Source organism: Anabaena sp. AL93, from assembly GCF_001672085.1.
Lineage (GTDB): Bacteria > Cyanobacteriota > Cyanobacteriia > Cyanobacteriales > Nostocaceae > Dolichospermum > Dolichospermum heterosporum.
In genome coordinates this window covers 1-48,544 of sequence record NZ_LJOU01000038.1, presented here as the reverse complement: position 1 = coordinate 48,544, position 48,544 = coordinate 1, and the positions used below count along the sequence as shown (strand labels likewise).

The window sequence follows — 48,544 nt, the reverse complement described above, 5'->3', positions numbered from 1 at the left end:
ATGCACGGTTCTTTGGTTACTTCTTCCTTGGTTAAAGAAACAACCGAAAACGAATCACAAAACTACGGTTACAAATTCGGTCAAGAAGAAGAAACCTATAACATCGTAGCTGCTCACGGTTACTTTGGTCGCTTGATTTTCCAATACGCTTCCTTCAACAACAGCCGTCAACTACACTTCTTACTCGCTGCATGGCCTGTAATTGGTATCTGGTTCACAGCATTGGGTATCAGCACCATGGCGTTCAACTTGAACGGTTTCAACTTCAACCAATCCATCATGGATTCTCAAGGTCGCGTTATCGCTACCTGGGCTGACGTAATCAACCGCGCTAACTTAGGTATGGAAGTAATGCACGAGCGCAACGCTCACAACTTCCCCCTAGATTTGGCTGCTGCTGATGTTGCTCCTGTTGCTTTAAGCGCTCCTGCAATCAACGGTTAATCGGTTTAGTTAAATAAAAAACGCTCCCCAATTACGGGGGGCGTTTTTTTTTGTTTTGGGAACATACGAGCAGAAGCGGCTATCATGGCTTTTGTATCTGCTGTGGTGTTGACAAAAAGCGATTCCTACGGAGTGCTTCGCTAACGCACATCTTCCACTAAAAGCTAAAAAAGAGCGATACCTTCGGTCAGCGCTTCGCTATCGCCTGTGGTAAGTAGTGATACAAAATTAATTATACAATGTCATTGCGTAAGCGTTGCGTTAGCCATATGGAACGAAGTGAAATAAAGCAATCGCAAGGGTTGTGATTGCTTCCCTTCGCTCGCAATGACTGTAAATATTTTTGTCCAATTACTTACTGAGTTCCGCACAATTGCACATCTCTAGTATAGTTGAACTAAAAGCGATTATAATTCTTGAATTGTTACTAAACCACTTTCTATGAATTGGATAGATAATTCATAACCATCAAGTAAACCAGTTCCCAATAATGGTAGCTTTCCTGTGGCTAATACATTAACGGCTCTTTCCTCACCATTCCAAATAATAGTAGCCTGATGTACTGGTAAAAGCACACGGCTATTATCTGCTAAATTTGCGTACATATCATAGACAAAAGGGAATCCCAAAAGATTCACGGCTGCTGGAGGTAAGGAAAGAAACTCTGTAAAACCTGTATCAATCACAAATTCAATTGTAAAATCTGGTTGTTCTGGTAATCGAAATATAACATTGACAGTTGCGCGTCCATTTTTGATAATGCCATTTATCACCGATAATCACGCTCCATTTCTCCACTAAAGGAGGCAGCAACTTTATAACCAATGCGAATACCAAAAAGTCGAGCAAATCTGTTTTTATTCCGTAAATAATGTGCTGATTCTATGCCTGTTTTATCAATAGCATATTCACCTGTTTCTATATCAATAATTATCATTTTACCGATGTTTTCCTCGGTTTCAACTTGTTGACGAATGCCATTTTCATATAATTCTTTGGCACGTTTTGCGACTTCTTCGCTGCTGAGGAGAATGGCTTGCATTTTGTTTCATCCTTTTTCGTGATTAGTTTATTATAATTGATTAGCAGTACAGTTTATCCTTCCTCAAGCCACTGTTTATAACCACACACAAGTAATCTTTCCTTTAAATTAGCGATCGCTTCAGATGTGGGTACATCAATTGACTGTACCCGATATACATCATTGAGGACAACACTATAATCTTTACCGCTATAGTAAGCTACAACTTCAGCTAAATTCCTATCTGACATTTCCTCACTAAGTAATAATAAAAGCGGTAAATAAGATTGTGATTCTATTCCCTTGGGGAAAGCATTTTGAATTAATTTATAAGTAGGTGAACACAATAAAACCAAACTGTGTAAAGAAACGTAAAATCGCCCAAACCCTCTTCACTCTTGCCTTTTGCCTCTTGCCTTTTGCCTTGCCATAACGACAATTTTCAACGCCAACCTACTTATGTACTTTGTAGATGTGGTAAAACAGTGATTTGCATGATTAATTACCAGTTAAAGGAAAAGGTGGATGAATATATACATGAAAATCCACACCTTGAGCAGAAGCGGCTCTCACAGCTTTTGCATCTGCTGTGGTGGTGATAATATTTAGTTGATCACCCGTACCTAATATGATAATATAGTTAAATTTATATATAAGGTTCTTGCGTAGATTTTATGGTAATTGAGGATTGATTACCGCGAAACCCTTACGGGGCAAGGGTTATAACCTATTATGCCCAATATTTTTAATGAAATGCCGATACAATAAGGCTTTCAATGATTTTGAACTGGGTTCTCCATAAAAAGTACCAAAGAACCATATATAATTAAAATGGATAATTTTTGATATCTTCTCATGACATTACAAGAATTGCAAAAACAAGTATTACAGTTACCAATGAGTGAACGCTGGCAATTGGTACAAACTGTATTAGAATCAATACAACAAGAAACTATATCACCATCAAAGAAGGGTAATTTATCTCGACTGCGTGGTATTGCTAAGAGTGTAAATATCTCAAATAATGAGAATATTAATAGAGATTATGTCACTTATCTAACTGAAAAATACAAATGAAGCGAGTTTTTATTGATACGAATGTGGTTTTAGATTTTTTACTAGAAAGAGAAGCTTTTGTAGAAGATGCAGTCAAGCTATTTGCAAAAATTGATGCAGGTGAGATTATAGGGTTTATTGCTGCTACTACAATTACTAATATTTATTATATTATTCGTAAAGCCGCAGGTGTAAAAGTTGCTCAAGATGCAATTTCTCAAATTCTCACAGATTTATACATTTGCACAGTTGATAAAAATATTTTAGAAACAGCAGTAGCTTTAAATTTTCAAGATTTTGAGGATGCTGTGCAGTATGCTTGTGCTATGAAATCAATGGTAGATGTGATTGTAACTCGTGATGTGTCTGGATTTTTAGGTTCAGAAATTCCAGTGATTTTACCTGGGGAGTTAAATCATATTTCTAGGGAATAAAAGCGATCGCACCTGTCCACCATTATCTAACTAGGAGCGATCACACCTCTCCACGATTATCTAACTAAAAGCGATCGCACTACGTAACCTAGAATTTTATTAAGTTTTAAAAATTTTTACCTCCCTATGAAGGATTAGTCAGCCAGATATCACCCCGTTTAGGAATAGAAGAATTAGTAATCAATTAAGTCTCCCGTTTGTAATTCTTGCCATTCTTTATCTTGCTGGTAATGCTCTAACATTAAATCAGATTGTGACGCTAAAATCTTTTTTCGTTCCTCTATAGGTAACTTTATAAGTTCACGACGGCTGAGAAACTGTTGTTTGAATTCATCAATATTGGCAGAAAATGTGAGTTCACCATTTTCTTTTTCTCGCTTCGGTGCTTGCAAATTTTGATAAATTTCCTCGCGGCGTTCTTCTCTTAAATATTGCTGCAATAACAATTGAATTTGTAACTTTTCTTCAATTGAAAACCCTTTTATTGCTTCTACCACATCAGTAAAAATCATAATAGTTATTCTTCACTTTCAATTAATCTTTTACCATTACTAAAATGCTGCAAAAATTCAGGAAAATTCATCAAATCATCAACAGATTCTGATGGTGGCATTTCTACCCAATTTGCCTCAGCATTTAATTTATCTACATAAATGTAGAATGCCTCTTGATCATCTCGATGAGATAAAACATAAGCACGTAATTGCTTTGTACTCATACCTTGGAAGTTAGGCTGACTCATACCACATACCTCCATTTACCATTAGGATATATTTCTATCATATTCTCTTCACCCGCGAGAATAAATACATTACCTGTACGTTTATCAACTCGAACCAAGTTTATGGGTAAATATAGTTTAGTTAACCAACAACACAGAATAAATAACTGCGTTTTCTGCTCAGATGTAGGAATGACCCGTACTCCTCAATAAAACTCATTATAACGAATATATCACTCCTTCTCCTCTTTGCATCTTTGCGCCTCTGCGCCTCTGCGTGAAACAAAAAATAACTAACTCACACTAATTCCGCAGCTAGAAGCCTACCCTCAACTGGTTCATACTCATCTTCTAGTAACCATAACTTAGCTGCTTCATAATTATGACTAGAAAATACAACCTTCTCACCTTGTTTAGGATCATAAATTTGACAATTTCCTTCACTGTCGCAAAGCAATAACAGAATATATGGGGGTGATAACATCGGATCTATCCATACTTCTGTAAATTCCCAGTTATTCTTCACTAGGTCTGGTGCGGGGTGGTATTTGTTGTCTGCATTGATTTTTATCTCCCCATAGTAAAGTGGAATACTACTACTATCTGGACTAATTCTATATTCTATAACCTTAAACTTGTGTTTTCACTGACCTTATCTCAGCGATTCCTGCGGAGCGCTTCGCTATCGCCTTCTGGTACTGAGTTCCGCACAATCGCACTTCTCTACCATAATCTAACTAAGAGCGATTTCATTATTTTTTCACTATGTAAAATGTGTGATTATCTTTTATTTTATAATCTACACTTGCAGCAATCTTTGTTTTTTCTGTAACTATAAGTTCAGGATATTCGGTATTATCTAATTGAATTGTTAAAATAGGTTTTTTATAAAACCTACCTTCTTTTGCTTGGATAATTAACATATCTCCAACTTTTATCGTATAATTTTCAAGCTCAAACGCCAATACTTTATTGCCAAAAATTTTAATTACATTTTCTACTTTCTGAAAAGTATGTCTGGATTCTTCTTTAATAACTTGTTCAAATAATGTCTGAAAAATAGCTTGACAATATTTCTCTAAAAATTGAATATAAGGTTCTAATTCAGATATGCTGAGGATATCATCTACTTCTTCTGAACCGTGAGCAATTTGGTTTCTTCTTTCAACCAAATCATTTATTTTATTATACAAAATATCCTTTTCTATTCTAGAAATAGTATTTTGGTTTAAACCAATTTCATTTTTAAGTTCTTCATTTTTTAACAATTCCTCATTCAAATCCAAATTTAACTTGTTGAATAACTCTACAATTTTGTTATGTTTTAAATTACCTGACAAAAGAACAAAAGCATCTGTATTAATTTGGTATTTGGTAGGATTGACTATACAATTATTAAGTTTCTTTAGCACTTCCTCTTTTGTAAGATGCTGATATTTGGCACTTTCCCTACTGGTAATAGTATTTATCAATTTTAAAGAAAGTTCAAAATGATTGTCTCTGATTTTTTCGTGTATTTGTGTATATTCAGGTATGACAGTCGATAGAAAATCAAGATACTCTTTAATCCATATTTCTACATATTTTTCTAGCAGTCCATATAGTGAGATAATAGATGCTTTATATTCAAATATTCGCTTATCTGTTCTAAAACTTCTATCATGCTCTTTCAGCTCTTTCAGTGTATTCAGTAATTTTCTGATTTGTTCATTATCGCTTTCTAAAACAAAATAAGCAGCTACATCATTTACATATTGAATATGTTTTAAATATTCTCTGATTTGATTGACTTCTCTTTTAAAGTTTTCCAATGATTGTATATTCATAATTTCTATCAATAATTAATTAAATATAGTTCTGTAAGAAATTATGAAAATAGCTCATGCGTGCTTCCACATCTTTTTTATTATTGTATCTACCATCAAATAGCAATCTATTATTTTCTTCTTTGATGTTTAGTGATTCTTGCTCTGAATATAAATTATTTTTAATAGCATCTTTATTTATCAGTAAACTTTCCTTATAAGCAATATTGTTTGCAAACACCTGCATTATTGGATCATATATAGTTTTTAATGGCTTTGTTCTCTCACGCTCTCCTTTTGGAGGTATAAAAGCTGAATCTCCTAATATAGTATATATCAACTGAATAGTTTCGTTAAACAGGGTTTCAAGATATTTAATTGTTTCATCTGAATAATTATTTGCTTGTTTTAAGTATTCATCTAAAAATCTATCCACAGGAGATTTTAAATTATCTATATGACGATAAGCAAAGAATCGCAAAACTAATTCTACATCTTCCATTTTGCGATAAGATTCACTTTTAAGTAATTTTTCTTCTCCTTCGCTTTCTAAAGGTAGTTTCCACATTTTACGGAAATAGTCATTTTGAGCAAGTTTTATACATACTTGGTTGAATTTACCATTGTGTAAGGCATTTCTCGTTTCTTGTGGAGTTAATTTATCTCCTCCACTATTCAATCTTTCAAAAACTATATGTTTTACATATTCAGCTTCTCTTTCATTTTTAGCTGTTTCTTGTAATAAGACAATAGATGATAAATAGCGTCTATCTATTCCTCTTCTAACTTGTCCAGGCAAATTTTGATAATTTCGTCCATTAAGTTCCTGCCAATATTCTAGACCTTCTAGGTTAAATTTTCCTTTATAAAAATCATATATAGCCGTTAGTCTTTGTTCTCCATCTATTACTTCATAAGTAGAATAATCTATTTCATACAGAAATATAGGTGAAATTGGCACATTCATTATTAATGATTCTATTAAACGAGATTTCTGAGTATAATTCCATCTTTTCCTGCGCTGGTATTCAGGATTTAGGATATACCTTTTACTGTCAAGCATAGTTTCTATACTATCAATTGGATAACGAGCCTGTTCCGTTACAATTCTTATCTCTCCTTTATTATATTTTTCGTTAATTTCATCGTCGGAACGAGAGACTGGATAAATATCCAAGCTATTTTTATCAATAAATGTTTCACCTGAAATTAAGTGACTATTTGTGATCATATTTATTCTTCCTTATATTTTTACTAATTAAATCTAAAACTTGAGGATTATATGATTTTACAGTTTTCTGTGACCCAGTATATCATATCCATTCACAAATGCCTAATCAGTTAAGCATTATTCTTAATTTTTAATTAATCTTTTATCATGACTACTCTTAATTATGCTGGTAATGCCCTAACATTAAATCGGATTGTGACGCTAAAATCTTTTTTCGTTCCTCTATTGATAATTTCATAAATTCACGACGGTTGATAAACTGTTGTTTCAGTTCATCAATATTTTCAGAAAATTTGAGTTCACTATGTTCTCCTCTCGTTTCGCTGCTTCCCTTCTAGCTAATTCTTCCGGTGGTATTGTAAATTCTGGAAAAATTCTCCCTGGTTGACGACGACGCACAGATTTTGTATTACTTATAATTCACCTTACCTCATTTTTATCAATTACCAATTATTCGTGATTTTCAAGTAAACCTTTCCCATTACTAAGTTTAATTTAATCAATTCCTAAAAAATTCTTCAATGCAGTTTTATATTTATTCTTCAACTTCTTAGAAATCAATCCTCCCTGTTGAATTTGTGATACAATATCAGCAGATAAACAATCCTTGGGAATAGGACTACCAGAAGTTATACAAATAGCAAGATCATTTGCATCCATCTCACGAGCAAAATAGTAAGCTATAACAGATTCCTTGTTAATAAAACTTGGTAAACTCGGATCTGGTGCTAAAACACAAACTCCTTCAGAGTTATTTTTCTTGTCTGTTAAATTAACAAATAAATATTTATTAAGTAGTCGGACAAAATTAAATTCACTCGTTGAGAGAGGGAACAGGGAGTTGAGAGAGGGAACAGGGAACACTTCGACAAGCTCAGTGCATCGCAGGGAACAGGGAACAGAAAAATCAATTGTGTAATTAATTCTGTCCCATTACTTATCAGAAGTTTTTGCAATTGCGACATAAAAATGTTGGCCATTAGGAGGTGTATCAATTAAAAATACATCTCCTATGTTTATAGAAATACTAGACACTTAGCACCTCATCTAAATATGCTTCCCTCAGTGCTATTTGTCTAATTTCCTCAACTTCTTCCTGACTTTTATGAAAGACCACTAACAAAGCTTGAGTATTACGGGTATGAACCAAATTATGAACGTGATATAGATCTAGCCGAACGACTTTACGGAGTACCTGATCCGAGGTTAGTTGAAGATGACTAGTCCCCTACAAAAACCTCCTTCCCCTCTCCGCGCCTGGAAGTTTCTCAACGAACTGTTCGTTTCAATCTCTAAGTCCGCTACAAAAATCTCCTTCTCCTCTTTGCGCCTCTGCGCCTTTGCGTGAGAAAAAACAAAAAAAACGGTAGAGAACCGAAATCCTCTACCGTTCAATTTACAATTACAAAAACCTAACTAAGACTCAACACCTTGGGGTAATAACTCCCGTGTTTGCTGAGAACTAACTTGAACAATGCCATTTTCATCAACATCAACAAGAGCAGTATCGCCATCTTTGATGCGTCCAGACAGAATTTCTTCCGCCAAACTATCTTCCAATAAGCGCATAATTGCCCGACGTAATGGCCTTGCACCGTAGCTAGGACTGTAACCCTCAGTGATCAAGCGATCCTTGAAGCGGTCTGTGACTTCTAAGACAATGCCTTTTTCCGTCAACCTACCAAACACTTCCTTGAGCATGATTTCGGCAATTTGGGTAACTTCCAGCTTATTCAATTGACGGAAGACGATAATTTCATCTAACCGGTTCAGGAACTCAGGACGGAAGTAATTCTTCAGTTCCTCATTCACCAAAGAACGAATCCGGTTGTATTGAGATTCGTTAGCATCTTCAGCAAAATCGAAACCAATACCGCTACCGCCTTTTTCAATTACCTTAGAACCGATGTTGGAAGTCAAAATCAGCAAAGTGTTCTTAAAGTCCACCGTGCGACCTTTCGCGTCAGTTAAACGCCCATCTTCCAAAATTTGCAAGAGCATATTGAAGACATCGGGGTGGGCTTTTTCGATTTCATCGAATAGCACCACAGTGTAAGGACGACGACGAACAGCTTCTGTTAACTGACCACCTTCGTTGTAACCGACATAACCTGGAGGTGAACCGATCAATTTACTGACGGTGTGGCGCTCCATGTATTCGGACATATCTAAGCGAATCATGGCTTCTTCCGAACCGAAGAAGTAGGAAGCCAAGGATTTCGCCAATTCAGTTTTACCTACCCCAGTTGGACCGGAGAAGACAAAACTAGCGATCGGCCGATTCGGATTTTTTAACCCGACACGAGCGCGACGGATGGCTCTGGAAACAGCCTTAACAGCGTCTTCTTGACCGATGAGGCGCTGATGTAAGGTGTCCTCCATGTGCAGCAACTTCTCGGACTCAGATTCGGTAAGTTTGTTCACCGGTACACCTGTCCAAGAAGCGACAATGTGAGCAATGTCTTCTTCTGTAACTACAGGTTCAACGCCGTCACCACTAGCACCGTTACTCTTGGTTTGAGCAATGGTGCGGATTTCGGCTTTGATTTCCATTTCCCGATCGCGCAATTCTCCCGCCCGATCAAAGTCCTGGGAACGGACTGCATCATCTTTTTCTTTTAAGATTTGCCGTAGTTCCTTGTCTAATTCCTTGGCTGCTGGGGGCAGTTGGGAGTTAATCAAGCGCACCCGTGAACCCGCTTCATCCATCAAGTCAATGGCTTTATCTGGCAAAAAGCGATCGCTAATATAACGATCAGACAATTTCGCTGCCGCTACCAATGCTTCATCGGATATCTTCAGCTTGTGGTGTGCTTCATAGCGATCGCGCAAACCATATAAAATTTCTATTGTTTCATCAACAGAAGGTTCACCCACCATTACAGGCTGAAAGCGTCTTTCCAACGCTGCATCCCGTTCAATGTGCTTGCGGTACTCATCCAAAGTAGTCGCACCGATACATTGCAACTCACCCCGCGCCAAAGCTGGCTTGAGGATATTCGCTGCATCAATCGCCCCTTCGGCTGCACCTGCACCAATTAAGGTGTGAACTTCGTCAATTACCAGGATGACATTACCCGCAGAGCGGATTTCATCCATAATTTTTTTGAGACGTTCTTCAAATTCACCGCGATATTTAGTTCCTGCTACTAGCAAACCAATATCGAGAGTGACTACACGCTTATCTTCTAAGATATCGGGGATATCCTTACTAGCGATACGTGAAGCTAAACCTTCAGCGATGGCGGTTTTACCAACACCTGGTTCACCAATCAACACGGGATTGTTTTTCGTCCGGCGACCCAAAATTTGGATAACCCGCTCAATTTCCTTGGCGCGTCCCACCACAGGATCAAGCTTGTTATCTATGGCCATTTGGGTCAGATTCGATCCAAACTCATCGAGAGTTGGGGTTTTAGTGCGACCAGAGGGGCCACCCGGCGTAACTTCCGCCGTTTCTCCCAACATCCGAATCACTTGGGTTCTCACCTTGGTCAAATCTACACCGAGGTTTTCTAGCACCCTGGCTGCGACACCTTCCCCTTCGCGGATCAGTCCCAACAGCAGATGCTCGGTACCAATGTAGTTATGCCCCAATTGGCGTGCTTCTTCCAAGGATAGTTCTAAAACCCGTTTTGCTCGTGGCGTAAACGGAATTTCCACGGCGACAAAGCCTGAACCCCGTCCTATGATTTTTTCAACTTCAATGCGAGCATCTTTGAGATTAACTCCCATTGATTTCAGCACCTTGGCGGCTACTCCTGTGCCTTCGCCAATCAGACCCAAGAGGATCTGCTCAGTTCCGACAAAGTTGTGACCTAAACGGCGGGCCTCTTCTTGGGCCAGCATGATTACCTTAATGGCTTTTTCTGTGAAGCGTTCAAACATGGCATTTTTCCCATCACCTGCGTCGTGCCGGTATGCTGATTTTAGCACAGGCTAAAATTTTGGATATCTATATCAACAATAGTAGATATCCAATTACGATGACACAGGTTGATCGGTTAATGAGTAGCTATTAATTACTTTTCCTGGGGTTTGTGTACTGAGGAGAGTGATATTACCAGCATTTTGGGGACTAAATCCAAACAATAGACCATTGATGTTGCGATTTTTGTTAGTAGTCCCAAATAAACCTAGATATCATAAAGTGTGTGGCAATGTCAAATTAATTGACTTAATCATAAGTTTTTTATATAGATAAAAGTTTTAATAGAATATATTTTGATATAAAATCACGACAAAAAATCTATTTTATCTTCATAAATGTGGTTAATAGTAGAGCTAATTTTTTCAAGTTTTGTTGTAAATTGTCAAAGCGGTAGTTATATCAAAAATTATTTGTGAGAATTATGTAACATACACGGAATTTATGTAAAATGGACAAGCTCTAATACTGTTTATTTATTTTCGGACAAATAGTACAATAATACTATTGTAGTGGACTCTGGTGGAACTTATGTCTATACGTTTTAAATTCAATCCAGAGAAAGCAGTTGAAACGGCTGCTCTATTCTTGAAACTTTGTGGGAATGGAAATCCCATGAAGTATTTAGGACTTGTCAAGTTGTTATACACAGCAGATCGTATTGCCTTTGAACGTTTAGATCAACCCATTACTGGTGATTCTTATGTAGCCATGCCATTGGGTCCAGTTTTGAGTAATGTTTATGACTTGATCAAAGGTAAAGACGATAACAACATCTGGTTTGAGTACATCTCAACTAATCGTGATAATTACGAAGTTCAACTTAAAGCTGATCCAGGTATTAACCATCTTTCTAGAGTAGAGCTAAGAATTATTCAAGAGGTGTATGAGGCTGTTGGGCATCTTGACCGTTTTGAATTAGCAGAGAAAACACACCAAGAATTCCCCGAATGGAAAAATCCTTTGCCAGCAGCGAAATCCGCCCCTATCTACATTGAGGAAATCCTTAGACAACTAGGTAAAAACGATGACGAAATTCGAGGTATCGGCGAAGAAGCAGAAAAAGAAGCCTTCTTGGATGCTGTGTTAAATGGCTGATAATAACGTAAATCTTGGAGATACATTCCTTTTGGACACACAAAAAGGATTTCACTTGTTTGTAGCCATAGTACCGCTAACAATCACTAAATATCTATTTGTGAATACAACCAAGCAGCTACCAAATTCAGATTTGTCTTGTATTATAAAACCTGGTATGGGTTGTCCTCCCTTCATAACTCAAGATTCAGTAATATACTATCGCAAGCCACGTGAGATAGAATCCGCAACCATTTTCAAATTGATTGCCAGCGGTGAATGTACTTCCAAAGGAAAATTTTCTCCAAATATACTTTACAAAATACAGGTAGGCGCAACCATTTCTGATGAGATTCCTATTGGGTATCAAAATATAGTGATAGATTATTTAAATTTGACAAGCTAGTATTCAGCTAGTCAGCTAATGTTCGGTTTAGAGAACCCCACTTCTACAGGCAAAATTTTGTTAAAGTGAGGTTAAATGTCCCTTTTCAAGCACCCGCTGACTGCTGCATACTCATAGCCCTTTTAGACGTTAATCAACGATATGATGTTGCCAATCTCATAATCAAGATCAGCAAATTTTTGTTTATAACCTGCCAATATTCTTCTTAATTCTTCAGGAATATCATCATCTTCATTCTTGAGAATATAACCGTATTTAATGGCAGTGAGAACATTGACGATATAGATCAGATTAGTGAATTCTAAGACATTAGGAGCGATCGCTGGATCATCCTCACTACCAAAACTAAGTAGTGAGACAGAATTAATTACACAATGTCATTGCGTTAGCGCAGCGTGGCGTTAGCCATATGGAACGAAGTGAAATGAAGCAATTCCAAGGGTTGTGATTGCTTCCCTTCGCTCGCAATGACTGTAAATATTTTTGTCCAATTACTTACCACCGCGTAATGCCAAAGAATTATCGTCAATACCCTTAATTAATAGATCCCCGACTTCTTCGAGAAGTCGGGGATCTGGTATCTATGTCCTGAGCATGACTACAAGCGCATTTGATGAAGCACTGTACTCACTAAATGATGAGTAATGGGTAAACTATCTACCACCATTGCCAAACACAACAGCATCATGTAGGAAATGGAATACAAAAATAACTCGCGGGCGATGGTTTTATCTTGGGGATTTTGCAACAACCGCCAAGATTTATGGACAAATACTCCCCCTAAAGTCAAGGCAATAACAGCATAGACAATGCCACTGGCGTGTAAGGGATAAAACAGTAAAATAGTCGCTGTGACAGTAATTACCGTATAAAACCAAATTTGCCTGACGGTGGCTTCATCGCCTACGACTACAGGTAACATGGGGATGCCTACCTTGGCGTAATCATCACGAATCATGAGCGCCAAAGCCCAGAAATGTGGAGGAGTCCACAAAAAGACAATGGCAAAAATTAGCCAAGCTGCCCAGCTTAAAGTATCTGTGACTGCTGCCCAACCGACTAGAGCGGGAATTGCCCCTGCTGCACCACCAATGACGATATTTTGGGTGCTATGACGTTTGAGCCAGTGAGTATAGACTAAAACATAAAAGATGATGCCAGAGAAGGCTAAAAATGCTGCTAGAAGATTGGCGCATACCGTGAGGAGGGTAAAAGAAAGTACAGCTAGGGCGATCGCAAAAATTAAAGCATCCCGGGGTTGTATCTTCCCAGACGGCATAGGACGGTGGCGCGTGCGTTCCATATCATAATCTATATCTCGGTCATAGATACAGTTAATAGTTTGGGCGCTGGCTGCTGCTAAAGTCCCACCAATCATCGTGATAATTAACAACCAGGGATCTACCTCACCTTTGGCGGCTATCCACATACTCCCAGCAGTAGTAATTAACAGCAGGGGAATAATCCGGGGTTTGGTTAGCTGGTAGTAACTTTGAACGACTTGGAGAAATGTGTCGTGTTGACGACGAGAGACATTAGTCTCAATCATGTTGGGTCTTTTTCCTTATTTTTCAAGAACTGGTCAGCAAACCGCTGGCTGTGAGGACAGAGAAATGAGATTTTATGGATTTACGCCATGAGTTACAGCAGGAGTCACCGAGTCACGAGTAAAACTGGTTTTGAATTTAGATTCTGTACCTTATTGATCTGGAATCTGCTGTAAGTTTGGTGACTGAGGAAGTAAACCATCCCGTAATGATAAAACTGTAAATACTACCAAAGTCCCCAGTAAAGTCGCACCGATAGCTTGGTGAGAAACAGTGAGAGGTTCAACTTGTAAATGTAGGCGGAAGGTAGCCACACCTAAGAGGAGTTGTAAAATCAACAAACCACCAGCCATATTTGCCAGTTTTCGCAAAGTCGGGTGCAGTGCCGGTGTCCGCCAAGAAATGAAAACAACTGCTAAAGTAGCGATAGTTGGCGGTACTAAGCCAAAAATATGGCTGTACATGACATCACAAAGTTGATAGCGAGGCGCTGCTGCAAGCAGTTCTCCTGCCAAACATTGGTGTAAAGCCCAACGCGAACCTACTATTGCACCCAGTAAACTTTGCAAGTAGACACAAACAGCAGCAGTTAAACCCACCCAGGGCAACTTTCCTACTGTTCCCGTGCCTTGATAGGGGATCAAACTTGTACCGATAATTAACAAAGTGGTGAAAAATAGTAGTGCTGTTCCTAAATGGGCGGTAACGATATCAAACCGCAATAATTCAGTTACAGTCAGTCCTCCCAAAATCCCCTGGAAGACGATTAAAAACAGGGCAAATGTGGATGCCCAAGGTAGCCACTTGGGTAAATGTTGACGATGCCACCAGGATAAACCACAAAGGGCGATCGCACTAAAGCCAATTAAAGCTGCATCTAGACGATGAAACCACTCCAAAAACACTTGGAGATTCATTTGTTTAGCTGGAACTAATTCCCCATAGCACAAAGGCCAGTCAGGGCAAGCAAGTCCAGCATTCATGACGCGGGTAGCACTGCCTATAGCCATCAAAATCAAGGTGGCTACGCATATTTTCCACACCAAGCGACGAATCATCTCCTGGGGCTGTTGTGCTACTATTGCCGCTTTATTTTGTTGTTCTAGGACAAATTCGTTCATTAACAATACCTTCGGACCGCTTGTGCTGGAAATTGAGAATTTTCTATTTTGATTTAGTGCCAACTTATATTCACCCTAACGTATAGGTCAGAATATGGAAATCAGCCTTCCCCTATACTTTGGATCACTTTAGCTAGTTTTCGCTGTAAGATTTCGTGCTGTTTTGCAGATGGAAATAATTAACCAATGGGAATTAATGGAAATTTCTGAAAATTTTTGCCTAATTGTCATCTAACCTGGGCAAGACAACTTATCTCCCTTGTACTCAAAATTGTGTTATTAATCGAAAAAATTAATAAAGATTTCAGACCAGCGGACACTATATCTCATTCCCTGCACTACCTTAGTAAGTAGAGTTACTTTAAAAAGTGAAGTAACTTACAGATAAAAATGCCTTTACCATTTTTTGCTTTGTTGGGTTGCGCTGTCGCTTAACCCAACCTACGAATCGAAGGTATTGAGATAAAATAGTCAATTAATCACCAAATCAGCCGTGAAAATTCCAAATGCAATCTGGACATTACTCATTGGCATTGTCCTCACACTTGCCAGTCTCTGGTACGGTCAAAATCACGGTCTGTTACCTGTAGCGGCCTCCGACGAAGCCCCTTTGGTAGATGGTCTATTCAACACCATGATGACTGTTTCTACAGGCATATTTTTGATTGTTGAAGGTGTTTTAATTTACGCTGTTATTAGATATCGTCGTCGGGCTGGAGACAATGAAGATGGACCAGCCATTGAAGGTAATGTACCTCTAGAGATACTGTGGACAGCGATCCCCGCAATTATCGTTGTCGGTATTTCTCTCTACAGTTTTGATGTGTATAACAACATGGGTGGCTTTGATCCCCATTCGGCTCATGCTGCCCCGATGATGGAAGATGCCATGAATATGCCGGGAACGGCAATGGCTGCGACTGTACAAGTATCACAGTTAAAGACAAATTCTGATGAAGTTAAAAACCCGCCAGAATTGACCATTAACGTCACTGGACTCCAATATGCTTGGTTATTCAACTATCCAGACACGGACGTAACAACGGGTGAACTGCATTTACCCATTGGCAAAACTGTGGAAATCAACATGACAGCTAACGATGTCATCCACGCTTTTTGGATTCCTGAATTTCGGGTGAAACAAGATGCTATTCCTGGTAGACAAACCCATTTGCGATTTACACCCAGAAAAGCGGGCGATTATGACCTAATTTGTGCTGAATTGTGTGGTCCATATCACGGGGTGATGAAAAGCCAAGTAGTTGTGGAGACACAGGAAGCTTTTGATAGTTGGATGCAAGAACAGCTAATTGCTGGTAAAGATATCCCTAATCAAGCGGTAGCTGTGAATTCTATGTCCATGACTGCCGATGAATTTCTCTCTCCTTACATCAAGGATATGGGCATTCACTCAGAAATTCTGCATCAAATTAAGTAGTTTGGGAATTGTAAGAGTTGCAGGGTTTACAAAATCAAGTCCCGGTTAATAAACAAAGTCCCCGCGAATAGAATATGGCTTCGCCACGCTCCGCGAACGCGGCTACACAAACAAAGTCCACCTGCGTGGACTAATAAAAATCAAGTTCATTTAACCCACGAAGGTGGGTTTCGCCTGTATAGACGGGGTTTTGAACCGCTCGGTTAACTCTTTTTTAAAATATGACACAAGCACAGTTAGAAGAAATTGCTAATGTCCCTAACCATGCTGAAGAACATGGGGAAAGGCATTGGCGAGACTTTTTCGGTTTTAGTACAGACCATAAGGTGATTGGGATTCAATATCTGGTAACATCGTTTGTTTTTTACTGCATTGGCGGCGTAATGGCTGATTTGGTGCGGACAGAATTACGGACTCCAGAAGTGGATTTTGTCACGCCTGAAGTCTACAACAGCCTGTTTACACTCCACGCCACAATCATGATTTTCTTGTGGATTGTACCAACAGGAGCAGGATTTGCTAACTATTTGATCCCATTGATGATTGGGGCGAGAGATATGGCATTTCCGCGCCTGAATGCGGTAGCTTTTTGGATGGTTCCCCCAGCAGGTGTATTACTGGTTGCTAGTTTGGCTGTAGGTGATGCCCCGGATGCTGGTTGGACTTCTTACCCACCTCTGAGTTTGGTAACAGGCCAGGTGGGTGAGGGGATTTGGATTATGAGTGTGTTGCTATTGGGAACTTCTTCGATTTTGGGGGCGATTAATTTTCTCGTCACCCTTTGGAAGATGCGTGTTCCTAGTATGGGCATCTTTCAAATGCCGTTGTTTTGTTGGGCGATGATTGCAACTTCGGCTTTGGTGTTGGTATCTACACCAGTATTAGCTGCGGCTTTGATTTTGCTGGGTTTTGATTTGCTGGCAGGAACAACGTTTTTTAACCCGACTGGTGGGGGAGATCCTGTTGTTTACCAGCATATGTTCTGGTTCTATTCTCATCCGGCAGTTTACATTATGATTTTGCCTTTCTTTGGGGCAATTTCGGAAATTCTGCCAATTCATGCCCGTAAACCGATTTTTGGCTATAAAGCGATCGCTTTTTCATCCCTAGCTATCAGCTTCTTAGGCTTAATCGTCTGGGCGCATCATATGTTTACCAGTGGTGTCCCCGGTTGGTTGCGGATGTTTTTCATGATCACTACCATGATCATCGCTGTCCCCACTGGTATTAAAATTTTCGGTTGGTTAGCTACTATTTGGGGTGGCAAAATCCGCCTCAACAGTCCCATGTTGTTTGCCATCGGCTTTTTAGCCACTTTTGTGATTGGTGGCATTAGTGGGGTCATGTTGGCAGCAGTTCCTTTTGATATTCACGTTCACGATACTTACTTTGTGGTGGCACATCTCCACTATGTTTTGTTTGGTGGGAGTGTGTTAGGGATTTTTGCGGCTATTTACCACTGGTTTCCAAAAATGACGGGACGGAAACTGAACGAATTTTGGGGTCAGGTGCATTTTGCCCTCACCATGATTGGTTTAAATATGACTTTCTTACCCATGCACAAACTGGGATTAATGGGTATGAACCGCCGCATTGCGGAATATGATCCTAAGTTCACGACTTTGAATGAAATCTGTACCTACGGATCTTATATATTGGCGGTTTCGACGTTACCATTTATCATCAATGCGGTTTGGTGTTGGTTCTATGGGGAAAAAGCGGGCAATAATCCTTGGCAAGCGCTGACTTTGGAATGGATGACTTCTTCTCCTCCTAGTATTGAGAATTTTGAAACTCTCCCGGTTTTGACTACTGGTCCCTACGATTATGGGGTGAGTGAGGAAAGAATTGAAACTGAACCTGTGTTAACTCCCCAAACTGAATCAGCACTTTAAGGGATTGACATAACCCGCCCTGAACTGAAGTTCCGGGCTAATAACTAAAGTCCGTTAAAACGGACTAGAAATTTCTTTTAGTCGTCTTTAGACGACTTTCGCTATTAGACTCAGAATTCATTCTGAGGCGGGCTAGATGAAAATGAAATAGCCCTGCCTTGAACCCATTACCAATTACCAATTTATGCAAGGTCAAATTATTGACACGGCGACAACTGAACTAGATCACCATGCGGTGATTTCTCATCATGAAGCACATCCAGATCATCGTTTGACTGGTCTATTTATGTTTTTGGTGGCTGAGGGCATGATTTTTATGGGTTTGTTTGGTGCATACCTTGTTTTTCGTTCTACTATTCCTGTCTGGCCACCGACAGGAACTCCAGATTTAGAATTGTTGTTACCGACTGTGAATACTTCTATTTTGATAGCTAGTAGTTTTGTGATGCACAATGCTGATACGGCTATTAAAAAGAATGATACGAAAGGAATGCGGCTTTGGTTGGCAATTACCGCAGCTATGGGGGCGATTTTTTTGGCGGGTCAGGTTTATGAATATACTCATTTGGAGTTTGGTCTGACTACCAATTTATTCGCTAGTACGTTTTATGTTTTGACTGGTTTTCACGGCTTGCACGTTACCATCGGTGTTTTAGCGATTTTAGCAGTTTTGTGGCGATCGCGTACTCCCGGACACTACAGCAATGAAAACCGCTTCGGCATTGAAGCAGCGGAAATTTACTGGCACTTTGTAGACGTAATTTGGATTATTTTGTTCGGATTACTCTATTTACTCTAGGTATTTATTACTTAGTTGTTCACTCCACTCGAATAACCTACAATCCCCCCCAAGGGGGTTTTTTTGTTTGTATTGGTTATTATTTATGGTATAAGTAGGTGAACACAATAAAACCAAACTGTGTAAAGAAACGTAAAATCGCCCAAACCCTCTTCACTCTTGCCTCTTGCCTCTTGCCTTTTGCCTTGCCATAACGACAATTTTCAACGCCAACCTACTTAAGTCAGTAGGTTGGGTTAAGCGACAGCGCAACCCAACATTATCAAAATTATCAAATATTTTGTTGGGTTTATTTGCGTCAACCTAACCTACAATATAAACGAACCACAGAGGCACAGAGGACACGGAGCGAAGAAATATTGATTACAAGGCTTAAAATAGTTGCTTTATTTACGCCATGATGTACTAGTACACTGGCGAAATTGCACTAAGTTTGTCAAAATTTATCATGGATGATTTTGAACAACATCAAATTACCAGTGCTAGTAATCGTCAGATGATCAATAAACCCCGCAAACGCATACCAAAAGCTGCTGGACTGAATCAGCCTCCTCAAGGTGTAACGAAGAAGAATGTTAAAAAACTACCCAAACGTTATCAACGGCGTAGTTGGTTATCGTCTACGTTGGTGCTGGGTCTGTTGTTAAGCAGTGCTGGTGTAATTATTGGTGTTGGTTGGATGAGTGTGCTATTTATTTTAAATCCTGCCCAGGTTATCTGGGTGAATGATTTTTTACCAAAATGGGCAAAAATATCTACAGGTAAACGAGAACTACCGGAAACAGTTACAGCTATTGAACTCGGTTTAAGTCAAAAACAACTTCTATCTGGCGAAATCATGCCTTTAGATGGTAAATCAGAGGAATCTTTTTTATTACCAATTTTCCAAAAACGCAAGCATTGTCAGTCTAATTGTCAAGAATTGGTAGAACTGAGGATCTATAAACTTTCTCAGGATTTGGAATATAAATTTCAGTCAAAAAAATACTACTATTTAATTACTAAATTACCTGTTATTGGTCTATCGAAAGGTTTTATAGAATCCTCTTCAGGTGTGGTTATTTCTGAATCAGACAATCAAGAAACAAAAATACATTTACCTCTAACTAAGGTGAAAGCTTTTACAGATCCTCACCTGTTTCCAGGATTTTGGTTTTATTTGCGGGGTGAATACGAAAATAACGATAATAATATTATCTATGGTCAAGTTGTCTATTACAATCCTACTCTCAAAAGCTTACAAAAAATGTTATCTTGGAAAACCCGCAATGGGCAGTTACCTAAATGGCAAGAGATAACGGGTAATGATTCAAAAGATTTAATTATTGATCAAACGGTAAATATAGAACCAAATTTGCAAGTTTATCAAGTTAAACCGAGTCAGTTAGTGGCTAATTCTATTTATCTGGAAGCAATTAATTTCCAAAAACCTGCCGTTAATGAATTTGCTTTTCAACAGTCTCTGTTATTAGCCAGAAATGGACTTTGGACTCCTGCTTTTACATGGTTGAAATCTTTAGAAAAACAGCGTAAACAGCCTTTTTCAGCAGCAGCACGGGCGCAAATAGATGTCATCCGCTTACATTCGGAATTTACAAGAATGCAGGCTGAGAAAAATTGGGCAAGTCCTCACCAACAAGTTACAGCAGATATTATTGATGGTCGTTGGGAAAAGGCTTTGCAGGTATTGGAAAATTCACCTGATAATGGTCAAGAAATTACTAATTTATTACAAACTGATAAGGGGAGAATTTGGAATCGGGCTGCGGTAGCGTTGCGACTTAATCCTAATCGTCGCGCGGTTTTAGCTTGGGTAGCGTTAATTTTTAAGGTGCAACGGGGGGAAGAAAGAGCTAATGCTTGGTTGCAAGCACAACCAAATATTAATGCGGAAACACTTAACTATATTCAAGGTATTTTAACTCAACTTGATGATGATAAAATCAATGCCTATAAAAGTCGAATTATTGGCACTGTAAAACAAGTTAGTCGCATTAATCAGGGGGATTGGTTGCCAATATCTCTGCAAACTGATTTGAAAATTACTAATAATCAAGTTTGGTATCAGGTGGAAGTTAGTGCCTTTCATGATGGTATGAGTTGGTTAAGTTATCCGTTTGCTAATTTTGACCAACTGCAAAATCAACCTCGAAGATTTTGGCGCAAACTTCTGGGGATTAGTTCTGACCCCAGTATGCAGGTTATTGTCTGGAAACCTAATGGGGAACAGGAGGTTACTACGACGACTATTCAGGCTGTACAAGTGAGGGGACAGAGTTTACGGTTGTTAATGTTGGGTTCTGCCTTGCCTGAACGCAAGGTTAATTCTTTCCAGCCTCGACCTTTAGCTCTGACTGTGGATGCGTTAACATGGTTAGAACCGTCTCCGGTAACTGTCAAGGACTTATATCAACAACAACCTAAGTTAGTGGAGTCCATGCTGCCAGTTCTATGGCGAAAATTACAACAGTCGGGTGATTTAACTGCTGGTGTGATTCCTGATTTTCAGGAAATGCGCGAAAAAATGGCTGATTGGCCAGTTCAATTGGCTGATTTGACGAATGATCAACATCAGGAGATTGTGCTAACTATTTCTGATGCTGCTATAGCCTCTTTAAATCAGTTCGATGGTAATACTTCAAAACCGACAGATAATCAAAAACGTCCCCGGACTCTCATCTTTTCGGCAGATAGTAATGTCATTTATAGTGATTTTGCCCGTGCAAACCAGCAAACGCTAATTGCGATCGCTCAACTTACCGATGATCAATCTCTAGCGTTACTGGTAGAAAATAGGCAAGGATATAGTTTGGAACGTTGGTCACAAACTAATCAGCGATTTGAATAGTTATCACAGATCCTAATTTATGCTTCGTCGCTAGGAGCTTCGATTCGTTCGCTTTTGAGATTTTGCAATTGCTCTAAAAGAGAATCTACCTCTGCTTGTAAGTTAATAAACTTAACTTGCTGATCGCCTTGATAGTACGCCTTCGTTAACTTCTCGACTAAGTTAGCGTGGGATTCACATTCGGAAACACTGGATGACATAGTAGACATAGTTGTTGGCATTAGAAATTTAACTCACACCATTTAGAGATAGTATAATATACTTATCTTAATCTTTGTTAAGACATTATATAGTTTTTATCATAAGGATATCCGGTAAGTGGGAAACAAGCGTGGCTTTAGCCCTGAGAGGGAAGCGACACGGGCGGTTAAAACCGCCTTGAATATTTTTTCATTATTACGGTGTTCCGCAACTAACATATAGACTTGAAAAGTGGGATACTTATTCAAAAGCATTCCCAATCGTAAATCCTTAATTAAGAAATTTTTAATCCTGTGACTTTGAGCCTGTCTGCTGCTAAATCTCATTGCCAACCGTGGCCAGGGCTGATAGAAGCCTATCGTCAATACTTGCCTGTCAGTGAAAAAACCCCTGTGGTGACTTTGCTGGAGGGTAACACACCTTTGATTCCCGTGCCAGCGATCGCCGAACGTATTGGCAGACAGGTGAAGGTGTATGTTAAATATGATGGACTTAATCCCACTGGTAGCTTCAAAGACCGGGGGATGACAATGGCAATTTCTAAAGCAGCAGAAGCAGGTGCTAAGGCTGTGATTTGTGCCAGCACTGGTAATACTTCTGCCGCTGCCGCTGCCTATGCTAGACGGGGAGGAATGAAACCCTTTGTGCTGATTCCCGATGGCTATGTGGCTTTAGGTAAGTTGGCACAGGCGCTACTGTATGGCGCAGAGGTGTTAGCTATTAAAGGCAATTTTGACCGCGCTCTGGAAATTGTCCGGGAAGTGGCAGATAGTTATCCTATTACTTTGGTAAATTCTGTCAACCCCTACCGCTTAGAAGGACAAAAAACCGGAGCTTTTGAGGTTGTTGATGCTTTGGGTGATGCTCCCGATTGGTTATGTATTCCGGTGGGGAATGCGGGCAATATTACAGCATATTGGATGGGTTTTTGTCAATATCATCAAGATGGTAAATGCGATCGCCTACCGAAAATGATGGGTTTTCAAGCCGCTGGTGCTGCACCTTTGGTCAATGGTCAACGGGTGGAACATCCTGAAACTATAGCCACAGCCATTAGAATTGGGAATCCCGCCAGTTGGGATAAAGCCATTGCAGCGCAAACAGCCAGTCAAGGAAGATTCCGGTCTGTGACTGATGAGGAAATTCTCGACGCTTACCGACTTTTAGCATCATCGGAAGGGATTTTCTGTGAACCGGCTAGTGCGGCTTCTGTGGCTGGTTTGTTACAAGTAAAAGACGAAGTTCCTAGTGGTGCAACGGTTGTTTGTGTCTTAACTGGTAATGGGTTAAAAGATCCAGATACGGCTATTAAACACAGTCATGCTCAATTCAAACAGGGCATTGATGCTGATATTAAGGCTGTGGCGGCGGCGATGGGATTTGAGTAGGTAGCCAGCCCCAGATAAAGGGCGATTGTAGGCGATCGCTCTTTCCTCTATTTTAACCCCTTTATACTCAAAACGGCTTGATTGTTTGATTCTAAACGTAGGGGTAAAGCAAGAGCTTCATTGGTGTCAACTTAAGCTCAAATCCCTACCACATCTCGTTCCTAGTCTCTGACTAGGAATGCAGTTGATGAGGCTCTGCCTCTAATATTATTGAAGGCAGAGCCTTCTAGAATTCATTCCCAGTCAGAGACTGGGAACGAGACGACTTGAGTTCTTTGCGGGATAGAGGTTTTACATTAAGTTAACACCTATGAAGCTCTTGCTTTACCCCTACACATCTGGGTTATTTGTCATTTGGCAAAAGTTTAAATCTCACCCGTGTTTAGTATAGCGGTGATTATTGGTGTCAACTTATGCTAGGAATAGCTTATTTGTTTGGCGGAACAAACTTGCCCGGAACTTAAGTTACGGTTTCAAAGCTAAAATGCGTTAAAACGCACTCTAATTAATTCAAAATCAAAAATTATCCTATTTATACTGAAATAGTCGGTTTTAACCGACTTTAGCTTTTAGACAGGGAATTCATTCCCTGGCTGGCTTAACTAAGGTTGAGAAAGTCCGAAGACACGCCATTTTTCCCGACTGAGAAAAAAGCCAATGCCATTTTTATTAGTACAAGTTAAACCAGTTTTTTGGGAAACACACTTAAAACCGCCATTGTTCCAAGTCTGTCCATAAGCTAAAACAGTTTTATTCTTATCAGCGACAGTATCACTAATACACAAAATTTCTGGTCTAGCATCAGCAGGTAACAAAAAACCCCTTCCCCAATCAAACCCGCAATATCCAGAATAAGGTTGAGGCGGTTTGGGTTTCAGTGAAGAATTGATTTCACATCTTAAACTGTTTATTTCTCCTGGCATTAGCTCACAAAACATATTACCACTAGGGGATTGAAAACCCTTTGGTGCAGCAATACTGACCTGTGGCAATATTGTCACCATGCTGGTAATGACAAAGATAATTGGTTTAATCAATTGTTTGTACATAATGTGATATTACCTGCAACGATCATTAAAAGTATATTTGTGGGATAATTGATTTACGCCTTTAGATACCTGTGCTTTAACCTTGCTTTTTCAATATGCAAAGTAGTACACAACAGCGTAAATCAACTACCTCCACTCTCAATCAGCAATCTATAAAATAGCAAAAAAGCTAGATTAATCAGCTTCTTGACTAAGAGATACTTTCATCATTCCGGGGAGAAAGAGGACAGCAATTAACATCATTCAAACAAACTTTACCCCATTGTAAAGCCCAACGTACCAAAGCCACACGGTTATCAGTTTTCGTCTTGGTGAGAATGTTGCTAATGTGGTTATCAACTGTGCGTTTACTAATTTCCAGTTTGACTGCAATTTCTTGGTTAGTTAAGCCGGTAGCCACTAAGTCTATAATTTGCAGTTCTCTGTCTGACAGACTAACACGGGTCCCAGACTCACTAGTAGCCATGACTTATTATTCCTCCCTTGGTATATGTACTCAAATCTTACTCCTCATTCTAGAAGATTCTTTCCGAGGTAGATAGTTTTAAATGTTGCTAATAATACTAATGTCAAGATTTTCTTTTAATTTTAGGTTTGTAGTCCTACTTGTTACAAATAATAGGTATTGATTTTAACTAGGATAAATAAAAAAGCTGTATTCAAGTGCATACTGCGATAGTGTCAAACTAGATTTAGATTATGCCCCATCGAAAATCAAAAATGAAATGAGTAATCCCTCTATTTTATGTCTTGGTGAAGTCTTACTTGACTGTTTAGCTGATCAATTGGGACTTAAGCTAGAAGAAGTGAAATCATGGACTCCCTATCCTGGAGGTGCGCCGGCGAATGTAGCTTGTGCTTTGGTAAAGTTGGGAACTTCAGCCGGTTTTATGGGTGCTGTGGGTGAAGACGAAGCAGGAAGTACACTGATAAAATTATTAGAAGATGTTGGTGTAGATACAACTGGTGTGCAACGTCATTCTACAGCGCCAACGAGACAAGTATATGTGGTTAGGGATTTAGCAGGCGATCGCACTTTTGCTGGTTTTGGTAAATATGATACTTCAGAATTTGCTGATACTCGCCTAGAAGCTGCAAAGTTACCAACTGCGCTCTTTAATGAAGCCGACTTTTTGGTAGTAGGAACTTTAGAACTAGCCTATCCTGAAAGTGAAAAAGCGGTTTTGCGGGCTTTAGAGTTAGCAGAACAATATGACCTCAAAATCATTCTCGATGTCAATTGGCGACCAGTATTTTGGCAAGATGAAAATACAGCTAAGACTAAAATTCTGTCATTGCTAAAGCGATTTGATTTTCTCAAATTAACCAAAGAAGAAGCTCAATGGTTATTTAATACTACAGACCCAGGGGCAATTACTTATAGGCTTAATTCTTTGGAAGGGGTTTTGGTGACAGACGGTGAACATGGTTGTGCCTATTGTTTAGGGGAAAATGAAGGTAAAATGCCGGCGTTTTCCATGTCTGTGGTAGATACAACTGGTGCTGGAGATAGTTTCTTGGCTGGGTTTATCCATCAATTGCAACAAATGGGGATTCACAGCCTCAAAGATGCAGATACAGCCAAAAGGATTGTCACCTATGCCAGTGCTGTGGGAGCATTAACTACTATTAAACCAGGTGCGATCGCTTCCCAACCAACTGCGGCAGAAGTTGATGCTTTTCTCGCTTCCCATCAACTTTAACCAATAGCAAAATTAACGGGAATATCAGTGACAATCGGCTGATATTCCTGATAAGTAGTCGGACAAAATTAAATTCACTCGTTGAGAGAGGGAACAGGGAACTCTTAACTGGGAACAGGGAACAGGGAACAGAAAAATCAATTGTGTAATTTTTTACAAGCCCTCACTTACCCGAAGGGAAGTGATGGGTGGTTGACAGCAATCCTTCCCTTATCTACCCTCAAAAACTTTTTGCAACTAAAATTAGTGACATTAATATTATCTCATCAACGTTTCTGTTAAATTTTCAGTTTTGCTAAACCCAAATAACGAATACCGTCAGGAGATATATCAAAGCGACATGGGAGAACTTCTAAACCCAGTTTAATCGCTTCCCGTAACAACTGACCATATACGGGATCTGTTGTATCTCCAGGTGCAAACTCTACACAATCACCTCGATTAATAAAATACAGCATTACCGACCGACTGGCGGGTAAAACTTCCATTAATTCCCGTAAATGCTTTTGTCCTCTGGTGGTTTCTGTATCGGGAAATAAGGCTAAAGTTCCCTGACACCAGGTTGCATTTTTCACTTCTAAATAAATTGGGCGTTGTTCAGCACTACCGGTCAAATAAAAATCTATCCGACTTTTGCGATCTTTTCCATAAACAACTTCACCTTTCACCTGTTCATATTCACCCAACTCTGGAAATAAACGTTTTTCTAAAGCTAATTTAATCACCCGATTCGGTAAAGCCGTATTTACACCCACCCAAGCTGTTTGATTATCATTAACTTGAATTAACTCTAATGTATAAGCTAACTTGCGGTGAGGATTATCGCTTTTAGAAATTTGTACAGCACTACCAATGGTAGAAACTCCCGTCATTGGACCCGTATTTGGACAATGTGCTGTTACTACCTCTCCAGAATCTAGTTGAACGTCAGCAAAAAACCGCTTGTAGCGTTTGAGTAAAATGCCAGGATAGAGTGTGGGGTAGTTATAGAGCCAATCAATCATTAGTCATAAATAGGTAGAGCATTGATTTATAGTAACTCAATGAAAATACCATGAACAGATCCCCGACTTCTTTTGTTTATTGTGTCCGCAAACCATAAATTGATGTCAGAAGTCGGGGATATTATCACTTTACCTAAATTCTTATCGAAAAAGTCTAATTTGCATCATAAATGAGTAACTTTTGTAGTCAAATTTACAATATTTTTAGAGAAATTAAATATAATGTAGTAATCCTATTTGAGTTATGAACTAGTTTTTTTAACGAACCACAGAGGACACAGAGGACACAGAGGTGGGGAAATAAGAGATGTTCACATTTCATTTAGGATTGCTATAGATATTACAGCTTACCATTTAGATAAATATGGTAGTATTTACCAATGCAAGGAAAAATATCCTATGCAAAAAGTCTCACTCTATACAGAATTAGAATATGCTTTTCTGTTCACTCTGAGAAAAGTAAACTCGATTAATACGGCAGGTTTTCGACCATTTTTTGAGAATTTACCAATTGACCCCTACGTTAAAGGTGAATACCGTTCCCGCAGGTTATCCAGATTTAAAGTTTCTGGAGATAAATTGGTTAAATTGCCTCATGGATATCTATTACAAACTAAAGAATATAATCCTTTATTGGGAGGAGTAAAAAGGGAGTTTGCTGAATTAGATGATGCCCTGATAGAATTGGATATTTTTAAGAAACTGGTTTTTGCATTTTGTGATTCTTGTAAACTGTATTCGCCGGCAGCAGTTGATGTTCATCAAATTAGAACTACCTGTTCACCAACTAATTTAGGAAATCCTGCACCTGAAGGTGTTCACAAAGATGGTAGTGATTTTATTGGCATTTTTTCCGCAGGAAGAGATAATATTCAAGGTGGAGAAACCCATTTATATTCTGCTAAAAAAGAAAAGCCAGTTTTTAACAAAGTTTTGCAACCTGGAGAAATAATTTTGGTGAATGAAGATCAATTTTTCCATTTTACTACGCCGATAAAACCCCAAGTTCCCGGATTGGGAAGTAGGGATGTATTTGTGATCAATTATCCTAGTATAATGTCTGACTTTTAATCACAAAACCTGTAGGGGCGCAGGGTCTGCGCCCTAAATTGTATTGCCTCCAACCGATAACCGCTATATAAATAAGATAAATAAGATAAATAAGATAAATAAGATAAATAAGATAAATAAGATAAATAAGATAAATAAGATAAATAAGATAAATAAGATAAATAAGATAAATAAGATAAATAAGATAAATAAGATAAATAAGATAAATAAGATAAATAAGATAAATAAGATAAATAAGATAAATAAGATAAATAAGATAAATAAGATAAATAAGATAAATACAGCAAATGGTCCGACGCACCCTACAAGCGATGAAATCCAAACCTGTTAGAATCGGGATATCCAGGATTAAAGGATGAGCAGGATGAATGACGAATTTTATAAACAGGGATTAGAAAAAGCTAAACAACAAGATTATACTGGTGCGATAGGAGAATTTACCGCTGCTATCCAACAAAATCCTGGGTTTAGTAAAGCATATATTCAACGGGGTCTAGCATATTATGATTCAGGGGCAATTATGCAAGCTGTTTATGATTATACTGAAGCTATAAAACTGGATAAATATAGTCGAGAAGCCTGTTATTTTCGGGCTTTAGCTAGATTGGCATTAAAAAATCTTCCTGGTGCTTTGGAGGATGTAGAAAGGGCAATTTGGCTGGATTCTGATGATGCTGCTGCTTATGATTTACGGGGGATTGTCCGACGTAAACAGGGACATATTCAAGATGCGATCGCTAATTTCAAGAAAGCAGCTAAATTATATCTAGAACAAAAAGATAAGGAAAAATGTCAAAGTTGTTTGCAAAAAATTAAACAATTACAACCACCTCAAAAGCCAGAACAACAAATAAATAAGTCTGTAACTGTATCTATTACCTCTACCAATCAATATTTTCAGCAATTATTAACAAAGGCAGAACAGGGAGAAACTAGAGAAGCTATTGCTGATTTAAACTGGGTATTAAAAGTTGATCCTAAAGATGCTCAAGCCTATTGCTGTCGCGGCGTAGTTCAGTGTAAACTTGGTAATTATCGAGAAGCAATTACTGACTTTAATCAAGCACTAAAACTGGATTTTCAAGATGCCATTGTTTATCGTAACCGAGGAAAAGCCCGTTGCCAAATTGGTGATTATCAGGGTGCATTATCGGATTTAAACCAAGCCTTAAAAATGCAGCCTGAAGATCCTTTAGTTTATGTTGCTAGAGGTAATATTTATCGAGAAATGGGTAATTGTTTGAATGCAATTCAAGATTATAGTCAAGCACTGCACATAAATCATGATTACGCTCCAGCTTACTATAATCGTGGTCTTGCCTATACATTGTTAGAAGAAATACAAAATGCTGTAGCCGATTATCAAAAAGCAGCGAGTATTTATTGTGAACAAGAAGACTGGGAAAATTATCAACAGGTATTAAATAGGTTACAAAAAATCCAAATGTCCCAACCCGTAATTAATAATCAAAAATATGAAGTTTTACGTCAGCGACTGTTGCGGTTAGTGGGGGGACAATGGGAAATCGCCAAAGGCTTGATTCAACAACAAGAATATCATTATCCGGGAATGTCAGATGATTGGTATTTACAAAGAGTCATTGATCAATTAGAGCGCGATCGCAATTAGAAGATATACTATCCAAATACCCAATTTATTAGATAATTTGGGTATCTACAGTTTATGATTATACATTAATTTGGATAATTTGTATACAATTTTTATTTTAAAAACAAAGTATAGATAAAGATTTTATGAAAGATTCTCCTTGAGTATGGCAGGTTATTATAATTTGTCATACCATTTATTTTTATCAATGCACATCATTAATTAAGTCAAGGGCAATAAATAAATTAAAAAGAGATAATTTTCTACCTCAACCCTGATTTTCACCAAAAATTCAATAAAGTTTATATAGCCATGAATAATATTTACTCCACAATTCCAAATATCTTATTCCAGAAAAAAATTATTTGCAATCGTCTAATTCCCTCGCCAAAAGGCTTTATAGACTTTCCCAAATTTGAGATTGAACAGTCTATACCTAGCCGATTTGAAAAACAAGTTGATAAATATCCAGATCATATTGCTATCAAAACCCAGAATCAAACTCTCACTTATGCACAGCTAAATAAAAATGCTAATCGGTTAGCCAATCAAATTCTTGAACAACGAGGAAATAAATTAGAAGTAATTGTATTACTACTGGAAAAAGGTGCAGATTTTATTACAAGTATGTTGGGAGTATTGAAAACAGGTAAAATCTTTGTTCCTTTAGATCCCACATTTCCTATTGATAGACTAGCTTATATTATTAAAGATGCTCAAGCCGTTGCATTTATTACCAATAATCTCAATTTGGATTTGGCGACACAACTCGCTGAAGCTACTATTAATAGTTGTCATTTATTTAATATAGACAATATTGATAACCATAATTCTTGCCAAAATCCCACCATCAAAATATCACCAGAAGCACCAGCTTATCTAATTTATACTAGTGGCTCAACTGGTCAACCCAAGGGAGTTATACAGAATCATCGTAATGCTTTGCATTACTGCATGAATGACACAAAAACTTTATTAATTAACCATCAAGATCGTGTAGTTTTTCTCTATTCTTGTAGTGCTTTAGGTGGAATATTATGTATTTTCTACACTTTACTTAATGGTGCGAGTCTCTATTCATTCAATGTCAAAGAACAGGGATTAACTAATTTAGTTAATTGGTTAATTACATCGGAAATTACAATTTATCATTCATTTACAACTCTGTTTCGGCATTTTGTAGATACTCTCACTGGTACAGAACAGTTTCCTAAAATTCGCCTAGTTAAATTAGGTGGTGAAGCTACCTTAATTAGAGATGTCGAAAATTATAAAAAATACTTTTCTTCAGATTGTCTTTTATATGCCAGTTTAGGCGCGACAGAAGCAGGAACTTTCCGTAATTTCATCGTTGATAAAGATACGAAAATTGAAAATAGCATCGTACCTATTGGTTATGCAGTTGAAGATATGGAAGTTGTGCTATTAGATGAAGCAGGAGTAGAAGTTAAAAACGGCAATATTGGAGAAATTACCCTCAAAAGTGAATATTTAGCTTTAGGTTATTGGCAAAAACCAGAATTAACGCAAGCTGTATTTTTACCCGATATTCAAAATAGCCAAAAAAGAATTTATCGCACAGGTGATTTAGGCTGTATTCAAGCAGATGGTTGTTTAATTCATAAAGGAAGAAAAGACTTTCAGGTAAAAATCCGAGGCTTCCGCATTGAAGTTGCAGAAATTGAAATGGAATTGCTGAAAATTAGCAACATTAAAGAAGCTGTAGTTATAGCTAGTGAAGATAGTCCAGAAGATAAACGTCTCATCGCTTATATTGTTCCTCAACAAAAACCAGCACCTACTACTAAAGAAATTCGGCAATATTTACAGAATAAATTACCTGAATATATGCTTCCTAGTGCCTTTGTGTTTTTAGATGCCTTGCCATTAACACCTAATGGTAAATTAGATAGAAAGGGATTAATAGCATTTAATTTAATTAAGCCAGAATTGACAGAAAGTTTTGTTAATGCCCATGATGATATAGAAAGTCAGTTAATAAAACTTTGGCAAGATTTGTTAGGTGTTGAACCTATTGGTGTTCAAGATGATTTTTTTGAATTGGGTGGAAATTCTTTATTAGCAGTCCGGTTATTTGCGGATATAGAACGTAAATTTGCCAAGAAACTGCCTTTGGCGGCTTTGTTTCCCACAGCGACAATAGCAGCGATATCTCAAATTATCCACCAAGAACCAGGTTTAGAAAATACCCCCAAAGTTAATTATTCATCTTTAGTAGAAATTCAACCCCAAGGTACAAAACCACCTTTATTTATGATTCATCCCTTGGGGGGAGAAATATTATGTTATCGGGATTTAGCAATACATTTAGGGTTAGACCAACCTGTTTATGGACTGCGACCCCAGGGAATAGATGGAAAACAGCCTCTTTTGCTGCGGGTGGAAGATATGGCTGCAAAGTATCTGCGAGAAATGCAGACTATTCAACCTCAAGGACCCTATTTTGTAGGGGGATATTCCTTTGGGGGTATCGTCGCCTATGAAATAGCCCAACAAATTCGCAGCCAAGGTCAAGAAATCGCTCTTTTAGCGATGTTAGATACCTGTCGTCCTGGTTATGAACGACGGTTATCATTTAAGAGGCGAATTTTGCTGCATATCAATAATATCTTTCGACGTGGACATAAATATATTGCTCACAAAGCTAAGGGTTGGTACAAACAATTTCATTACAATACTAAACAAGTTTGCAATCATTACTTTCCGACTGGTTCTCATGTCATTCTCCCTGAAGATAAAAAGTATTTAGAAATATCAAATGCTCATAAACAAGCTTTGAATACCTATGTATTTCGACCTTATGCAGGGAAACTAACTCTTTTCCGCACGAGAGATGAAAATCGAACTGAGGCTATAGGTTTAGAATATGATTCCCATTTTGGTTGGGGTGAGATAGTTATGGGTGATTTAGATATTAAGTATATTCCTGGTTCTCATCTTTCTCTTCTCAATGAACCGAATGTGAGAGTATTGGCAAAACAAGTTAAAATTTGTCTAGAGAAAGCTCAGAACGTAACGTATACTGCAAACGGTTCATAGTTTAACCAAATATGAAACCCCTCTGGTAAACCTCTCCTTTGCACCTCTCCCTAACCCTCTCCTAAGAGGAGAGGGAAAAGGAATAATATTTAATACTGGAGAGGCTTTGAACCTTGTTCTTTGTATGATAAAAAAGTCCAGCTTCTAGCCGTTATAATCGAATGGCGCTTTCCCCCGAAATATTGAGCGACACATTTCCATTGTTCACCACAAACCGCACACTCCTGAAAATGTTACCCAAATAAGATAAAATTCCTATATAGAATAGAAAACAGACTTGATATACATTACTAACTAAGCGTAATTCCCAATGACCACTAACCGCCATTACCACATTATCACCTTCGGTTGCCAAATGAATAAGGCAGACTCTGAACGCATGGCTGGTATTTTAGAAGACATGGGCTTTGAGTGGTCAGATGACCCAAACCAAGCAGATGTAATTCTTTACAATACCTGCACCATTCGTGATAATGCGGAACAAAAAGTATATTCTTATTTAGGTAGACAAGCCAAACGCAAGCAGGAACAACCTGATTTAACTTTGATTGTTGCTGGTTGTGTTGCCCAACAAGAAGGTGAAGCTTTGCTGCGTCGTGTGCCAGAATTGGATTTGGTGATGGGACCCCAACACGCTAACCGTCTTAAAGATTTGCTAGAGTCGGTTTTTGCTGGTAATCAAGTTGTCGCTACGGAAGAAGTTCATATTTTTGAAGATATCACCCAGCCGCGTCGGGATAGTCAGGTAACTGCTTGGGTAAATATTATTTATGGTTGTAACGAACGTTGTACTTATTGCGTTGTCCCTAATGTGCGCGGTGTGGAACAGTCTCGGACACCAGAAGCGGTTCGGGCGGAAATCGAACAGTTAGCAAAACAAGGATATAAAGAAATTACTCTCCTGGGTCAAAATATTGATGCTTACGGACGGGATTTACCTGGTTCTACCGCCGAAGGTCGTCACCTGCACACATTGACAGATTTACTTTATTATGTCCATGATGTACCGGGTATTGAACGCATAAGATTTGCTACCAGTCATCCGCGTTATTTTACGGAAAGATTAATTAAAGCCTGTGCAGATTTGCCCAAAGTCTGCGAACATTTTCACATTCCTTTTCAATCTGGGGATAATGAGCTTTTAAAAGCTATGTCACGGGGCTATACTCAGGAAAAATATCGCCGGATTATTGATACTATTAGAGGGTATATGCCGGATGCGTCAATTAGTGCTGATGCGATTGTGGGTTTTCCTGGTGAGACAGAAACACAGTTTGAAAATACTTTGCAATTAGTGGCAGATATCGGGTTTGATTTAGTGAATACTGCGGCTTATTCACCTCGTCCTGGTACACCTGCGGCTTTGTGGGATAATCAACTGAGTGAGGAAGTTAAAAGCGATCGCTTGCAAAGATTGAACCATTTAGTTAATATCAAAGCAGCAGAGCGATCGCAACGTTACTTTGGTCGGATTGAAGAAGTATTAGTAGAAGCTCAAAATACCAAAGACACAAACCAGGTTATGGGAAGAACTGGGGGAAATCGTCTCACATTCTTTACTGGTGATATTAATCGCCTCAAAGGGCAAATCGTCAAAGTTAAAATTACCGAAGTTCGTGCTTTTAGTTTAACAGGAGCAGCATTAGAAGTTCGTCAACCAGTTACAGTTTAACAAAATACAGGAGTATAGCTGACACCATACTCTCTGTCTTGCAAGGTTTTGGCTTATGGTGTCTCAACATAGGTGCATTTGTCTTTGTCGGATTTGGAAAATTGAGGATATCCAGATGGCTGAAACTGTTCCCAGTTAAGATTTCTCTGTCCTCACAGACAATTTCTATAGACTACACCATGCTTCGCTATCAGCAAACCCTATGTAGGGTTTTAGCAGTGCTTAATGGTGTCAACTTAACGTAAAACCCATAGCCCGTCTGGGAATTAATTCCCAGTCTAATAGCGAAAGTCATCTAAAGATGACTAATAATTGTCTAAACCTTCAGTTTACTTTAGTAAACTTTAGCTATTAGCCCGGAAATTCATTTCTGGGCGGGTGTGAAAACAAACAGATAAGCCATTTCTAACTTAAGTTGACACCTATGAGCAGTGCTAAACCCCTACCGATAAGTAGGTGGGCGGAGGAAAATCAAAATATATTTCGTTTTTTGAAATGGCTAAAACTCAACGACAATAACCCATCGAGGTGAATTTACATATCGTTACACATTTTGGTTATTTCACGTCCACCTACTTAGTTAAAAAGCTTTTACTCCTGACTCCTCTTTTAATTGTCCTGTCAGTTTTTCCTGATTGCGTCTGCGGATTTTGGCGTAGAGTTGAATACTCACAGCCATGAAAATCACCAAACCAAAAATTAACCAAGCGGTGAGGTCTGTAGGTAAGTTATTCTTAAATGTCGCCAACATCACAATTACGACTAATAAAAGCGTCGGTGCTTCGTTTAAGGCGCGTAAACTTTGACCAGTCCATTTACATTCATTCGCTGCTAACTGCTTCATTAATTTAGCGCAGTAAACATGATAGCCAATTAAGACCGCTACAAATCCTAACTTGTAATGTAGCCAGGGTTCTTTTAACAGTTCCATGTTGGTAGATAAAATACCAATAGCCATTGCTACTGTCACAAACAGTCCCGGAGTAGTAATAATGTCGTAAAGACGCTTTTCCATGATTTGATACTGGTTCTTCAGTATCGTTCTTGCTGGTTCTGGTTCAAGGTTAGCTTCAACATGGTAGATAAACAACCGCACTAGGTAGAATAACCCCGCAAACCAAACCACAAAGCCAACAATATGAAATGCTTTAAACCAAGAATACGCCATGAATTTTAACCTACCTTTATCAATTTACAAATGATTGCATCTACTCTCATTATCAGGTTAAGATGATTTCGCAGCAAGGATGTGGATAGGTTAAGAAGTGTGAACCGTATATTTGGCATCATCATACTTCATCCCCAACAGCTTCTTCTTCCATATTAAACTCAACTCGACTTTGTAAAACTATTTCTTCAATTACTTGAATACCCTTTTGAAATTCTAAACCTTTATTAAAACGAAGTATTAGTTCTGGAATATTTATCACTTCCTCTATACATTCCATATACTTTTTAATAATAGCTTTGATTTGATATCTTGTCTTTGCTTGTTCCTCAATCTTATTGAGTAAATATTCGACTTCTTCCTCAGTTTTGATTACAAAAGTAACTGGATATTTTTGTACCTTATCAATATCTAAAAAATATTTTCCCGTATCTAAGGTTTCTGTAACTTGAAAAAACCTTCCCAGAGGCTTCATGACAAAATCTATCCCACCATCATTTGCATTTGTGCGTCCAGTTTTATACAAAATTAAATGATCAATATTTAATTCATGTTGCGACCAACCCCAATATATTTTTTGTTCTGCATAATAATGTTTTAAAATCGCATAACTAACAATCTCAAATACTCTAGCATCTATATTTGGTTTTAATAAACTTCTAATGAATTCAATTGCTGCTTCAGATGAATGATTTTGAATTTCTATCATTTTTTGACAATAAATCACAAATTCATTGAATGAATTCATTCTTGCTTGAATATAAGCATCAATAATATCTTTGATGGATTCAGAAATATTAATTACTTGCTCACCAATTTCAATTTTTAAAAGATTTTCATTAATCCAATATCTATTTGTTGTTGAATCTCTTATTATTGGTAAATAATCTGAGGTGTGAAAATATTTTTTAAATTCTTCATTTAAACGATGATTCAGAGCATGATTTTGAAGTTTATTTCCAAAAGGTAACTCCCTTTGTCGCATTAATAAATTTATATATTGTGCGCCTTCATAATCTTCATAGCCATTCTTAAGATGAAATTCCTTTTGTAAATAATCTTCAATCAAAACATATATAGCATAATGATTAGCAAATCTGGATCTTGATTTTGAACCACGATTTGCAGCTTTAGTTTTAATATTAATATACTGTAATAATTGACTATTCTTTAAAATAATATCTCCATATCTAGGAAAGTATTTATTAAGAATATTAATTATTGTTTGCGTAAAATCATGCTGTAGTATTTTCATCAAAGATACTCCCTTGGATAAAATCTAAATCTACTTTTTTTCCATTTTTATTTTTGATATTATGGTTTTTCTGTGGTGGTAAGAGTTTTTCTCCTTGATATTCTTCCATTTCTAAAATCCTTCTCAATCCAATTTTTAGATATTCTTCTTGCAGTTCAATACTGATAGATTTCCTACCTAAACGTTTAGCTACAGCAGCAGTTGTAAAAGTTCCAGCAAAGGGATCAAGGATTAAACTTCCTTTATGACTACTTGCTAAAATGATTCTTTCTAGTAATGACTCTGGTTTTTGTGAAGGATGATTTTCATATTCTTCCATGCGATATCTCACACGGGGAAAATACCAAGCATTACCAGGTACTTTTTCTGTATTATAGGGGGTAGGAACTGATTTTCTGTAATCAATTAATTTCCGTTGTGCGCCTGTTTTTGCTTCAACTTTAATATCATCTGCATTAAAAATATAATTGTTTTTATCTTTGACACAATGAAGAATAGGTTCATACATTGAACCGAAGTATTTTGTAGCTTGAACTCCAGAACTATCATAATGCCACATTATCCGACTGAGAATAGTTAATTTTTGTCTCAAATAAATATCAAAATAAGGCATTGCTTGGGTACTTGTCATCACATAAATTGTACCATTTGGTTTAAGAATGCGAATAGATTCATCAAGCCATTGATATGACCAATTTATATATTCTGTTTCTGATTCCCATTTATCATGGAAGTTACCAAATTTCTTACCTATATTATAAGGAGGATCAATAAAAATTAAATCTACTGATTCGGCAGGAATATGATTTAATAAAATGTTGACCGCATCACCGTGAAAAATGGTATGTTGTTGATTTTTATGTTGTTCAATCATCATTTTAAATAAGTAAGCAAAATTTTGATTGTGCAAATCAAAAACTCAGACAATAAGAGGTTGTTTGAAAACTCATGATTGCTGTATCAAATGTTTTACCCCTCCCTAACCCTCCCCTTGTAAAGGGGAGGGAACTGGATTTTCTTTTTTCCCCCCAAAGCATTGGGGGGATTAAGGGGGGTAAAATGTGATGAAAATTACGGGATACCACTTTTAAAACATCCTCTAATGTATTGACTTTACTATCCTTCTTCTTAAAAATACTTAAACAAAAGAAGGATAGCAGAGAACAAGAAATACTGGTTGATATTTAATTCGATTGGGAACGCCGGAAAAATGGGAGTAAATCTTGTAAAATCACTTCATGATAATGTTCTTGGGCATAATGTCCCACATTATTAAGTTTGATTATTTCCCCATTGGGTACAGATTTTACAAAAGTTTCCGCCATATCTACAGATAACCAAGGATCAATCATTCCCCATTGGACTAAAATAGGTTGTTGCCATTCTTTAAACCCATTTTCTATTTCTAGCATGGCTTTTTCTAGTTGGAAATTGCGAATTGTTGCTAAGAGACTTCTTCCAGGAGCAGAACTTTTCAAAAAGGGTTTTCTATAAACATCTAAATCTTGATCTTCAATGCGGTAACGACTTCCACCTTCTAGGGTTCTATCAACTAATAAAGGATCTTGGGTAATCATATCTCCCGCAAAGGGTAAACCCATTTGTTTGATTTTCCAAGGTAATTTTGCTGCTGTAGAAATGGGGGTATTTAAAATAGCAATATTAGCAACTTTTTCAGGATGACGGAGGGCGTATTGTAAGCCAACTGAACCTAGAAAACCTTGGACAACTAGGGAAAACTTTTCTAATTCTAAAGCTTGAACAAATCCTTCCAAAGCTGTGATAAATGCGTCGGGAGTATAAGCAAAATCCTGTTTTTCTGGTGTACCGGAAAATCCACAACCAATCCAGTCAGGTGCGATCGCTCTATTTCCCTGTGCTGCTAAACTAGGTATAATATTTCTCCAACTATAACTTTGAGCAACTATCCCATGTAAAAATAACACAGGGATTAAATCAGTTCTCCCAATCGGTTCAGCTTCTCGATAAAACCATTCTAGAGAATCTACCGTAATTTTATGTTCTTGAATTGACACGCTATTTTCCTATTGACGACGGCAACAACACCATACAAATGCTAATATCATCATCCTACAAATAGGTGATAGGTGAACAAATCCCAAAACTACTTATGTCTTTAGACCGGGGAGTGTCAAAGCAAGGGTTTCTCAAACAGTAGCAACGCCAACACAAAATCCATAATAAAAATCGCCACCCAAGTAGTTACCACAGCAGTTGTAGCTGATTCTCCCACTTCCTTTGCGCCTCCTTGAGTTGTCAGTCCCCAACTACAACCATTAACCGATACTATAGCCCCAAAAATCCACCCCTTGAGTAAAATAATTAAAATATCTGATGGTAATAAAAAATTTCTCACTGATTCTAAAAATGTTTCAGGACTAACCTGATAAAACTGCATAGCCGCAAAAGCACCACCCATAACACCTGTAACTACAGCAAAAATCATCATTACAGGCATCATTAAACAGCAAGCAATGACTCTGGGTAAGACAAGATAATCAACAGGGTCTGTTCTGAGCATATATAAAGCGTCAATTTGCTCTGTTACCCGCATTGCTCCTAATTCCGCAGCAAAAGCTGAACCAACTTGTCCGGCGATAATACTAGCAGTTAAAATTGGTGCTAGTTCTCGACAAAATGCTAAAGCAAATGCACCGCCAACGGTATCTACAGCCCCGAATCTGACCAATTCTCTAGCGGTTTGAATCGTGAAAATCATCCCCGCAAAACCGTTGACTAATAATACTGGAGGGAGGGAAGCTGGTCCTGTTGTCACTGTATGTTCTAATATCTTGCGATAGTAGGTTTTTCCGCGCAGGAAATGCAGTAAAATTTGACCGAACAACAGGAATACTGACAAATAGCGAATTATCCAAGATTGTTCTAAATTTCTTTTGGGTTGCAAGTTTACGGCCACTAATTAAATTTTTTTACTAGGGAATTATGACAATTTAATTTTCTACAAATAGAGTATTCCAATCACTAATAGCATTTCTTTGAGCAGTTAATAATTCCTGTATACCTTGTTCCGAAAAATCTAGCATTTGACTCAACTGCTGACGACTAAAACTTCCCGATTCTGCTGTTCCCTGAACTTCAATAATGTTCATTTGATGATTCATGACTACGTTAAAATCCACATCTGCGGCTACATCTTCAACATAGTTAAGATCCAAAAATGGTTCACCCTGTAACAAGCCTACAGAAACTGCTGCTATTTGTCCACATAAAGGCGATCGCGCTAAAACCCCCTGCTGCAATAATTGAGAAATAGCATGAGCCAAAGCCACAAAACCCCCAGTAATTGCCATTGTCCTCGTTCCTGCGTCAGCTTGCAGCACATCTGTATCCACAGTCAGCGTTCGTTCTCCCAACACCTCAAAATCCACCGCAGCCCTTAAACTCCGCCCAATTAAACGTTGAATTTCCTGGGTTCTGCCCGACAGTTTCATCAATTCCCGTTCCTGGCGTTTCTGGGTAGCAGAAGGCAACATTCTATATTCAGCAGTTAACCAACCCTTCCCACTACCAGTCAAAAATTTAGGCACTCCTTCAGTCACACTAACCGTACACAGAACCTGAGTATCACCAGATTTCGCTAAAACAGAACCAGGTGCAAACCGAGTGAAATTAGGATAAAAACTATGGGGACGGAGTTCACCAGGGGTTCTGCCGTCAGGACGTTGCCAAGTCATTGAAATTACCTCAAAATTTTTGCCTACAGCCTTTAGATTACCCCAGGATGACAAAGGAATAAGGCTGCTTTACTGATAAATACTGCTGTATGATAACTATATGTTCTGCTGTTAGCAAAAATTTGCCTTTAAATGTAACGGGACTTACCCAACTGGCACATTGGTAGGGTGGGTCAGACTGCATAAATTCTGCAAATAAACAGATTGTTGATATCTGACGCACCCTACAACAGATTTTTAGTGTGAAACTTGCGTAAGTCCTATGTAAGTCATTAAATTTATAGTGAGTTTTTAAACTTTGCCTTATGGTTGCCCAACTAGAAACCCCAGGTCTAAATTCAACCCTCAGCGTACCATATTCCGTAGAAGGACTGATACAAGTTTTTACTAATTCCCAGCGTAGCTTTTTTACCAGCGTGATGGCACAAGCACTGAGAATTGCTGGACAAGGTACACCAGTATTAATAGTCCAATTCCTCAAAGGTGGGATTCGCCAAGGACATGAACGACCCACCCAAATGGGACAACATTTAGATTGGATTCGCTGTGATTTGCCCCGTTATATTAATACTTCAGATTTGGACGCAGCGGAAATTCAAGCTTTGCAACAACTTTGGCAACATACCCAAAAGGTAGTTAATGAAGGTAAGTATTCTTTACTGGTATTAGATGAGTTGAGTTTAGCGATTAATTTCGGTTTAATTCCAGAAACTGAGGTTTTAGAGTTTCTTTCTCACCGTCCTCCTCATGTTGATATTATCCTCACAGGTTCTCAAATGCCAAAGTCTCTTTTAGATGTAGCAGACCAAATTACAGAAATTCGTCGCAGTCATCAACCTTAAGTATTAAGATATCCTAGTAACTTGGTTGAATTATCTGAGAACCTGTGATTAAAAACGACATCTGGATTACCGAAATGGCTCAAAAAGGCATGATTTCGCCTTTTGAATCGAGTTTAATTCGTAAATTGCAACCTGATTCATCTCAGCTTCCGCAACCTGTAATTAGTTACGGACTTTCTTCTTACGGCTATGATATCCGGCTTTCTGGCTCTGAATTTCGCATTTTTCGTCACATTCCCGGTACTGTTATTGATCCTAAAAACTTTAATCCCCAAAATCTAGAGTCTACCCAGTTACATACAGATGAAAGTGGTAGCTATTTTATCTTACCTGCTCATTCTTATGGTTTAGGTGTGGCTCTGGAAAAGCTTGAAGTTCCAGCCAATATTACAGTAATTTGCATTGGTAAATCTACTTATGCAAGATGTGGTATAATAGCTAATTTAACACCTGCTGAAGCGGCATGGAGAGGACATCTTACTTTAGAATTTTCTAATTCTTCCAGCGCTGACTGTCGTATTTATGCTAATGAAGGTGTGGTGCAATTGCTATTTTTAGAGGGTGAACCCTGTGCTGTTAGTTATGAAACTCGCAGAGGTAAATATCAAGATCAGTTAGAGATTGTTACAATAGCTAGAGTTTAAATTTGAAACACAAATCATTTTCCTGTTCCCAGTCCAAAATAGATATATTGGTAATTTTGAGTATCTATATTTGATTTTATAGGTAAGCGATCGCCTAATAATATTAAGATGGTGTTTGAAAAGTCATGATTGCTGTATCAAATATTTTACCCTACCCTAACCCTCCGCGATGCTTTGGGGAGGGAACTAATTTTTTCGGTTTCCCCCCAAAGCATCGGGGAGATTAAGGGGGGTAATTTACAGCAATTTCCAATCATATAAGGTACATCTTAGCCCCCTCATCGCTTGTGGGGAGGGGGTTGAAGCATGAAACCAAAAAATGCTACAGAAAATGGACAAGGTATTGAATAAGCAAAATGTTAAAAGAATTTAAATTGTGTCGATTTTGCTAGTTTACAGGTTGATTGTCTAACTTTACAAATGATTTCACTTAAAATGGAATTAGGTCATTTAGAGGATTTACAGCAATGACACGGACACCGATTGCAGTATCTTTATATGAGCAAGACTATTTACTCTGGATTGAAGATATTGTCCACAAATTACGGAATAGAGATATAGAAGGACTAGATATTGATAATTTGATAGAGGAGATAGAGGACTTGGGTCGCTCAGATAAACGTGAACTTGAAAATCGGTTAGCAGAACTTTTAGAACATATTCTCAAGCGGAATTATGTGCATATCCCTGATTGTTATCGTGGGTGGGTAGAATCAATCATTAAACAAAGGATTGGAATCAGAAAGTTACTCAAAAATTCACCTAGTCTCAAACCTTATTTTAGCCAAGTATTTGATGAAGCTTATGCAGATGCTCTGAAAATTGTCCGCAATGGTTATCCACAGTGTGAGTTTCCTGATACGTGGCCGTTTAGTTGTGATATTGAAGCAATGTTAAATGTGGACTTTTGGGAATAATTGTCAGAATCAGGATGTCCAGGATTTCAGGATTTACAGGATGTGATTGTCAAATGTTCCTTCAGTAAATTAGACTATATTCTAGTCGGTTTTAACCGACTTTGGCTTTGAGACAGGGAATAAATTCCCTGGATTATTTTAATGCTAATTTTATGTCATTAGTTACAATTCGATTTGAGACAATAGATAGTAAAATAGTTTGTGCAGTTGATGTCAGAAAGTCAGATGAAATCGTGTTAATGAAAGGTAAAGATAAAAAATTAGAACTAGAACTCTACATTCGCGCTGGTAACACTTCTAAGCCTCTTATTGATACTCCAGAAATAGTAGAGTTTTGTTTAAAACGGAGTAAACCGTCAGGAGAAAGTTATTAGACCAGGCTATAAACTCGATTCGTGGTAGAGTAGAAATAGAACAAACTGAGAGCGATCGCTCTTTAGAAACAACAGTACAAGTATTAGGTATAGGTTTTGGTGGTGGTGCTATATTTTCCGGTATTATCACTACGCACATAGATAAGATCAACTCACCTTTATTACCAAAAAATTACTTTTCAGCTTCATTAATTTTAAGCATAATTGCTACCTTGGGATGGACTCTTTTGGTTTGGTTGGTTATATGGATAACAAAACGCAAATAGTTGTTAAAGATATTCTGCATGAAGAAGAATATGAACAAGCAATTTCAAGATTAAATGATTTACTTGATGAAATTGGTACTAATGAACAACATCCTCTTTATCATTTATTAGATACATTAGGAACAATAATTGAGGCTTATGAAATAGAACATTATCCCATTGCTAATTGTCACGGAAATGATGTATTAGCTTATTTAATGGAAGAACACAAACTGACTTTATCAGATTTACCTGAAATTGGTTCATCCGAATCGGGAAACCGTTGATTAATTAACTCTAATTGTCCAATACTACTTAAAGCAATTAAAACCGATGAATTACTAACTGCTTTCATGATAATATTTCTAATGTCTCTAAATCTGTTTCTAACTCTTCTAAATCATAACTACGATCAATATTTTCTTGTCCCAATAACTCATGAAATTCCCATTTGCTTAATTGCGACAATTCACGGGCTTTCCCAAAAGAAAGAATCCCTTTTTGATAAAGTCTAATTGCTAATTCAGTGCGGATGCGATGCAGACGTTCATCAGGAGGTAGACGTAATCCCTCAGTTACTTGATCAGGAATTTCTAAGATTAGTTTACTCATATTGTTTCACATCAGGATCAAGAATAATTATATCATTTTGTTTAGGGAAATGTTCTACTGTCGTTGTCCCATCTTCATGATGAATAGTAACACTATATCCTTCTTGATATCGTTGAGAATATTTACCCCGAATATGATTTTTTAGTTGACTTAAATCATATTCTTCTTTTAAGTCATCTTCTATTTCATATTGTCTTTTCTCGTTCATAATATCTCCATTGAGTTACAGCCCATTGATGAAAGCGATCAGATTTCCTGAAATAAGCAACCAAAACACCAGTATCAAGAATTATCCGCTGATTCATTTCTGCCCATATTCTTCCATGTATTTCTTATTAAAAGAAAGATCGTCTACCCCACCTTCAATAACTCCTTCCCATTTTCTCAATAGATCATGAGGAGAAGCTTCAGGCTTTTCTACAGTTGCTTTTTCCGAATCTTGATTAACTTGGTGATTACCCAATTCAAATGCCAGAAACTCAACAAAACGGAGAACTTGCTGCTGTTGATCTATAGGTAACTGCTGCATGGTAGTTACTACCTTTTCCAGAATCGTCATGATCTTAATTCTTTTGAGATTGTGTATTCACCTTAATTATCACGCAGAAACAGAAACTTCCGACTGATAGCAAATCCCCGCTTCCTTGAATCTTTGTAAAGCTTCCCCCAAGCGATCGCAATCTGCAATTAAACTAATTCTCACATAGCCTTCACCACCCACACCAAAGGCATTTCCAGGAGTCAAAACCACCCCAGTTTGCTGTAAAACATTCAAAGCAAAATCTGTAGAATTCATTCCCACCGGACATTTTATCCACAAATACATAGTTGCTTCCGTTTTGGGAATATTCCACCCTAACTTACCCAAACCATCAATTAAAAAATCTCGACGAGTGCGGTAACGTTGTTGCACTTCATGTAAATAAGAATCAGGAAGTTGCAAAGCTGTTTCTGCTGCTGTTTGTAAAGCCGAAAAAATGCCATAATCTAAATTGGTTTTCAGAGTCCGTAAACCTTGGATAACGTGACGATTTCCCACCACAAAACCAACGCGCCAACCTGCCATATTATAGGTTTTAGATAGTGTGTGAAACTCGACACCAATCTCCTTAGCACCAGGAATTTCTAATAAGCTTGTGGGTTGATAACCATCAAAAGCTAATTCTGCATAACATAAATCATGGACTAAAAGGATTTCATACTTCCGTGCAAAAGCGACAATTTCCTCAAAAAATTCGCGGGGGGCTGTGGCTGCGGTAGGATTACTAGGATAATTGAAATAGAGAATTTTCGCTTTTCTAGCCACTTCCTCAGGAATAGCCGCTAAATCAATTAACCAATTATTTTCTTCCTTGAGAATTAAATTATGGATAACTCCCCCAGCAATAATCGGTCCACGAAAATGCACAGGGTAAGAGGGTGAAGGTACTAATACAGTATCACCAGGATTAATATAGGCGATCGCTAAATGCCCCAAACCTTCCTTAGAACCGAGTAAGGGTAAAGCCTCACTATCAGGATCAAGGGTAACACCATAACGGCGATTATACCATTGAGTAATCGCCTTACGGAAACTAGCCGTTCCTTCAAATGGAGGATAACCGTGATTAGCGGGATTTTGCAAAGCTGCCATAGCCGCTTCTATCACAGGTTGGGGAGTAGGTCCATCAGGATTACCCATACCCAAATCAATTAAATCCAACCCTTGTTCTCTAGCCTTAGCCTTTAATTCGTCCAAACGGGCAAATACATAAGGCGGCAATTTTTGTATCCGTTCTGCGGGAGACATCCAACTCAAACTCATTCCTTCACCTCGTCACTTATTCCCCTGGTGGAAACACGATTAATATCTATTGGTGCAGTGGTAGAAACCATTGCGGCCATCAATTGTTCCAACGCTACATTAAACGGTAGACGGTGGATATCAGAATTAGGTTCTAAACTAATTTCCGCTGCTGTTTGTAACTCACCCAAAGTGATATTACCTAGTCCCAAATCTGCTAATTTTTGGGGTAGTCCAATCTCTGCATAGAACTTCAACAATTGTTGTCTTGCTGACGCTGCTAATTGATTTCCCTGGATCATTTCTTCTAACCGCAGTTGTACCAGGATACCATAAGCGACCTTTTCCCCGTGAATACTACCATGTCCAGAAATATGAGTTAAGCCATTATGAACTGCATGGGCAGCGACTGTGCGACATTGCGCCCCACCAAGTCCCCCAATTACTCCAGCTAGGAGTACAGTTGCGTCCACAACTTCTTGCCAAACTTCCCCACCCGGAAACTGTAACGCAGCAGCAGACTTTTGCAATAAAATATCGCGTAAAATTCGCGCTTGTTGAACCGCAGCAATAATTAAAGTTTGTTGCAAATGCCCACTACTCACTGATGCTTCATACCATTTAGCGATCGCATCCCCAATTCCTGCTATTAATGTGCTTGGAGGTGCAGTCTGAACTAAATTATAATCCAAAATCAGCAAATCAGGACAGCGAGATAAAGCCACATCATATAAAAACGCCCCAGTTTCTGAATAGACATTAGAAAGGGCAGTCCAAGCCGCACAGGTAGCCCCAGAAGTGGGAATTGTCACAATTGGTAATGTCAATTGGTGGGCGACTAATTTAGCCGTATCTAGGGCTTTACCACCACCAATCCCGATAATCAGATCAGCTTTATGTTCTTTAGCAGCTTTGCGTAAAGCCTTCAAACTAGCTTCACAACAATCAGCACCATAGGAAACTGACAAAGGATGTAATTCTGGAGATTGGAAAAGAGGTTGTAAACTCTCTTGACTCAGATTAAGAGTTTGGTTGCCGGCAATAATTAACGGACGACTCCCGAAATTAGCGACTTCAGCCGCAACGGTTGACAAAACTCCCGCACCGCGAATTACTTTCCCAGGGGAAACAGAAAGGCTGAAAAATGAACTAGTCGTTTGAGTGGACAAAGTTTCAGTAGAATGTTGATTAGGCATGATCGTTATTTTGCCAAAACTATTGATATTTCTTAATCAAATTTTAAAATAATCTTTATTGTATGATAGATGACCAAAAAATGTGCAAATAGAAAATCAGGATGTAGGGGCGCAGGGCCTGCGCCCTGTCAGATTTTCCTATTCCCTCTTAACTATCATGTCACCTGTCACCTATGAAGCTGTAGGTTTTGGTAAGGAAGCAAACTTGTCTAAATAAACTTCTACCACCATTTCTGGGTCTTCACGACTGACCAAAGTGCGATTTATTTGACCCAAGTACAGCGGTACAGATAACCCTATTTCTGGGTGGATAATGGTGCGAGCGCGGACTATCATTTCCTTGCTACCACCAGTACCTAAGCGACCATAGGAATAAAGGTTACTAGCTGCTTGACGTAAAGTGGCTTCTAATTCTGTGGGAGTAATTTCTGGGGTGATCGCAATTACTGTTTGGTTAGAACCGTTGTCATAAACTAGGGTGTACTTGACAGCACCAGGAATAATTGTACGACTCAGGGGAACAAGGGAAAGTGAAAATAACCCCCCTGTCAGTACCAGCATAAAGCCAGTTGCACCCACCAATCGAAAGCGAAAGCCCCATTTGAGTATGAAAGCCAAGATTGTCAGAACTGCAAATACTATTGTCGCAATACCTGACCATTGGGTATATTGGAGAAAATTAGCGGTATTAGGCATAAGGTTTTAATTACGGACAATTACCATCTTACCTATGAGCAACACCAGATTTTTATGCAAAGCAAAACGCCCCCCATTTCTGGAGGGCGATTGTTTAATTAAGCTATTAACAAAGCTTTAATTATTAACCGTTGATTGCAGGAGCGCTTAAAGCAACAGGAGCAACATCAGCAGCAGCCAAGTCTAGGGGGAAGTTGTGAGCGTTGCGCTCGTGCATTACTTCCATACCTAAGTTAGCGCGGTTGATTACGTCAGCCCAAGTAGCGATGACGCGACCTTGAGAATCCATGATGGATTGGTTGAAGTTGAAACCGTTCAAGTTGAACGCCATGGTGCTGATACCCAATGCTGTGAACCAGATACCAATTACAGGCCATGCAGCGAGTAAGAAGTGTAGTTGACGGCTGTTGTTGAAGGAAGCGTATTGGAAAATCAAGCGACCAAAGTAACCGTGAGCAGCTACGATGTTATAGGTTTCTTCTTCTTGACCGAATTTGTAACCGTAGTTTTGTGATTCGTTTTCGGTTGTTTCTTTAACCAAGGAAGAAGTAACCAAAGAACCGTGCAT

General features: G+C 38.3%; 49 protein-coding genes and 2 pseudogenes. 20 read left to right on the top strand and 31 right to left on the bottom strand.

Going from position 1 to position 48,544, the window contains the following annotated elements; all coding sequences use genetic code 11:
• Positions 1–444 (top strand): annotated as a pseudogene (locus AN486_RS11905) (photosystem II q(b) protein); the annotation flags it as partial.
• Between the two features lie 407 nt (positions 445–851).
• Here the strand turns inward: AN486_RS11905 and AN486_RS11900 are convergent.
• The 4 genes from AN486_RS11900 to AN486_RS11885 form a co-directional block, all read right to left on the bottom strand.
• On the bottom strand, positions 852–1,217 hold the full coding sequence (locus tag AN486_RS11900) for a clan AA aspartic protease (protein ID WP_039200438.1): 366 nt from the start codon (positions 1,215–1,217) through the stop codon (positions 852–854).
• On the bottom strand, positions 1,214–1,486 hold the full coding sequence (locus tag AN486_RS11895) for a hypothetical protein (protein ID WP_039200436.1): 273 nt from the start codon (positions 1,484–1,486) through the stop codon (positions 1,214–1,216). Before AN486_RS11895 ends, AN486_RS11900 begins: the two co-directional genes overlap by 4 nt.
• Positions 1,487–1,539: 53 nt before the next feature.
• Positions 1,540–1,812: a DUF3349 domain-containing protein gene (locus AN486_RS11890; RefSeq protein WP_290600779.1), complete on the bottom strand. Its 273-nt coding sequence runs from the start codon at positions 1,810–1,812 to the stop codon at positions 1,540–1,542.
• Between the two features lie 151 nt (positions 1,813–1,963).
• Positions 1,964–2,095 (bottom strand): DUF1308 domain-containing protein, encoded by a 132-nt coding sequence (locus AN486_RS11885; protein ID WP_257720913.1) that lies wholly within the window; start codon positions 2,093–2,095, stop codon positions 1,964–1,966.
• A gap of 225 nt (positions 2,096–2,320) precedes the next feature.
• On the opposite strand from AN486_RS11885, the gene AN486_RS11880 reads away from it, so the two are divergent.
• Both AN486_RS11880 and AN486_RS11875 read left to right on the top strand, forming a co-directional pair.
• Positions 2,321–2,542 carry a hypothetical protein gene (locus AN486_RS11880; RefSeq protein ID WP_290600777.1) on the top strand — a complete coding sequence of 74 codons (222 nt, stop codon included), beginning with the start codon at positions 2,321–2,323 and terminating at the stop codon, positions 2,540–2,542.
• Positions 2,539–2,955 (top strand): PIN domain-containing protein, encoded by a 417-nt coding sequence (locus AN486_RS11875; RefSeq protein ID WP_290600775.1) that lies wholly within the window; start codon positions 2,539–2,541, stop codon positions 2,953–2,955. The genes AN486_RS11880 and AN486_RS11875 overlap by 4 nt, the downstream gene beginning before the upstream one ends.
• A 173-nt stretch (positions 2,956–3,128) precedes the next feature.
• On the opposite strand, the gene AN486_RS11870 is transcribed toward AN486_RS11875, so the two are convergent.
• The 8 genes from AN486_RS11870 to AN486_RS11835 form a co-directional block, all read right to left on the bottom strand.
• Positions 3,129–3,467, bottom strand: coding sequence for a hypothetical protein (locus AN486_RS11870; RefSeq protein ID WP_290600773.1), 339 nt, complete (start codon positions 3,465–3,467; stop codon positions 3,129–3,131).
• 5 nt (positions 3,468–3,472) lie between these two features.
• Entirely contained in the window at positions 3,473–3,697 is a 225-nt protein-coding gene (locus AN486_RS11865) for a hypothetical protein (protein ID WP_290600771.1), read from the bottom strand.
• A gap of 277 nt (positions 3,698–3,974) precedes the next feature.
• The gene (locus AN486_RS11860; RefSeq protein ID WP_053540641.1) at positions 3,975–4,202 is read right to left on the bottom strand and encodes a hypothetical protein; all 228 of its coding nucleotides are present in this window, start codon (positions 4,200–4,202) and stop codon (positions 3,975–3,977) included.
• A gap of 226 nt (positions 4,203–4,428) precedes the next feature.
• Entirely contained in the window at positions 4,429–5,502 is a 1,074-nt protein-coding gene (locus AN486_RS11855) for an MAE_28990/MAE_18760 family HEPN-like nuclease (RefSeq protein WP_290600769.1), read from the bottom strand.
• Positions 5,503–5,521: 19 nt separating this feature from the next.
• Positions 5,522–6,712 carry a DUF262 domain-containing protein gene (locus tag AN486_RS11850; protein WP_053540643.1) on the bottom strand — a complete coding sequence of 397 codons (1,191 nt, stop codon included), beginning with the start codon at positions 6,710–6,712 and terminating at the stop codon, positions 5,522–5,524.
• A 495-nt stretch (positions 6,713–7,207) separates the two neighbouring features.
• On the bottom strand, positions 7,208–7,576 hold the full coding sequence (locus AN486_RS11845; RefSeq protein WP_053540644.1) for a hypothetical protein: 369 nt from the start codon (positions 7,574–7,576) through the stop codon (positions 7,208–7,210).
• 163 nt (positions 7,577–7,739) lie between these two features.
• Entirely contained in the window at positions 7,740–7,862 is a 123-nt protein-coding gene (locus AN486_RS11840) for a hypothetical protein (RefSeq protein ID WP_257720883.1), read from the bottom strand.
• Positions 7,863–8,128: 266 nt separating this feature from the next.
• On the bottom strand, positions 8,129–10,600 hold the full coding sequence (locus AN486_RS11835) for an ATP-dependent Clp protease ATP-binding subunit (RefSeq protein ID WP_039200429.1): 2,472 nt from the start codon (positions 10,598–10,600) through the stop codon (positions 8,129–8,131).
• Between the two features lie 571 nt (positions 10,601–11,171).
• Between AN486_RS11835 and AN486_RS11830 the strand changes: the two genes are divergently transcribed.
• Together AN486_RS11830 and AN486_RS11825 are read left to right on the top strand one after the other, a co-directional pair.
• Positions 11,172–11,738, top strand: coding sequence for a Panacea domain-containing protein (locus tag AN486_RS11830; RefSeq protein WP_290600766.1), 567 nt, complete (start codon positions 11,172–11,174; stop codon positions 11,736–11,738).
• A complete protein-coding gene (locus AN486_RS11825; protein ID WP_290600765.1) occupies positions 11,731–12,123 on the top strand; it encodes a hypothetical protein in 393 nt (130 codons plus the stop codon). Before AN486_RS11830 ends, AN486_RS11825 begins: the two co-directional genes overlap by 8 nt.
• A 598-nt stretch (positions 12,124–12,721) precedes the next feature.
• Here the strand turns inward: AN486_RS11825 and AN486_RS11820 are convergent.
• Both AN486_RS11820 and AN486_RS11815 read right to left on the bottom strand, forming a co-directional pair.
• A complete protein-coding gene (locus tag AN486_RS11820; RefSeq protein ID WP_039200418.1) occupies positions 12,722–13,672 on the bottom strand; it encodes a heme o synthase in 951 nt (316 codons plus the stop codon).
• A 150-nt stretch (positions 13,673–13,822) separates the two neighbouring features.
• A complete protein-coding gene (locus AN486_RS11815; RefSeq protein ID WP_053540648.1) occupies positions 13,823–14,791 on the bottom strand; it encodes a heme A synthase in 969 nt (322 codons plus the stop codon).
• 493 nt (positions 14,792–15,284) lie between these two features.
• On the opposite strand from AN486_RS11815, the gene AN486_RS11810 reads away from it, so the two are divergent.
• From AN486_RS11810 to AN486_RS11795, 4 genes are all read left to right on the top strand, one after another.
• On the top strand, positions 15,285–16,229 hold the full coding sequence (locus tag AN486_RS11810; protein ID WP_039200416.1) for a cytochrome c oxidase subunit II: 945 nt from the start codon (positions 15,285–15,287) through the stop codon (positions 16,227–16,229).
• A gap of 221 nt (positions 16,230–16,450) precedes the next feature.
• Positions 16,451–18,124 carry a cytochrome c oxidase subunit I gene (gene ctaD, locus AN486_RS11805; protein WP_290600764.1) on the top strand — a complete coding sequence of 558 codons (1,674 nt, stop codon included), beginning with the start codon at positions 16,451–16,453 and terminating at the stop codon, positions 18,122–18,124.
• 184 nt (positions 18,125–18,308) lie between these two features.
• Positions 18,309–18,923, top strand: a complete 615-nt coding sequence (locus tag AN486_RS11800; RefSeq protein ID WP_290600763.1) for a heme-copper oxidase subunit III — start codon at positions 18,309–18,311, stop codon at positions 18,921–18,923.
• 448 nt (positions 18,924–19,371) lie between these two features.
• On the top strand, positions 19,372–21,771 hold the full coding sequence (locus AN486_RS11795; RefSeq protein ID WP_234413241.1) for a hypothetical protein: 2,400 nt from the start codon (positions 19,372–19,374) through the stop codon (positions 21,769–21,771).
• 17 nt (positions 21,772–21,788) lie between these two features.
• On the opposite strand, the gene AN486_RS11790 is transcribed toward AN486_RS11795, so the two are convergent.
• Positions 21,789–21,992 carry a hypothetical protein gene (locus AN486_RS11790; RefSeq protein WP_081424307.1) on the bottom strand — a complete coding sequence of 68 codons (204 nt, stop codon included), beginning with the start codon at positions 21,990–21,992 and terminating at the stop codon, positions 21,789–21,791.
• A 273-nt stretch (positions 21,993–22,265) separates the two neighbouring features.
• Between AN486_RS11790 and thrC the strand changes: the two genes are divergently transcribed.
• Complete coding sequence (gene thrC / locus AN486_RS11785) at positions 22,266–23,360, top strand: threonine synthase (RefSeq protein WP_053540650.1); 1,095 nt, start codon at positions 22,266–22,268, stop codon at positions 23,358–23,360.
• Positions 23,361–23,962: 602 nt separating this feature from the next.
• On the opposite strand, the gene AN486_RS11780 is transcribed toward thrC, so the two are convergent.
• Together AN486_RS11780 and AN486_RS11775 are read right to left on the bottom strand one after the other, a co-directional pair.
• On the bottom strand, positions 23,963–24,409 hold the full coding sequence (locus tag AN486_RS11780) for a DUF6636 domain-containing protein (protein WP_053540651.1): 447 nt from the start codon (positions 24,407–24,409) through the stop codon (positions 23,963–23,965).
• 190 nt (positions 24,410–24,599) lie between these two features.
• Positions 24,600–24,875, bottom strand: coding sequence for a LuxR C-terminal-related transcriptional regulator (locus AN486_RS11775; RefSeq protein ID WP_039200413.1), 276 nt, complete (start codon positions 24,873–24,875; stop codon positions 24,600–24,602).
• Positions 24,876–25,134: 259 nt separating this feature from the next.
• Between AN486_RS11775 and AN486_RS11770 the strand changes: the two genes are divergently transcribed.
• Positions 25,135–26,112: a carbohydrate kinase gene (locus AN486_RS11770; RefSeq protein ID WP_290600762.1), complete on the top strand. Its 978-nt coding sequence runs from the start codon at positions 25,135–25,137 to the stop codon at positions 26,110–26,112.
• A gap of 278 nt (positions 26,113–26,390) precedes the next feature.
• Here AN486_RS11770 and sfsA read toward each other — a convergent pair whose 3' ends face one another.
• Positions 26,391–27,116 (bottom strand): DNA/RNA nuclease SfsA, encoded by a 726-nt coding sequence (gene sfsA, locus AN486_RS11765; RefSeq protein WP_053540653.1) that lies wholly within the window; start codon positions 27,114–27,116, stop codon positions 26,391–26,393.
• A gap of 399 nt (positions 27,117–27,515) precedes the next feature.
• On the opposite strand from sfsA, the gene AN486_RS11760 reads away from it, so the two are divergent.
• From AN486_RS11760 to miaB, 4 genes are all read left to right on the top strand, one after another.
• Positions 27,516–28,187: a 2OG-Fe dioxygenase family protein gene (locus AN486_RS11760; RefSeq protein WP_290600761.1), complete on the top strand. Its 672-nt coding sequence runs from the start codon at positions 27,516–27,518 to the stop codon at positions 28,185–28,187.
• 364 nt (positions 28,188–28,551) lie between these two features.
• Entirely contained in the window at positions 28,552–29,817 is a 1,266-nt protein-coding gene (locus AN486_RS11755; protein WP_053540654.1) for a tetratricopeptide repeat protein, read from the top strand.
• Between the two features lie 291 nt (positions 29,818–30,108).
• Positions 30,109–32,856, top strand: coding sequence for an AMP-binding protein (locus AN486_RS11750; protein WP_290600760.1), 2,748 nt, complete (start codon positions 30,109–30,111; stop codon positions 32,854–32,856).
• A 310-nt stretch (positions 32,857–33,166) separates the two neighbouring features.
• Positions 33,167–34,528, top strand: a complete 1,362-nt coding sequence (gene miaB, locus AN486_RS11745) for a tRNA (N6-isopentenyl adenosine(37)-C2)-methylthiotransferase MiaB (protein WP_053540657.1) — start codon at positions 33,167–33,169, stop codon at positions 34,526–34,528.
• Positions 34,529–35,108: 580 nt separating this feature from the next.
• Here miaB and hemJ read toward each other — a convergent pair.
• From hemJ to rph, 6 genes are all read right to left on the bottom strand, one after another.
• Positions 35,109–35,696, bottom strand: a complete 588-nt coding sequence (gene hemJ / locus AN486_RS11740; protein WP_290600757.1) for a protoporphyrinogen oxidase HemJ — start codon at positions 35,694–35,696, stop codon at positions 35,109–35,111.
• A 121-nt stretch (positions 35,697–35,817) separates the two neighbouring features.
• Positions 35,818–36,951 carry a restriction endonuclease gene (locus tag AN486_RS11735; RefSeq protein WP_290600755.1) on the bottom strand — a complete coding sequence of 378 codons (1,134 nt, stop codon included), beginning with the start codon at positions 36,949–36,951 and terminating at the stop codon, positions 35,818–35,820.
• Positions 36,932–37,828 carry an adenine-specific DNA-methyltransferase gene (gene yhdJ / locus AN486_RS11730; protein ID WP_233455501.1) on the bottom strand — a complete coding sequence of 299 codons (897 nt, stop codon included), beginning with the start codon at positions 37,826–37,828 and terminating at the stop codon, positions 36,932–36,934. The genes AN486_RS11735 and yhdJ overlap by 20 nt, the downstream gene beginning before the upstream one ends.
• A 307-nt stretch (positions 37,829–38,135) precedes the next feature.
• On the bottom strand, positions 38,136–38,987 hold the full coding sequence (locus AN486_RS11725; RefSeq protein ID WP_290600752.1) for an alpha/beta fold hydrolase: 852 nt from the start codon (positions 38,985–38,987) through the stop codon (positions 38,136–38,138).
• A gap of 116 nt (positions 38,988–39,103) precedes the next feature.
• Positions 39,104–39,889: an MlaE family lipid ABC transporter permease subunit gene (locus AN486_RS11720; RefSeq protein ID WP_234413243.1), complete on the bottom strand. Its 786-nt coding sequence runs from the start codon at positions 39,887–39,889 to the stop codon at positions 39,104–39,106.
• Positions 39,890–39,923: 34 nt separating this feature from the next.
• Entirely contained in the window at positions 39,924–40,667 is a 744-nt protein-coding gene (gene rph, locus AN486_RS11715; RefSeq protein WP_290600749.1) for a ribonuclease PH, read from the bottom strand.
• 305 nt (positions 40,668–40,972) lie between these two features.
• Between rph and AN486_RS11710 the strand changes: the two genes are divergently transcribed.
• The 5 genes from AN486_RS11710 to AN486_RS11690 all read left to right on the top strand — a co-directional run bounded on the left by AN486_RS11710 (position 40,973) and on the right by AN486_RS11690 (position 43,976).
• The gene (locus tag AN486_RS11710; protein ID WP_053540663.1) at positions 40,973–41,509 is read left to right on the top strand and encodes a P-loop NTPase family protein; all 537 of its coding nucleotides are present in this window, start codon (positions 40,973–40,975) and stop codon (positions 41,507–41,509) included.
• A gap of 74 nt (positions 41,510–41,583) precedes the next feature.
• A complete protein-coding gene (dcd, locus tag AN486_RS11705) occupies positions 41,584–42,153 on the top strand; it encodes a dCTP deaminase (RefSeq protein ID WP_035083368.1) in 570 nt (189 codons plus the stop codon).
• Positions 42,154–42,620: 467 nt separating this feature from the next.
• Complete coding sequence (locus AN486_RS11700) at positions 42,621–43,070, top strand: DUF29 domain-containing protein (RefSeq protein WP_028088741.1); 450 nt, start codon at positions 42,621–42,623, stop codon at positions 43,068–43,070.
• A gap of 152 nt (positions 43,071–43,222) precedes the next feature.
• Positions 43,223–43,444 (top strand): hypothetical protein, encoded by a 222-nt coding sequence (locus tag AN486_RS11695; protein WP_290600745.1) that lies wholly within the window; start codon positions 43,223–43,225, stop codon positions 43,442–43,444.
• 244 nt (positions 43,445–43,688) lie between these two features.
• A complete protein-coding gene (locus AN486_RS11690) occupies positions 43,689–43,976 on the top strand; it encodes a type II toxin-antitoxin system HigA family antitoxin (RefSeq protein WP_233455500.1) in 288 nt (95 codons plus the stop codon).
• A gap of 64 nt (positions 43,977–44,040) precedes the next feature.
• Here the strand turns inward: AN486_RS11690 and AN486_RS11685 are convergent, their stop codons facing one another.
• The 7 genes and pseudogenes from AN486_RS11685 to AN486_RS11655 form a co-directional block, all read right to left on the bottom strand.
• Entirely contained in the window at positions 44,041–44,301 is a 261-nt protein-coding gene (locus AN486_RS11685) for a UPF0175 family protein (protein ID WP_039202188.1), read from the bottom strand.
• Positions 44,294–44,509, bottom strand: coding sequence for a hypothetical protein (locus AN486_RS11680; protein WP_053540664.1), 216 nt, complete (start codon positions 44,507–44,509; stop codon positions 44,294–44,296). Before AN486_RS11680 ends, AN486_RS11685 begins: the two co-directional genes overlap by 8 nt.
• Before the next feature lie 93 nt (positions 44,510–44,602).
• On the bottom strand, positions 44,603–44,860 hold the full coding sequence (locus tag AN486_RS11675) for a hypothetical protein (protein ID WP_053540665.1): 258 nt from the start codon (positions 44,858–44,860) through the stop codon (positions 44,603–44,605).
• A gap of 39 nt (positions 44,861–44,899) precedes the next feature.
• Positions 44,900–46,105, bottom strand: coding sequence for an aspartate aminotransferase (locus AN486_RS11670; RefSeq protein ID WP_053540666.1), 1,206 nt, complete (start codon positions 46,103–46,105; stop codon positions 44,900–44,902).
• On the bottom strand, positions 46,102–47,280 hold the full coding sequence (locus tag AN486_RS11665) for an iron-containing alcohol dehydrogenase family protein (RefSeq protein ID WP_290600742.1): 1,179 nt from the start codon (positions 47,278–47,280) through the stop codon (positions 46,102–46,104). Before AN486_RS11665 ends, AN486_RS11670 begins: the two co-directional genes overlap by 4 nt.
• A 171-nt stretch (positions 47,281–47,451) precedes the next feature.
• The gene (locus AN486_RS11660; RefSeq protein WP_053540668.1) at positions 47,452–47,976 is read right to left on the bottom strand and encodes a Ycf51 family protein; all 525 of its coding nucleotides are present in this window, start codon (positions 47,974–47,976) and stop codon (positions 47,452–47,454) included.
• 124 nt (positions 47,977–48,100) lie between these two features.
• Positions 48,101–48,544: pseudogene (locus AN486_RS11655) on the bottom strand (photosystem II q(b) protein); the annotation flags it as partial.

Coding starts and splice junctions, on each gene's coding strand:
- AN486_RS11895 (WP_039200436.1), bottom strand. CDS start 1,486: ATGCAAGCCATTCTCCTCAGCAGCGAAGAAGTCGCAAAACGTGCCAAA.
- AN486_RS11880 (WP_290600777.1), top strand. CDS start 2,321: ATGACATTACAAGAATTGCAAAAACAAGTATTACAGTTACCAATGAGT.
- AN486_RS11875 (WP_290600775.1), top strand. CDS start 2,539: ATGAAGCGAGTTTTTATTGATACGAATGTGGTTTTAGATTTTTTACTA.
- AN486_RS11870 (WP_290600773.1), bottom strand. CDS start 3,467: ATGATTTTTACTGATGTGGTAGAAGCAATAAAAGGGTTTTCAATTGAA.
- AN486_RS11865 (WP_290600771.1), bottom strand. CDS start 3,697: ATGAGTCAGCCTAACTTCCAAGGTATGAGTACAAAGCAATTACGTGCT.
- AN486_RS11855 (WP_290600769.1), bottom strand. CDS start 5,502: ATGAATATACAATCATTGGAAAACTTTAAAAGAGAAGTCAATCAAATC.
- AN486_RS11850 (WP_053540643.1), bottom strand. CDS start 6,712: ATGATCACAAATAGTCACTTAATTTCAGGTGAAACATTTATTGATAAA.
- AN486_RS11835 (WP_039200429.1), bottom strand. CDS start 10,600: ATGTTTGAACGCTTCACAGAAAAAGCCATTAAGGTAATCATGCTGGCC.
- AN486_RS11830 (WP_290600766.1), top strand. CDS start 11,172: ATGTCTATACGTTTTAAATTCAATCCAGAGAAAGCAGTTGAAACGGCT.
- AN486_RS11825 (WP_290600765.1), top strand. CDS start 11,731: ATGGCTGATAATAACGTAAATCTTGGAGATACATTCCTTTTGGACACA.
- AN486_RS11820 (WP_039200418.1), bottom strand. CDS start 13,672: ATGATTGAGACTAATGTCTCTCGTCGTCAACACGACACATTTCTCCAA.
- AN486_RS11815 (WP_053540648.1), bottom strand. CDS start 14,791: ATGAACGAATTTGTCCTAGAACAACAAAATAAAGCGGCAATAGTAGCA.
- ctaD (WP_290600764.1), top strand. CDS start 16,451: ATGACACAAGCACAGTTAGAAGAAATTGCTAATGTCCCTAACCATGCT.
- AN486_RS11800 (WP_290600763.1), top strand. CDS start 18,309: ATGCAAGGTCAAATTATTGACACGGCGACAACTGAACTAGATCACCAT.
- AN486_RS11795 (WP_234413241.1), top strand. CDS start 19,372: ATGGATGATTTTGAACAACATCAAATTACCAGTGCTAGTAATCGTCAG.
- AN486_RS11790 (WP_081424307.1), bottom strand. CDS start 21,992: ATGCCAACAACTATGTCTACTATGTCATCCAGTGTTTCCGAATGTGAA.
- AN486_RS11780 (WP_053540651.1), bottom strand. CDS start 24,409: ATGTACAAACAATTGATTAAACCAATTATCTTTGTCATTACCAGCATG.
- AN486_RS11775 (WP_039200413.1), bottom strand. CDS start 24,875: ATGGCTACTAGTGAGTCTGGGACCCGTGTTAGTCTGTCAGACAGAGAA.
- AN486_RS11770 (WP_290600762.1), top strand. CDS start 25,135: ATGAGTAATCCCTCTATTTTATGTCTTGGTGAAGTCTTACTTGACTGT.
- sfsA (WP_053540653.1), bottom strand. CDS start 27,116: ATGATTGATTGGCTCTATAACTACCCCACACTCTATCCTGGCATTTTA.
- AN486_RS11760 (WP_290600761.1), top strand. CDS start 27,516: ATGCAAAAAGTCTCACTCTATACAGAATTAGAATATGCTTTTCTGTTC.
- AN486_RS11755 (WP_053540654.1), top strand. CDS start 28,552: ATGAATGACGAATTTTATAAACAGGGATTAGAAAAAGCTAAACAACAA.
- AN486_RS11750 (WP_290600760.1), top strand. CDS start 30,109: ATGAATAATATTTACTCCACAATTCCAAATATCTTATTCCAGAAAAAA.
- miaB (WP_053540657.1), top strand. CDS start 33,167: ATGACCACTAACCGCCATTACCACATTATCACCTTCGGTTGCCAAATG.
- hemJ (WP_290600757.1), bottom strand. CDS start 35,696: ATGGCGTATTCTTGGTTTAAAGCATTTCATATTGTTGGCTTTGTGGTT.
- AN486_RS11735 (WP_290600755.1), bottom strand. CDS start 36,951: ATGAAAATACTACAGCATGATTTTACGCAAACAATAATTAATATTCTT.
- yhdJ (WP_233455501.1), bottom strand. CDS start 37,828: ATGATGATTGAACAACATAAAAATCAACAACATACCATTTTTCACGGT.
- rph (WP_290600749.1), bottom strand. CDS start 40,667: ATGACTTGGCAACGTCCTGACGGCAGAACCCCTGGTGAACTCCGTCCC.
- AN486_RS11710 (WP_053540663.1), top strand. CDS start 40,973: ATGGTTGCCCAACTAGAAACCCCAGGTCTAAATTCAACCCTCAGCGTA.
- dcd (WP_035083368.1), top strand. CDS start 41,584: ATGGCTCAAAAAGGCATGATTTCGCCTTTTGAATCGAGTTTAATTCGT.
- AN486_RS11700 (WP_028088741.1), top strand. CDS start 42,621: ATGACACGGACACCGATTGCAGTATCTTTATATGAGCAAGACTATTTA.
- AN486_RS11695 (WP_290600745.1), top strand. CDS start 43,223: ATGTCATTAGTTACAATTCGATTTGAGACAATAGATAGTAAAATAGTT.
- AN486_RS11690 (WP_233455500.1), top strand. CDS start 43,689: ATGGATAACAAAACGCAAATAGTTGTTAAAGATATTCTGCATGAAGAA.
- AN486_RS11685 (WP_039202188.1), bottom strand. CDS start 44,301: ATGAGTAAACTAATCTTAGAAATTCCTGATCAAGTAACTGAGGGATTA.
- AN486_RS11680 (WP_053540664.1), bottom strand. CDS start 44,509: ATGAACGAGAAAAGACAATATGAAATAGAAGATGACTTAAAAGAAGAA.
- AN486_RS11675 (WP_053540665.1), bottom strand. CDS start 44,860: ATGACGATTCTGGAAAAGGTAGTAACTACCATGCAGCAGTTACCTATA.
- AN486_RS11670 (WP_053540666.1), bottom strand. CDS start 46,105: ATGAGTTTGAGTTGGATGTCTCCCGCAGAACGGATACAAAAATTGCCG.
- AN486_RS11665 (WP_290600742.1), bottom strand. CDS start 47,280: ATGCCTAATCAACATTCTACTGAAACTTTGTCCACTCAAACGACTAGT.
- AN486_RS11660 (WP_053540668.1), bottom strand. CDS start 47,976: ATGCCTAATACCGCTAATTTTCTCCAATATACCCAATGGTCAGGTATT.